At 58.7% G+C, this 57,671-nt stretch carries 40 protein-coding genes (1 of these 40 running past the window's edge); 28 read left to right on the forward strand and 12 right to left on the reverse strand.

Annotation, left to right across the window (positions count from 1 at the left end; translation table 11 throughout):
• Positions 1–1,029: 1,029 nt before the first annotated feature.
• The 11 genes from Q1B27_RS13600 to Q1B27_RS13650 all read left to right on the forward strand — a co-directional run bounded on the left by Q1B27_RS13600 (position 1,030) and on the right by Q1B27_RS13650 (position 19,772).
• Positions 1,030–1,305, forward strand: coding sequence for a hypothetical protein (locus Q1B27_RS13600; protein ID WP_299848334.1), 276 nt, complete (start codon positions 1,030–1,032; stop codon positions 1,303–1,305).
• A gap of 273 nt (positions 1,306–1,578) precedes the next feature.
• The gene (locus Q1B27_RS13605) at positions 1,579–2,805 is read left to right on the forward strand and encodes a serine hydrolase (RefSeq protein WP_299848335.1); all 1,227 of its coding nucleotides are present in this window, start codon (positions 1,579–1,581) and stop codon (positions 2,803–2,805) included.
• 162 nt (positions 2,806–2,967) lie between these two features.
• Positions 2,968–3,801, forward strand: coding sequence for an FAD binding domain-containing protein (locus Q1B27_RS13610; protein ID WP_299848336.1), 834 nt, complete (start codon positions 2,968–2,970; stop codon positions 3,799–3,801).
• Positions 3,794–6,532: a molybdopterin cofactor-binding domain-containing protein gene (locus Q1B27_RS13615; protein ID WP_299848337.1), complete on the forward strand. Its 2,739-nt coding sequence runs from the start codon at positions 3,794–3,796 to the stop codon at positions 6,530–6,532. The genes Q1B27_RS13610 and Q1B27_RS13615 overlap by 8 nt, the downstream gene beginning before the upstream one ends.
• Positions 6,529–8,016, forward strand: coding sequence for a 6-hydroxynicotinate reductase (locus Q1B27_RS13620; protein ID WP_299848338.1), 1,488 nt, complete (start codon positions 6,529–6,531; stop codon positions 8,014–8,016). Before Q1B27_RS13615 ends, Q1B27_RS13620 begins: the two co-directional genes overlap by 4 nt.
• The gene (locus Q1B27_RS13625) at positions 8,016–8,873 is read left to right on the forward strand and encodes a UPF0280 family protein (protein ID WP_299848339.1); all 858 of its coding nucleotides are present in this window, start codon (positions 8,016–8,018) and stop codon (positions 8,871–8,873) included. The genes Q1B27_RS13620 and Q1B27_RS13625 overlap by 1 nt, the downstream gene beginning before the upstream one ends.
• Positions 8,866–9,447: an amino acid synthesis family protein gene (locus Q1B27_RS13630; RefSeq protein WP_299848340.1), complete on the forward strand. Its 582-nt coding sequence runs from the start codon at positions 8,866–8,868 to the stop codon at positions 9,445–9,447. The genes Q1B27_RS13625 and Q1B27_RS13630 overlap by 8 nt, the downstream gene beginning before the upstream one ends.
• Positions 9,444–10,028 carry an amino acid synthesis family protein gene (locus Q1B27_RS13635; protein WP_299848341.1) on the forward strand — a complete coding sequence of 195 codons (585 nt, stop codon included), beginning with the start codon at positions 9,444–9,446 and terminating at the stop codon, positions 10,026–10,028. Before Q1B27_RS13630 ends, Q1B27_RS13635 begins: the two co-directional genes overlap by 4 nt.
• A gap of 24 nt (positions 10,029–10,052) precedes the next feature.
• Positions 10,053–10,493, forward strand: a complete 441-nt coding sequence (locus Q1B27_RS13640) for a MarR family transcriptional regulator (RefSeq protein WP_299848342.1) — start codon at positions 10,053–10,055, stop codon at positions 10,491–10,493.
• A 113-nt stretch (positions 10,494–10,606) separates the two neighbouring features.
• Positions 10,607–14,998, forward strand: a complete 4,392-nt coding sequence (locus Q1B27_RS13645) for a hypothetical protein (RefSeq protein ID WP_299848343.1) — start codon at positions 10,607–10,609, stop codon at positions 14,996–14,998.
• Between the two features lie 13 nt (positions 14,999–15,011).
• On the forward strand, positions 15,012–19,772 hold the full coding sequence (locus tag Q1B27_RS13650; RefSeq protein ID WP_299848344.1) for a hypothetical protein: 4,761 nt from the start codon (positions 15,012–15,014) through the stop codon (positions 19,770–19,772).
• A 295-nt stretch (positions 19,773–20,067) separates the two neighbouring features.
• Here the strand turns inward: Q1B27_RS13650 and Q1B27_RS13655 are convergent, their stop codons facing one another.
• Entirely contained in the window at positions 20,068–22,362 is a 2,295-nt protein-coding gene (locus tag Q1B27_RS13655; protein WP_299848345.1) for an adenosylcobalamin-dependent ribonucleoside-diphosphate reductase, read from the reverse strand.
• Positions 22,363–22,500: 138 nt separating this feature from the next.
• Between Q1B27_RS13655 and Q1B27_RS13660 the strand changes: the two genes are divergently transcribed.
• From Q1B27_RS13660 to Q1B27_RS13670, 3 genes are all read left to right on the forward strand, one after another.
• The gene (locus tag Q1B27_RS13660; RefSeq protein WP_299848346.1) at positions 22,501–22,923 is read left to right on the forward strand and encodes a DUF1489 domain-containing protein; all 423 of its coding nucleotides are present in this window, start codon (positions 22,501–22,503) and stop codon (positions 22,921–22,923) included.
• A gap of 327 nt (positions 22,924–23,250) precedes the next feature.
• Complete coding sequence (locus tag Q1B27_RS13665) at positions 23,251–23,835, forward strand: outer membrane beta-barrel protein (RefSeq protein WP_299848347.1); 585 nt, start codon at positions 23,251–23,253, stop codon at positions 23,833–23,835.
• 339 nt (positions 23,836–24,174) lie between these two features.
• Positions 24,175–24,699 (forward strand): outer membrane beta-barrel protein, encoded by a 525-nt coding sequence (locus Q1B27_RS13670; RefSeq protein WP_299848348.1) that lies wholly within the window; start codon positions 24,175–24,177, stop codon positions 24,697–24,699.
• A 101-nt stretch (positions 24,700–24,800) separates the two neighbouring features.
• Here the strand turns inward: Q1B27_RS13670 and hisG are convergent, their stop codons facing one another.
• The 3 genes from hisG to hisS are packed head-to-tail and all read right to left on the reverse strand — an operon-like array spanning position 24,801 to position 28,065.
• Entirely contained in the window at positions 24,801–25,496 is a 696-nt protein-coding gene (hisG, locus tag Q1B27_RS13675; RefSeq protein WP_299848349.1) for an ATP phosphoribosyltransferase, read from the reverse strand.
• Positions 25,493–26,578, reverse strand: a complete 1,086-nt coding sequence (locus Q1B27_RS13680; protein WP_299848350.1) for an ATP phosphoribosyltransferase regulatory subunit — start codon at positions 26,576–26,578, stop codon at positions 25,493–25,495. The genes hisG and Q1B27_RS13680 overlap by 4 nt, the downstream gene beginning before the upstream one ends.
• Entirely contained in the window at positions 26,578–28,065 is a 1,488-nt protein-coding gene (gene hisS, locus Q1B27_RS13685) for a histidine--tRNA ligase (protein WP_299848351.1), read from the reverse strand. The genes Q1B27_RS13680 and hisS overlap by 1 nt, the downstream gene beginning before the upstream one ends.
• 110 nt (positions 28,066–28,175) lie before the next feature.
• Here hisS and Q1B27_RS13690 point away from each other — a divergent pair, with 110 nt between their 5' ends.
• Positions 28,176–28,373 (forward strand): SlyX family protein, encoded by a 198-nt coding sequence (locus tag Q1B27_RS13690; protein WP_299848352.1) that lies wholly within the window; start codon positions 28,176–28,178, stop codon positions 28,371–28,373.
• Between the two features lies 1 nt (position 28,374).
• On the opposite strand, the gene Q1B27_RS13695 is transcribed toward Q1B27_RS13690, so the two are convergent.
• Positions 28,375–29,184, reverse strand: a complete 810-nt coding sequence (locus Q1B27_RS13695; RefSeq protein ID WP_299848353.1) for a hypothetical protein — start codon at positions 29,182–29,184, stop codon at positions 28,375–28,377.
• A gap of 128 nt (positions 29,185–29,312) precedes the next feature.
• On the reverse strand, positions 29,313–32,840 hold the full coding sequence (dnaE, locus tag Q1B27_RS13700; RefSeq protein WP_299848354.1) for a DNA polymerase III subunit alpha: 3,528 nt from the start codon (positions 32,838–32,840) through the stop codon (positions 29,313–29,315).
• A gap of 445 nt (positions 32,841–33,285) precedes the next feature.
• On the opposite strand from dnaE, the gene Q1B27_RS13705 reads away from it, so the two are divergent.
• Genes Q1B27_RS13705 through Q1B27_RS13720 form a run of 4 tightly spaced genes read left to right on the forward strand, consistent with a single transcriptional unit; the run spans position 33,286 to position 37,958 of the window.
• On the forward strand, positions 33,286–34,803 hold the full coding sequence (locus Q1B27_RS13705; RefSeq protein ID WP_299848355.1) for an ABC transporter ATP-binding protein: 1,518 nt from the start codon (positions 33,286–33,288) through the stop codon (positions 34,801–34,803).
• A gap of 45 nt (positions 34,804–34,848) precedes the next feature.
• Positions 34,849–35,931: an ABC transporter permease gene (locus tag Q1B27_RS13710; RefSeq protein ID WP_299848356.1), complete on the forward strand. Its 1,083-nt coding sequence runs from the start codon at positions 34,849–34,851 to the stop codon at positions 35,929–35,931.
• Positions 35,931–36,851: an ABC transporter permease gene (locus Q1B27_RS13715; protein ID WP_299848642.1), complete on the forward strand. Its 921-nt coding sequence runs from the start codon at positions 35,931–35,933 to the stop codon at positions 36,849–36,851. Before Q1B27_RS13710 ends, Q1B27_RS13715 begins: the two co-directional genes overlap by 1 nt.
• A 33-nt stretch (positions 36,852–36,884) precedes the next feature.
• Complete coding sequence (locus tag Q1B27_RS13720; RefSeq protein WP_299848357.1) at positions 36,885–37,958, forward strand: BMP family ABC transporter substrate-binding protein; 1,074 nt, start codon at positions 36,885–36,887, stop codon at positions 37,956–37,958.
• 55 nt (positions 37,959–38,013) lie between these two features.
• Here Q1B27_RS13720 and Q1B27_RS13725 read toward each other — a convergent pair whose 3' ends face one another.
• Positions 38,014–39,057, reverse strand: coding sequence for a hypothetical protein (locus Q1B27_RS13725; RefSeq protein ID WP_299848358.1), 1,044 nt, complete (start codon positions 39,055–39,057; stop codon positions 38,014–38,016).
• Positions 39,058–39,141: 84 nt separating this feature from the next.
• Between Q1B27_RS13725 and Q1B27_RS13730 the strand changes: the two genes are divergently transcribed.
• On the forward strand, positions 39,142–40,224 hold the full coding sequence (locus Q1B27_RS13730) for a serine protease (RefSeq protein WP_299848359.1): 1,083 nt from the start codon (positions 39,142–39,144) through the stop codon (positions 40,222–40,224).
• Here the strand turns inward: Q1B27_RS13730 and Q1B27_RS13735 are convergent.
• The 3 genes from Q1B27_RS13735 to Q1B27_RS13745 all read right to left on the reverse strand — a co-directional run bounded on the left by Q1B27_RS13735 (position 40,221) and on the right by Q1B27_RS13745 (position 42,650).
• Complete coding sequence (locus Q1B27_RS13735) at positions 40,221–41,417, reverse strand: HlyD family secretion protein (protein ID WP_299848360.1); 1,197 nt, start codon at positions 41,415–41,417, stop codon at positions 40,221–40,223. The genes Q1B27_RS13730 and Q1B27_RS13735 overlap by 4 nt on opposite strands.
• Positions 41,410–41,724 carry a hypothetical protein gene (locus tag Q1B27_RS13740; protein ID WP_299848361.1) on the reverse strand — a complete coding sequence of 105 codons (315 nt, stop codon included), beginning with the start codon at positions 41,722–41,724 and terminating at the stop codon, positions 41,410–41,412. The genes Q1B27_RS13735 and Q1B27_RS13740 overlap by 8 nt, the downstream gene beginning before the upstream one ends.
• Positions 41,725–42,008: 284 nt before the next feature.
• Positions 42,009–42,650 carry a Hint domain-containing protein gene (locus Q1B27_RS13745; RefSeq protein WP_299848362.1) on the reverse strand — a complete coding sequence of 214 codons (642 nt, stop codon included), beginning with the start codon at positions 42,648–42,650 and terminating at the stop codon, positions 42,009–42,011.
• A gap of 323 nt (positions 42,651–42,973) precedes the next feature.
• Between Q1B27_RS13745 and Q1B27_RS13750 the strand changes: the two genes are divergently transcribed.
• Positions 42,974–43,636, forward strand: coding sequence for a DUF938 domain-containing protein (locus tag Q1B27_RS13750; RefSeq protein ID WP_299848363.1), 663 nt, complete (start codon positions 42,974–42,976; stop codon positions 43,634–43,636).
• Entirely contained in the window at positions 43,636–44,421 is a 786-nt protein-coding gene (locus Q1B27_RS13755) for a GH25 family lysozyme (protein WP_299848364.1), read from the forward strand. The genes Q1B27_RS13750 and Q1B27_RS13755 overlap by 1 nt, the downstream gene beginning before the upstream one ends.
• A 9-nt stretch (positions 44,422–44,430) precedes the next feature.
• On the opposite strand, the gene Q1B27_RS13760 is transcribed toward Q1B27_RS13755, so the two are convergent.
• Positions 44,431–45,360 carry a DMT family transporter gene (locus Q1B27_RS13760; RefSeq protein WP_299848365.1) on the reverse strand — a complete coding sequence of 310 codons (930 nt, stop codon included), beginning with the start codon at positions 45,358–45,360 and terminating at the stop codon, positions 44,431–44,433.
• A 426-nt stretch (positions 45,361–45,786) separates the two neighbouring features.
• Here Q1B27_RS13760 and Q1B27_RS13765 point away from each other — a divergent pair, with 426 nt between their 5' ends.
• Both Q1B27_RS13765 and Q1B27_RS13770 read left to right on the forward strand, forming a co-directional pair.
• Positions 45,787–47,025 (forward strand): PQQ-dependent sugar dehydrogenase, encoded by a 1,239-nt coding sequence (locus Q1B27_RS13765; RefSeq protein WP_299848366.1) that lies wholly within the window; start codon positions 45,787–45,789, stop codon positions 47,023–47,025.
• Between the two features lie 60 nt (positions 47,026–47,085).
• Positions 47,086–47,406 (forward strand): cytochrome c, encoded by a 321-nt coding sequence (locus Q1B27_RS13770; protein ID WP_299848367.1) that lies wholly within the window; start codon positions 47,086–47,088, stop codon positions 47,404–47,406.
• Between the two features lie 627 nt (positions 47,407–48,033).
• On the opposite strand, the gene Q1B27_RS13775 is transcribed toward Q1B27_RS13770, so the two are convergent.
• Positions 48,034–50,376, reverse strand: a complete 2,343-nt coding sequence (locus tag Q1B27_RS13775) for an ATP-dependent helicase (RefSeq protein ID WP_299848368.1) — start codon at positions 50,374–50,376, stop codon at positions 48,034–48,036.
• A 185-nt stretch (positions 50,377–50,561) separates the two neighbouring features.
• Here Q1B27_RS13775 and Q1B27_RS13780 point away from each other — a divergent pair, with 185 nt between their 5' ends.
• The 4 genes from Q1B27_RS13780 to Q1B27_RS13795 all read left to right on the forward strand — a co-directional run.
• Positions 50,562–52,343, forward strand: coding sequence for a diguanylate cyclase (locus tag Q1B27_RS13780; protein ID WP_299848369.1), 1,782 nt, complete (start codon positions 50,562–50,564; stop codon positions 52,341–52,343).
• Between the two features lie 56 nt (positions 52,344–52,399).
• Positions 52,400–53,563 carry an alpha-hydroxy acid oxidase gene (locus Q1B27_RS13785; protein WP_299848370.1) on the forward strand — a complete coding sequence of 388 codons (1,164 nt, stop codon included), beginning with the start codon at positions 52,400–52,402 and terminating at the stop codon, positions 53,561–53,563.
• Positions 53,564–53,797: 234 nt separating this feature from the next.
• Positions 53,798–57,238 carry a pyruvate carboxylase gene (locus Q1B27_RS13790; protein WP_299848371.1) on the forward strand — a complete coding sequence of 1,147 codons (3,441 nt, stop codon included), beginning with the start codon at positions 53,798–53,800 and terminating at the stop codon, positions 57,236–57,238.
• A gap of 96 nt (positions 57,239–57,334) precedes the next feature.
• Positions 57,335–57,671, forward strand: the 5' portion of a protein-coding gene (locus Q1B27_RS13795) for an MAPEG family protein (RefSeq protein WP_299848372.1). It continues 53 nt past the right edge of the window; only the first 337 of its 390 coding nucleotides appear in the window; it begins with the start codon at positions 57,335–57,337; its stop codon lies beyond the right edge, outside the window.

A 57,671-nucleotide genomic window follows, 5' to 3' on the forward strand; every position in this document is an offset into this window, starting at 1 on the left:
TGTCGTTTCGCCCATTTACAATCTCTCCCGGACTAGCTGGTTGCGGTGTTGGCGACAAATAGCTCTAGGGTCACGCGATTTCATATACCAATAACGGACATTGGGCGCCTGCGCAGCATCCGACATTTAGGGCTCCAAGCAGCCAGTGGCCACCTTGCTGACTTTGAAACCGTTCATTCCAGCCACCCTGCCCGGAATCAAGCCGCAGGCGCCGGGCGAGCGGTTGTAATGGTTGCGCCATTGGTCCGAGCGACAATGGCGACACCGTCCCGTCAGGCCAGCGGCGTGCCGACGATAGTTGGCGCACCTCCGGTGCGACGGGCTGGCGCTTTGGTGAGGGTGCGCGTTCCGGAGAGGATGGAGGGTCTTGGAGAGGATAAAATACCATGCTGAGATATTGCAGCGCCACCCCACGGCCCGGCGCTCGCCCTCAACATCGTGTCCACTCTGTGCTAAACAGCGGACATTCGATTTTCGTTAGCTTTTTTTATTTAGGGCAATGGCCATTCACGATTTGCCTTGCACGGTGATGCTGGCACTGCGCGCAGATGAGCCCGAGATCAAGGTGAAACGTTGATCACAAGGCTAACCGGTTTCGGTGTGCCTCATTCTTTTGGCTTGCAAGGAAACCCACCAGATTACGCCGGCTCCAATCAGGAAAATTCCGAAACCGGCGAAGAAGAGGCAAACAAAGAGCATCGGAGAAATCGTCATGTGATCTTCGTTCCAAGTTGCGAAAGCGCGTCTGAATTCCGACTTTAATAACGTCACAAAGACAAGCCTTGATGTGAGTCAACTGCCTTCTGAGGCAGTATCACTAAGTGGAACAGGCATCGAACCGGATCGGGGAACATAAATCATTTTCGCTCTTGAGCCACAACGCTGCGCGGTTCCCCCGTGAGCCCACAAGAATTTTCTGAAAACCTTAACAAATCGTCCATTTCTCGCCGCATTCCAAAACCTATTCACGCCACGACCTACCGGTAGTTTCACCCTAAGACCCAGATGTGACAGCCGGAGCATTTCCCGATGATGAAAAAGACGATCTTTGCCGCCGCACTTGCACTGATCACCTGTACTGGCACCGCCCTGGCCGACGGCAAGAGCAGCGCCCTCAAGATCGTCAGAGACACTACCGTGATGCCCCCAGACACCTATGACGGACAATGGTGGACCCATCCCAAAGGGTGCGAATATTCGCGCGCCGGGCGGCCTGGCGAAATCGTCTGGTACCTGATTATCAATACAGTCCAACCGGGATGCCCGAATTACATCGTCCAGAGGGGATTTAACGACGCCTACTGATACCCGGTCGTCCGACACCATGCCCCGTTCCGGCCCTTTGTCCTGTCCTGTAGCCGGAAAAGACGCATGTTCATCCCCGTCGGGCGGCCGGTGTACTGCGCCACGCGGTGATCCTTGCCTGCCTGTCCAGCGACGCAGGAATCACCGCGTGCGCGACCTTTTCCATCCGGAACCCACGAGTTAGCGGTTAACAAAGCGCGTGAAATACGAAATGGTGGTCACGCGTGCCACGCCGCGACCAAAGAGGCATGTCAACATGTCTCGGAGGTCCTCATGCACAGTTACCTGAATTCACAGATACCGCCGCCGATCATGCAGGGCACGCCGCCCCCGGCCGAATGGCGCGTACCGATGATCGACTGGGATCGTCCGCCTTGGAACCGTTGGAGCTTTCAACATATCCAGCAAATTCTACCCACTGCGCCCGTCCGCAGAGGCCGAACTGTCTCGGCCCTGCCCGAAGCGCATGAAGCCATCGAAGAGGTTGGATTTGAAGCGCTGCATGGGCTGACAACTGTCGCGCAGTGGATCGATCACAGCTACACCGACGGGCTATTGGTGCTGAAAGATGGCACCATCGCTCATGAGAGCTATTACAACGGGATGACCGCCCAGAGCCTGCATCTGGCGCAATCGGTATCTAAATCGGTCACATCGACAGCGGCGTCGACCCTCATCGAGGACGGGTTGCTGGACCCGGCCGCGCCCGTCAGCGACCCCTTGCCCGAGCTTGCCCATACTGCCTGGGCCGGTGCCACGCTACAGCAGGTGATGGACATGACATCAGGCGTGCAGTTCAACGAATCCGATTATGCCAATCGCGCCAGCGACATTGGCAAGATGGATGTCGCGGCGGGCTGGAAGCCAGTACCGCATGGGTTCGAACACGAATACTGGCCTAGCTGTATCTGGGACCAGATCCTGTCAATGCATGTGAAAGACGCAGAACATGGCGCGCGGTTCCTTTATCGCTCGATCGAGACGGATGTTCTGGCCCATGCCATGGAGCGGGTTACCGGTCAGCGCCTGCCGCAGATCGTGTCCGAACGGCTTTGGGCACCGCTGGGAGCGCAGGAACACGCGCATTTCACCGTTGATGCGGCAGGTTATGGCCTGTCTTGCGGTGGGTTCAGTGCAACGCTGCGCGATTTCGGACGGATGGGGCTGGCCTATCTGAACGATGGCAAGGTCGGCAAAAAACAGGTGATCCCCAAGGCCTGGGTCGATGATATCCGCAATGGTCAACACGGCCTCTTTGACGATTACGGTCGCAATTACTTTGCCAACGGGCGCTATCGCAACCAGTTCTGGATCGAGGACGACGACCAGATGGGGCATCTGTGCCTGGGTGTTTTTGGCCAGATCATCTATGTCTCACCCGAACGCGAGATGGTCTTTGTCAAACTCTCGACCTGGCCAGAATTCACCAATCCCGACCGAATGCAGGATTGCATGTCCGCTTTCCGGGCTATCGCGCAGGCTTTGGGTCGTGATCTATAGGTGAAAAACGATACATAACAATAAATTACAAGGCTATCTTGATGTTTCATGCGATATCTTAGCTTCTGAAATGCGGTCGATCCCGGCCTACGCACCCCTTGTTGACAACGCGCCACCGTCACCAATACCATTCGCATACTAACAATTTTCCAAGGGACCGCGGTGGCATATCATTGTCCGACAGACCTGACCGCTGCCTTGCAGATCGTCGCACAATCGGGCGGGAAAGTGATCGCTGGCGGTACCGATGTTTACCCCGCAGCCCGGCAGGGGGAGAACCCGGACTACTATCTTGATGTGACCCGCATTGCCGGGTTTTCCGACATCAGCGAGGGCCCTGACGGATTTCGGTTCGGTGCGGCAACAACGTGGCGACAGATTGCCGGGGCAGATCTGCCCCCCGCCTTTGATGCGCTGAAACAAGCAGCGCGCGCGGTGGGCGGCGTTCAGATACAGAATGCCGGCACGATTGCGGGCAACCTCAGTAATGCCTCCCCTGCTGCCGATGGGGTGCCGCCGCTATTGACGCTGGAAGCTCAGGTCACGGTCGCAAGCCAGGAACGAGGGAAAAGGGATATACCGCTGGCGAAGTTCATCATGGGCGTTCGCCAGACCGCTCTCGCTCCGGACGAACTGATCACCTCGATCCTGGTGCCGACGATCCCGAGAGATGCGCGGTCGGCCTTTGAAAAACTGGGCAGCAGGCGGTACCTCGTAATCTCGATCGCCATGACATCTGCCCTTATCGCACGCGATGCCGAGGGGCGGATCACCTGTGCCCGCGTGGCTGTCGGGGCTTGCTCACCGGTGGCGCAACGTCTGCCGGAACTTGAGTGGGATTTAATTGGTAAGCGCGTGAACGAGGTGAACGTCACACCAAGGCATTTATCGCCGCTTTCGCCCATTGATGATGCCAGGGGCAGCGCGGAATACCGGCGCGACGTAGTGTCAGAACAATGCACAAGGGCGATCAGGCGGGCGGCGGGCGATGAATGAAAACGCCCAGATAAAAGGCACCGCCTTCACGCTGGACGGCCAGCCGGTCAAGGCTTTTCCTGCGCCCGGTGAGCGGCTGTCACAGGTGCTGCGCGAACGGCTGGGCGCGCGGGACGTCAAGATCGGCTGCAATGCCGGTGATTGCGGTGCCTGTACCGTGCTGGTCGACGGGACCCCTGTCTGTGCCTGCCTGACGTCTGCGCAGCAGGTGGCCGGACGCGCAGTGGAAACCCCGGCGGGCCTTTGCCGGGCGGATCCGATTGCAGCCCGGCTGGTCGAAAGCTTTCAGGATCACGGTGCCGCGCAATGCGGGATCTGCACGCCGGGGATGATGGTGTCGGCCGTGGCGCTGTTGCGAGAAGACAGCGAACCCACCGAAGATGTGGTGAAAGATGCCCTGGGTGGCGTTCTTTGTCGCTGCACCGGGTATCGCAAGATTATTGCTGCAGTGATGGGGGCCGAGGGCCGGGCGGAAAAGACAACCGGTCAGGTGGGCCATTCGATCCGTCGGCTGGACGGTGCCGACAAGCTGACCGGGCGCGAAGCCTATGGCGATGATGTCGCGCCGGCGGGCACGCTGGAGATTTTCCTGATCCGCTCCCCCTACCCGCGCGCGGCGTTCGAGCTGGGTGATCTGGCGGCATTCGTCGCGAATACACCGGACATTGAGGATGTCCTGACCGCCGCTGACATCCCCGGGCGAAACGTCTTTGGCGTCATTCCGCAATTCGTCGATCAGCCGGTCTTTGCCGAAACCGAGACACGATTTCGAGGTGAGGCGGTGGCGGCGGTGATCGGCACACCGAAGGCCATTTGCGATCTGAACCCCGAAAGCTTTCCGGTCACCTGGCAGGAAAAACCCGGCCTCACAGATGTGACATCGGCCCAGGCACCGAAGGCTGTGCAACTGCACAAGGGCCGCGACGGCAATGTCATGTGTGGCGGTTTCGTCGCGTGCGGGGATGCGCAGGCAGCCCTCGCAAAAGCCGATGTGACGGTTGAGGGCCATTTCCAAAGCGGTTTCGTGGAACACGCCTATATCGAGCCTGAAGCGGGGTTCGCGCAGATGATCGGCGGGCGCGTCGAGGTACATGCCTGCACCCAGGCTCCGGTGATGGACCTTGAGGCGCTTGAGATCATTCTGGGGATGGACCGCAGCCATATCCGGATTATCCCGACCGCCGTGGGCGGCGGTTTCGGCGCCAAGCTGGATATCACCGTCCAACCCTATCTGGCGCTGGCCGCACTGAAGACCGGCAAACCCGTGAGACTGACCTACAGCCGCGTGGAATCGATGCAAAGTTCGACCAAGCGACACCCGTCGGACATTCGCCTGCGGATCGGCGCGGATGCCACGGGCCGGATCAGAGGGTTTGATTTCTATGGGAAATTCGACACTGGTGCCTATGCCAGCTGGGGTCCGACCGTGGCCACGCGGGTGCCTGTGCACGCCTCCGGCCCCTATCGGATCACCGATTACCGCGCCGAATCCAAGGGTATCTACACCAACAACCCGCCAGCAGGCGCGTTTCGGGGGTTTGGCGTGCCGCAGGCGGCGATCGCACAGGAATGCCTTTTCGATGCTCTGGCTGAAAAGCTGGGGATTGATCCGTTGGAATTCAGAATTCAAAACGCGCTCGAAACTCACGTCCCGACCGTTTGCGGACAGGTATTCATGCAAGGTGTCGGCATCGGCGCTTGTCTGCAAAGCCTGCGCCCGGCTTGGGCGGCGGAGTGCGCATCTGCCAGCACCTTCAACGCCGCCAACACCACCCTGAAACGCGGGGTTGGCGTGGCGGCGGGCTGGTATGGCTGCGGCAATACCTCCCTGCCCAACCCGTCGACCATCAAATCGGGCATTCGCGCGGAGGGTCGCGTGGTGCTGCACCAAGGGGCGATGGATATTGGTCAGGGGGCCAACACGGTCATTGCCCAGATATTCGCGACGGCTCTGGGCGTGCCGGTGCAGTCGCTGGACTTGATTGGTGCCGATACCGATGTGACCCCGGATGCGGGCAAAACCTCGGCATCGCGTCAGACCTATGTCTCTGGCAATGCCGCGCGTCTGTCGGGCGAAGCACTGCGGGGGCAGATCCTTGAGCGCATGAACGTGTCGGCCGAGGCCGAACTGGCGATCGGCGGCGGGATGATCCGTGCGACCGATGCAGCGGGAACGCAAGTGCTGGACCTGAGCGGACTTGCGGCGGATGACGAGGGGTATGTGCTGCGCGCCGAGGAAACCTATGACCCGCCGACAAGACCTATGGATGAGAACGGTCAGGGCGCGCCCTATGCGCAGTTTGGCTATGCCGCCCATCTGGCGGTGGTCGAGGTTGATAGCGGCCTCGGCACTGTCAGGCCCCTGAAATTTGTCGCGGCGCATGATGTGGGCAAGGCGATCAACCCGATGCTGGTGGAAGGTCAGGTCGAAGGCGGTATCGCGCAGGGCCTTGGCATGGCGCTGATGGAGGAATATATCCCGGGGCGGACCGAGAACCTGCATGATTACCTGATCCCGACCATCGGCGATGTGCCCCCGGTCGAGACGATCATCATCGAAGACCCCGACGCGCACGGGCCTTATGGTGCCAAAGGGTTGGGTGAGCATGTGCTGATCCCGACCACACCCGCCCTTTTGAACGCGATTTATCACGCGGTGGGCGTGCGGATCACGCAAATCCCCGCTACCCCGTCGCGGGTGCGCGCCGCACTCAGGGCGGCAGCGTCATGAGTGAGCGCGTGAAACCCGAAAAAATCCGCTGCGACGCCTGTCCGGTGCTGTGTTACATCGCAGAGGGCAATTCGGGCGCCTGTGACCGCTATGCCAATCACGGTGGCGCGCTGGTGCGGCTGGACGCACTGACGGTGATCGAACGCTCGGACCCGAGGTTGGTGCCGTTCATGGAAGGCGCATCGCCGGACTGGGACGGTGATATCGTCAAGGGCGAGCGCCCCTTCATCACCGCTGTCGGGGCGGGCACGACCTATCCCGATTACAAGCCCGCGCCCTTCATCGTCAGCCAGCAGATAGAGGATGTGGATATGGTCACGGTGGTGACCGAAGGCATCTTTTCCTATTGCGGGGTGAAGGTGAAAATCGACACTGACCGCCATATCGGTCACGAACGCGCTGTCGTTTATGTCGACGGGGAGCCCATCGGCCATATGATGACCTCGGAATATGGCTCCAAGATGCTGTCGCTGGGCGGGGTCGACCATTTGACCGGCGGCACCAAAAAAGAAGGCCGCGTGACTTGCGATGCGTTGTTGCGGCTGTGCAATCGCGAGGCGGTCAAGATGACCATCGGCGAGGCGGAAAGTGCCACCAGCATCGTGGTGCAGGCCGGGCGCGCACCGGTGATCAACGGGGACGAGGAAAAGCTGATGCGGGTCGGCTGTGGATCGGCCGCCATCGGCATGTTCGCCAAACAATGGTTCGATCATGTTGACGAGGTGGTCGTGGTCGATGATCACATCACCGGCGTTCTGAGCGAGCATCAGGCGGGCAAGATGCTGGATGTCCCCCCCACCGGCATCCGGATCAGGGGCCGCCGGTCAACGCCCGGGCGCTACTTTCAGGTGGCGGAGCCGGGCACCGGCTGGGGTGGCACGGATATTCAGGACCCGCTGGTCATTCTCAATGATTTCAAATCCGATGTGGCCTGGCCCGGATTGCGTCTGCTGATGATCTCGACCACCGGGGAACAATACGCCTATTTCGAGCTGGACGCAGACCTAACACCACAGCCCACCGAAATCCCATCCGCGCTGAAGACCACCGCGGACCGGGTGTCGGAAAACTGCGAGCCGTCGCTTTGTTCCGTTCTGTTCATGGCCGGGGCGGGCGGCAGCCTGCGCGCGGGCGTGACCGAAAACCCGGTGCGGCTGACACGCTCGGTCCGGGAGGCGCTGACCCATGTGTCCTGTGGCGGGGCGCAGGCCTATATTTGGCCCGGCGGCGGGATCACGGTGATGGTCGACGTGATGGAAATGCCGAGCGGATCTTTCGGGTATGTGCCCACCCCTGCCCTTGTCGCGCCCATCGAGTTTACTTTGCGGATTAGTGACTATGCTGCCCTGGGCGGCCATATGGCCGAGATCCAGTCAGTGGAAGAGGTGACCAAAGCCGAATTGCGCAAGCTGCAACAGGATGCTGACAGCCATGATCCGCTGGCGCGACGCAACTTTCGCTGGCCCCGGGAGGAGGAGCGCTGATGCCTGCGATTGCCGCCCTTCTGCCCTGTGGCACAAGACTGCATTTGCAGCATGGGCCGATTGACCTGATCATCGGCGCGGTCGGGGAACGGCAAACCGCGTTCGCAGCCGCAAAGAAACGTTTTACCGGTCTTCTTGAGGAGCTGGTGGCGGAGCTTCCGGCCCTGCGCGCGGAAATGACACCCGCCACCCCGCGCCCGAATGGCGAGGTCGCATTACGCATGGATGCGGCGGTGCGGCCCTGTTGCGATGAGGGCTTTGTGACCCGCATGGCCGCTGTTGCGGGCGGTGTGGCCGATACCGTGCTGGCGGCGATGCTGGCCGCTGCGGATCTGGACAAGGCCTATGTCAACAATGGCGGCGATATCGCCCTGCATCTGACGCGCGGGCAGCGCTTTAGCATGGCAATGGCGGGGCATGATGGCAACGATCTGGGGCGTATCGTGATCGGTTATGACGATCCGATCAGGGGAATCGCCACCAGCGGGCGTCATGGCCGCAGCCTCAGCCTGGGAATTGCCGACAGCGTTACCGTTTTGGCGCGCAATGCCGCCACGGCGGATGTGGCCGCGACGCTGATTGCCAACGCGGTCGACCTGCCTAGGCATTCCGCCATAACCCGCGTGCCCGCAAATACGCTTGATGCAGACAGTGATCTGGGCGATCTGCCTGTCGTGACCCGGTGCGCGCGGCTGGCGCCGGAGGATCGCATCAGGGCGTTGCATGCCGGAAAACGCCGTGCGCAGGAGTTGCTAACGCGCGATCTGATCACCGGTGCAGCCATTTTCCTGCAAGGCGACAGCGTTGCGACATTTGCCCCCGACACCCTGAGCCAAAGGATGCCCGAACATGCCTGACGTGATCTTACGCAAAACCATCACCTCGGTTGAGGAGGTCTTTCACGAGGGGGGGCCGGCCCCTGCCAAATCGCTCAAACGCGCCGCGATTCTGGCGGTGATCGAAAACCCGTTTGCCGGGCGGTTCGAGCCGAAAATTCAGGGCTTCATGGAAGATCTGAAACCGTTGGGCCTGAGCATGGCGCAAAAACTGGTCGATGTGCTTGGTGGCCCTGATCAGGTCGAAGGGTACGGCAAAGGCGCATTGATCGGCGAGTCGGGTGAATTGGAGCACGGCGCACTGTGGCATGCGCCGGGGGGATATGCGATGCGTGAGCTACTGGATAACTCGAACGCTATCGTGCCCTCCACCAAGAAGGTGACGGGTGTTGGCGGGCGGCTGGATGTGCCGATCACCCATATCAACGCCTCTTACGTGCGCAGCCATTTCGACGCGATGGAGGTGGGAAGCAACGATGCGCCGCGCGCAAATGAAATGGCGCTGGTGCTGGTCATGAGCACAGGCGCGCGCATTCATAACCGTGCCGGTGGACTGGAAGCTGCAGATATCAAGGGCGAGGACGGATTGCGATGATCGCCAGGATCAGAAAACTAGCCGTCAATGTCGAAGAAACACATCGCGAAATTGGTCGCGACATCTCTCCGGCGACCCGTAAGGCCGTTGCAGTTGCCGTGATCGCAAACCCGTTCGCCGGGGTGTATCAGGAAGATTTGAGCGATCTGATGGAAATCGGGGCCGAACTTGGCACGCTTCTAGGGGAAAGATGTGTTGCCGCCCTGGGGATCACCCCGGCGCAGGCCCAAAGCTATGGCAAATCCGCGATGGTCGGAGAGAATGGCGAGCTTGAGCACGCAGCCGCCATTTTGCACCCAAAACTTGGCGCGCCGCTGCGGGCTACGGTCGAAAAAGGTGCTGCACTTGTGGCGTCATCCAAGAAGATGGGCAGCCCCGGACAGGTGCTTGACGTGCCATTGGGACACAAGGATGCAGCCTATGTGCGCAGCCATTTTGACGGGATCGAAGTGCGTCTGAACGATGCCCCGCGCGCCAATGAGATCATGGTGGCCGTCGCCGTAACTGATAGCGGGCGGCCCCTGCCCCGTGTTGGTGGTCTGACCCATAGGGACGCCATCGGGGAAGACGGGTTGCGATAGCATTTGACCGGAGCATGTTCTGAAATGGGTGAAACGACCTCGATCCTAACCGAAGCCGAGTATGTTCTCGACGATCAGGTGGGGTATTTGCTGCGTCTTGCCAGTCAGCGGCATGCGGTGATCTTCCAGAAACATTCGATTGATCATCTAACGCCAACGCAGTTCACCACACTTTTGCGCGTCTCCGAAAACAGCGAAGTGTCGCAAAACCATCTGGGCCGGCTTGCGGCAATGGATGTCGCCACCACGAAAGGCGTCGTGGACCGTTTGAAGGCCAAGGGTTTGATGCAATCCCGACCGGACCGGAACGACAAACGTCGCTCGGTCATATCGTTGACGTTATCGGGGATGGCATTGATCGACGACCTCAGGAAAATCGGGCATGTCATTACCGATAATACGCTGTCACCTTTGACCGCACAGGAGCGCCAGACATTGGTGAACCTGCTACGTAAAATCATCTGAAGAACACGATCCGGGATCGGCGAAGAAAGGCCTGTCCTTGCCGCTGTAATCGACAGAATGGGAGACTCGTGCTACGGTTGAGATATTAGCAAACATATTTTCTGGGGGTTGCGATGGCTGTCCGACCCACGCTGCAGTCGATTAAAGGGCTTTCCATTGGTGCCACCGTTCCGGTGAGTGCTGCTACGTCGACCGGCGCGATCATAGCGGCCCAGGGCATTGACCTGACGGGCATAACGATCATCCCCAAATCGCCTGACGTCATCAAGAACATCTTCGAGAAAAACCGCGCTGGCACGCCGGTCTTGCGGGTCGAGGACCTTGTGGCAATGCGGGTTGAGCTGCGTAACTGCACCATTGATCCAGGCAAACCACCTGTGATCAGAAAAACCGGTAGCAAAAAAGGTCTGCTGATCCTGCATTTCCCGCCGCAGTCGATCACCGAAGAAACATTTTACCAGCCACCGCCAGCCGATATCGCTGACCCTGCAGACACCACGAAGGTGCCACCCAAGCCTGGCGATCCGCCGCATCCCAGCACAAATAGCAAACCCAAGCCCGAACCGGCTGACCCAACGAAAGACGAAACGCTGCGCGAACCACCGATCCGGGCGCGTAGTGCGGACGAATCCCGCTTGGTTTTCGACGTCCCTGCGGATGCGGAGATCGAATATTCTCTGGCAGGTATCTTGGAGGCGGTTCAGACCCTCAAGCTGGTGGTCGCCCGCAATGCCAAACCAAGAACCAAGAAAAAGAAACCCGGCTTGGTCATTCCGATCAAGGATCTGTTGAATTTCAGCGCCGTCAACGCGCTTTCTGTGAAAAAGCGTGCAGCCTTGTCGGCGCATGTCGCGGCATCGTTCCGGCTGGCGGCGCGCGGTGCCGGTGACACATCGACCCTGCGGGCACGGCAAAATGCCTCGAACACCAACGTCCTGACGCAGATCCCCGACAATATCGCCGTAGGCGTCGGGATTGGTACAATCGCCCTTCCCAAAAAGGGGCCAGAACCCAAGCAACCGACATCGACACAAACCTCGATCGAGATGCCGTGGCGCTTGTTCGTCTCACCTCATGCCGGGGCTGAATGGCGACACGCGGCGGAACCGGTGCATTCGCAGGCCACCAGCCGGACCGAGCTTTGGCACACACGGATGGTGACGCCCAAATCGGACGGCACCCATATTCTGCCCCCCTACCCGGACCCCAATCGTACAATCCGGGCGATCTGGGCAAGACGCGGAACCGGGATCGAGGCGGCGAACAAGCCGATGAAGAGCAAATATCCGAACAGCGCGGATCTGCCGGACCCAAGCACGGTGCCCTTCCGGCAGCCGCTGGACGATTATGACCGCTATCAGTTCGTGCACCTGTCATCGAATTTCGGCAATGACGACTACCACCCCGATCCGATTGATACCAAGCTGATGATGCTGTCCTCACTTGGCGGGTGGCTGGACAGCCGCGGCGCATGGGATCCGATCGGCCTGTCGGTCGAAGAATGGGTGCATCGCGCATCGATGGCGCGTGACCACTATGCCAAAGTCGTCTATCGCGGCTTCCTTTGCCCGTTCGGGCATCGTGTGTCGCTGGTCAAGGTCACCGAACGGAAGTTCCACAAGGACAGGGACAACATCCAGCCGGACCTGAGCCAGAATGCCTATCTCAGGCAGCGGTATTTCATCATCATCCGCGAACCCGTCCGGTATTTCGACGATAGCGCGTTTCACGCCACGCAATCTGTCGACGGCACTATCAACTTCGCGCGGCAATTCCCGTTTTCCAAGGTTGAAATCCTGACGGATCAAACCCCCGATCTGGACAAGCCCGAGGATACGGAAGTTGAAAATGGCAGAGGGCAGCAGTTTTTCTGGCCCTATATCAACGAAAATCCATTCCAGTTCCAATGCGTGGCGACCGATCTGGATGGCCGGCGCGTTGCGTTCGATCTGCCCATGATCTTCATGGACAACACCATCGCGTGTCCGCGCAATAACGTGAATGACAAGCTGGTTCCGGCCTGGGCGTTGGCGCAGAACAACGCGGCAGACGCGGCTGTCGAATTCAACGCCAGCCCGCTGCACACGACCAATCTCGATTTCCAGAAATTGTCGCTTGCGACACCAAACAATCCTGGCGACAGTGCCGTCGACGTCAAGACGGTTACCTTCAACATGGAAGCCCCGGTGCGTCAAAGCCCTGGCGTATCTGCAACCACAAATAGTAGCCTCAGAACCTACAGTAATAACCTGACCCGCCCGCTTTTCGTGCCCAAGATTTATCAGGTCGATGCCAAACTTGGCCCCGTGGCCCATCTGACCGGATCGACAAAAACCAATACGCTCAGGTGGAACACGCAATACCTGAAGGTTGGTTTCAATACTGACATTTCGGCACCCGAAGCAGATCGCAACATTGGTGAAGTGTTCGCCGATGTGATTGAGACCGGCAGCAGCATGGGGCAGCTCGATTTTTCCTCGCAGGGGGATAAATCCGGCGGCTTCCTACAACCCAATATCAAGCCACTGGCGCTTTCGCGCACCGCCGGGCCGATCATGACCAACCCGGATGAATTTGCCAAAGGCATCCTGGAAAGCGGCGCAGGTTTCCCGACGACCCCGTCGCTGAACGATCTGCCTTTGCCCCTGCTCTTTGGGTGCATCCCGCTGGGCGAGCTGATTCAACTGGTCGCCAATATCTCAGGCGAGCCGGAGAAAATACCGAAATTCGCGTCCGAGGCCGGCACGCAGGTTGAAACTTTCGTGTCGACATTGCTGCGGTTTTTCAACCTGGCGATTGATCTTCCCAAGGGGCCGCTTGGAATTGCCAAAGGGGCGTTGCAGCAGTTTGTTTTCAAAATTGACGACCTGATCGATCAGGGGCAGGCCGTACCACAGGAAATGCAGCAGGCCATCAATAAGCTCAACGAGATGCTGGGCTTGATCGAAGCATTGCGCGACAAGGTCGAAAGCGCTGCAAATGCCGCTGTTGACGCGATTGGTACAGACCCGGATTTCACTCAGGCTCTGGCCGACATTCCTGCGCTGAAAGCCAAAGTTAGCGAGTTGAAAAGCATATTGAACGGCCCGCAAGGCAACTTGATCCCTGCCAATATACGCCAGCAACTCATGGCCTTCGCCAACGGGCTTGAAGACATCCTGGAAGCGATTGAGGATGCGCAGGCTGTCTTTGCCGCGGGCAAGACTATCTTTGAAAAGGTCGACGCGATTGTTGGTGACCCATCCGCATTGGCGGGCCTTCTGGAGAATGCGGGCGAATTCGGCACCAAGCTGGGCGAGCTTAACGATTCAATCGAACCCTTCCGCAACGCGATCGCCGATTTTGACCTGTTGCCCGAAGGACTGCGTGCGCCGATTGTATCAGCCTTGAAAGAGGTTGAGGATGTATTCGATATCGCTGAAGTGATCAGCAAAATTCTGGAGGCGCTGACCGGTGATGAACTGACGATCCGGTTCGACTGGAATCCGGAAATCGCCAGTTGGCCAAATGAAACCAATGCCCTCTTCCGCGCCAACGACAAAAAAGGCCTGGTGGTTGCCGTCGAAGGCAAGGTGAAGAAGAACGGCGCTTCCAGCCCACAGATTTCGGTCAGCTGCTCTTTGCGCAGCTTCGATCTGGTACTGATCGCCCCGGCCTCGTTCATTGAGCTGAATTTCGACAAGATCAGCTTTGCCATCGACAGTGCCGCGAAAATGGATGTTGATGTCCTGCTGAAAGACATCAAGTTCGTCGGCCCGCTGAGTTTTGTCGAAACCTTGCGTGATCTCATCCCTCTCGATGGGTTTTCCGATCCCCCCTATCTGGACATCACGACAGAAGGTATTCACGCGGGCTTCGACATAGCGCTGCCCACAATCGCTGTTGGGGTTCTGAACATTTCGAACCTCAGTCTGGGCGCTGGATTCACAGTACCCTTCATCGGTCAGCCGTTATCTGTCGGTTTCAACTTCTGCACGCGCGAACAACCCTTCTGCCTGACCGTCTATATGTTCGGCGGCGGCGGATTCTTCGGCATCACCATCGACCCCCAGGGCGTGCAAATCCTGGAGGCAGCATTTGAATTCGGCGCGTCGCTGTCGATTGATCTGGGCGTGGCCTCGGGCGGTGTCGAGGTGATGGCCGGTATCTATTTCCGGATGGAACAGGACGAGGCATCCCTAACCGGTTATTTCCGGCTGGGCGGTCATGTGGATGTGCTGGGTCTGATCTCTGCCTCGATCGAGCTTTACCTGGAACTGGAATACGAATTCTCATCCGGCAAATGCACCGGTCGGGCCGAGCTGACCATCGAAGTGTCGGTCTTCATATTCTCCGGCAGCGTCACCATCAAATGCGAGAAGAAATTCGCCGGTTCAAACGGTGATCCAAGCCTGCGTGAGATGATGGGGCACCAGCCGGAATTACCGATCGAACAGGAACTGGCGGCAATCAGCGGGCCAGAAATTGACTATGGCTGGCGCGAATATGCCGAGGCGTTCGCATAGGAAGGAGGAGAGAATGGCACAACAACTCATTGTCTGGACCGTTCTACCCTTTGGTCGTGTGCGAGAGGGTGATCACAAGGGAAAATGGCGGGTATCCGTCGTCGTCTCGCCACGCCTGACGCCCGAGGCCGCGGACGAACAGTCACTTGCGGCCTTCGGGGCCTGGCACAATTGGCCTGTGACACTGGATAGCGCGCAGTTTTCGCTGCGCATCGGAATGGATGAAGTTGATCTTGAACGGGTCAGCGAACCCGACCCGGAAATCTGGAAGCAATTTTTTGACGAACAAACGCCGGTTGCCGGCTTTGTTTACAAGGATATGAGCAAAACCAACCTGCATTCCTACTCGGTTAAAAATGTTCTGTCCTTTGCGCGCGATCATTACGGCAGCATGGCCACCGATACTGGCGCGGAACACCCGAAACTGCTGCCCTGGTCCGAGGCTGATCCAAGTTTGAAGGGCATGCTGACCGGCATCGGCACCCGGACGCACAAGTTTACCTTCGGTGATCAGGAGATCGAAGTGCCGCTGCCGGGATTTTCGCGTTTCTATGGCGGAAATGTCGAGGAATCCATCAAAGGTCGGGTTTTCAGTGAAAAGTCGGTCTATGCGATGGATGTGGTTGATCCAAAGGTCGAAGGTGACACGCTTACACCACAGGTATTAACCAAGAAACCATTGCGCGTCATGAAATCTGATTGGCGTGATCCGGCCTTTGCGGGCAGTGATGCTGGGGTGATGGCCAATTTTGCCAGCGCCGATGAATATACTTTCTATCAGGCCGACCGGTTTTACCGCCGCAAAAAGGCAACCGATGCGGAAAAGGCAAAACTGCGGCCGGATTTCAAGGACGTGACGCCGCCACCGCCTGAGCCTGACTATGATTTCCATCAGATCGTCGCATCGTATTCAGATTACGGCGCGTTTTTGCGCAGTCTTGGATTGGTGATTGATTTCGTATTCGAAGATCCGGGCATCATTCGGGATCGTATCACCTTGGGCAATGGAACCGGCGTCGGACAGATGCAACTGGGCGTCAAATGGGCGGCAAACCCGCCCGGCGAAGACGCGCGGCCACGGACCGCATGGCTGGCCCATCGCGACCGATTTGTGCCCCGCCCACGCACTGACGATCACGCGGCAGGATTTTTGCGACTTGAAGGATCGGATGACGGCTGGAACAACTTCAAAGACGAAAAGCCTGGCCGTTTCGATCTCTATCAGGTCGACCCCGACGGGGCTGCGCTGAAGACGGTGAATTACACGCTGACGGCGCAGAATCTGATCACCAAAGGCATGTCGCTGCGACAAAAACACGGTGAAGTGACCTACACCACTGGTGACCGTCAGCCTGTTGCCGCCCTGCGTAGTTCGGGCATTGGTGTGTCACAGCATGGCCGCGCTGAAAAGTTGGCAAAACTGGCCGCCGCATCGGATTTGAAAAACACCGAAATCGTCAATGGCCAGGCCAAGGATGTGGTTCTTTTCGCCGAGGATGTGCATCGCGGCCACCGGGTGGACATCGCGCGGGTACCCGATTTCATCCAACCCGGAAAATGGCAAAGCCTCTGCGCCCGTGTGGGAATATATCGAGCGTTGAAAACAGATGCCGAGCTCAAGTTCGACCCCGATGAAGGCTATGTTTCCGGATCGTCCATGACGGGTGATGTCAATGATCCCGACGAACAATACATGCACGAAAGCCTGTTTCGCTGGGCCGGCTGGTCGCTTGTTGCGCCACGCCCGGGTAAGGTGATCAAATCCGAAACCAATGAAGACAACAACCTGCAAGCCGAGGTTCCAACCGATGTGACGGACACCGCCAAAAACGGTAATGGGCTTGCCGCCACCTTCAAGGTGCAAAGCGGTACGTTGCCCCGCCTGCGATTTGGCAGCCTTTATCGTGTCAGGGCGCGGGACGTCGATCTTGCGGGGAACTCTCTGGCGATTGACGATCCGTCCATTGAACCGCTGGAACAGGCCAGCGATGCGGTGGGCTATTGGCGGTTCGAACCGGTTGACCCGCCAGTCCTGCTGCACCGCGAGCGCGTCAGCGAGGGTGAACAGCTTGAGCGCATGGTCGTTCGGTCGAATTTCAACAAGACGACCGAAGAATATCTTGAAACCCAAGACTTTAAGGATGCGATCGACCTCGAAGCCTCAGGTGACTTTTCCTACACGAAAGAGAATGAGCGCCATGTCGTGCCGCCCAAATCATCGCAGCAACAATGCGAAGTGCATGGGCTTTTCGATCCTTATCTGGGGGGCGATTGGCAGGATGCCAAAAAGGGGTACGAGATTGCTGCGCGCGAAGAGGGATCGCTTTATGACCCTCTGCCCGGCAGCCAAATCGAACTGATCACACCCAAGGCCATCACGAGTGTCGCGACGACGACTTTGGTGCCGCCAGAACTGCCCAGCGCCGACAACCCGGTGGGCGACCGGATGGCAGGCGGGCAATATATCATCCACAAGCAGGAACATGTCGAAACCCCCTATCTGCCCGATGGGGCGGCGGGTGGCGTCGCGATACGCGCCATTCTTGGACATGAGATTAGCGGTATCTCTGATGGGATGGTTCTAGGTGATCACTGCCGCGTGGTCTTTTGCGGCGACACGGACCAATTGATCATTCTGGTCAAGAATCGTCAGGAATGGCCTGGTTCTCAAGGGTTCCGCCTTGTTCTGGCTGAGCGCGAAGAGGCTGACAACGATCTGCCCTGCAAGGTCACGTTCGCCAATGACGGCAGGCCGGATTGGGACGAAGGGAACCGCGTTTTAACCCTGTTCCTGGCGAAGGGACAGATTTTGCGACTGCGCTATTCCAGCTTTGTCCATGCCGATTTCCTGCACCATTTCGGCATTCCGCGATGGGCCAAGTCCAAGACGGCAGCCGAGACCTGCATGAAGGCCGCCGCCAAGGGTACGAACTGGCTGATGACGCCCTATCGCAGTTTGACAATGGTCCACGCCACCCAGCAACCGGTTTGCCAGCCAGAACTGATCAAGATGACGCCGGCCCGCGGCGTGGGGGATCATAATGTCAGGCTCAACTGCCGCGTGGTCCGGTTACATGGCCCGTCAACGGGCAAGTTCGAAGTCGAAGCGCGCTGGAAGGAATGGGTTGACGACATCAACAAACCCGAACCCGAGCGTATTGATTTCAGCGGTCAGCTTGGCGAAATACGCCTGCCAGAAAACTACGGCAACCAGTTCCCGCTGCAAAGCGCCGTCGATAATCAACTGGCTGATCCCGAGGCGGTACGAGGCGACATCCACGAACTCAGCGATACCCGGTTCAGGCTAATTCAGTACCGTGTCCGCGCCACTACCCGCTTCCGCGAATATCTGCCACCGTCGATGTACGACCAGCCCGACCTGACATCGCGACTTGGTCCCGCAGCAGATGGGCCTCCAGTAGCCCTGCCCGATGATGAGGACGCTGGTGCGCCGGTCCTGCGCGACCCCGCCGGATCAAGCGCGCAAAGCCTGGTGAAATCCAGTGCGCCGCCCAAAGACCCCAAGCTGCTTTATGTCGTCCCGACCTTCAAATGGCAGCGCAGCGAGGCCAGTGACAAGCACCAAGCCACACGCCACGGCAACGGCTTGCGCATCTGGCTGGACCGCCCGTGGTTTTCCTCGGGAGACGGAGAGTTACTAGGCGTTGTGCTGCATGGCAATAATGCCAATTTCAATACGATCACTGATGATATGGAAAAGCTGGTCACGCAATGGGGCACCGATCCGTTGTGGGAAACCGCCAAGCCCAAGAAAACCATTCGCGATCAGGACTTCCCGGCACGCGTCACAGCCGAGACCATCCCGCTTCAGGAAAAACCGAATAGTTCTCAGGTCCGTATTGTCGGGCACCGGGTCCATTGGGACGCGGATCGTGGCCTCTGGTTCTGCGATGTGGAGCTTAATCCCGGCGCGGCCTACATGCCTTTCGTCCGCCTTGCGCTGGTGCGATATCAGCCCAATGCTATCCCTGGCGCCAAGATATCAAAGGTCGTGCTGGCCGAATTCAGCCAGATACTACCCCGACGCAAGATTGTCGCCCGCAAGGACGCTGGCAAGCTCAAAGTCTCGCTACACGGTCCAGATCCGGACAGCGGTCCATTACATGCAACACGGGATTCTTCCTACCAGAATGTCTCACTGATCAATGGCCCGTTCGAAACCGGCCGTAACCGCGTTGAACTGGTATTGCAGCAGCAAAATCCGGGCATCGAAAGCGATCTTGGGTGGGAGGATGTGAAGGTCCTCAAACAGCATGTTGTCGGTGAAGAAGATGACCCGGGTACAGGACCGGTGATAACGACGACGCCCGATCTTGGCCCTGTCGTCACCAATCCAGGGCTCGCGGGCGGTGGGTTCACCGCTGCACCGGTTACAACAAACCCGTTCCTGTCCGGTCGTACTGTCCGCCGCAGGGCTGGCGGCACGGTCGAATTGGCCGGTTCGGTCAATCTTGGCGTGCTGGCGCTGAACTCGGGCACGGCGCTTGGCAATGTTCTGGCCAACAATGTCGGTCAATTGGCCACAGCCGGTACTTTGGGTGTTTTCGATCCGTTCATCAAGGACCCTGCCTTCTGGGAGGGGGCCACGACAATTCCCAGCGGTTCCGGTAAACGTCGGGTCGTATTGCGCGAGTTCGAACGTTTTTATTCCGATCACGTGGTGAATGAGAAAGTCGGTAACAACACCTTCCCCCGTCGCATTATCGAAGAACGTCTGGTGTTCGCCGATATCATCGACGTTGATGCCCTTTGATAACAGTTCGACTTTGCGCATAGAACAATGTTTCGATGCGCCACACCTCGCTTTTGAAGACCCACGAACTTCGACCAACACTCGAAACAATCAATAGGCTCCGCCGCGTATTTGAGACGTCAAAGTTACAATTTATCCGTGAAATCGAAGAATTATGAAATAAGTTTAAGTAATTGAATTATTTAAATATATATAACCTGTTCAGCAAACCACGTAAATTAAGCTAAGGGGCGTTTCGAGACCCAAAAAGACGGTGCCCAAGTGGCGCGTTTCACACAGTCACATTCTTTCCAAGTCAACTACATTTCGAGTGGCCGCAGCTGGGGCATGTCATGCAACCCTCGACCATACGCAGTCCGAACTCGCCGCATGACGGGCAGGCCGCGCCTCGGGGCGCATCGCCCAGATTGACAACCTGTGCCTGCGGGTCTGACTTAAGCCCCATCCCCTCTCCTGCCAGGAAACCGGTCTGGATCATATGCTGTTCGAGGATGCCACCAATCGCCGCCAGGATGGAGGGCACGTATTTCCCCTGCATCCAGGCTCCGCCACGCGGGTCAAACACAGCCTTCAGCTCTTCCACCACAAACGACACGTCCCCACCCCGCCGGAACACCGCTGAAATCATCCGGGTCAGCGCCACGGTCCAGGCGAAATGCTCCATGTTCTTGGAATTGATGAACACCTCGAACGGGCGGCGATGACCATTCAGCACCACGTCGTTGATGGTGATATAGATCGCGTGGTTACTATCCGGCCATTTCAGCTTGTAGGTGTTGCCCTCCAGCGCATTGGGCCGGTCGAGCGGTTCAGACATATAGACGATCTCGCCACCCTCAGCCGGGAAATTGCCGGAAACCTGCGCCGGCGCCTCGCTGGGCACCGTGTCCTCGGCCTCGTTAACGCTAAGCACGCTGCCGGTCACGTCATTGGGTCGATAGGTTGTACATCCCTTGCAACCGCTATCCCAAGCTTGCAGATAGACATCCTTGAATGCCTCGAATGAAATATCCTCGGGGCAGTTGATGGTTTTCGAGATGCTCGAATCCACCCATTTCTGCGCCGCCGCCTGCATCTTTACATGATCCGAAGGTGCAAGCGTCTGGGCGTTGACGAAATAGTCCGGCAGCGGTGCATCCCCGAATTTTTCGCGCCAGAGCGCCACGGCGTAATCCACCACCTCTTCCTCGGTGCGGCTACCGTCTTTCTGCAGAACCTTGCGGGTGTAAGAATAGGCAAAGACCGGCTCGATCCCGCTGCTGACATTCCCTGCATAAAGGCTGATCGTTCCGGTGGGCGCGATCGAGGTCAAAAGCGCATTCCGGATACCGTGCTTGGCCACGGCCTCGCGCACATCTTCATCCATCCCCTGCATCGTCCCGCTGTCCAGATAAGCGTCGGCGTCGAACAGCGGGAACGCCCCCTTCTCCCTCGCCAGATCCACCGACGCCAGATATGCGGCGCGGGCGATCGCGCGCAACCAATGCTCCGTCTGACGCGCCGCTTCGTCCGAACCATAGCGCAACCCGACCATCAGCAGCGCGTCCGCCAGCCCGGTCACCCCCAGCCCAATCCGGCGCTTGGCCTGTGCTTCTTGTCGCTGTGCCTCCAATGGGAAACGCGAGGCATCCACCACATTATCCATCATCCGGACGGCGGTCTTGACCAACTCGTTTAACTGCTCTTCATCCAGTTGGGCCACATCCTCGAACGGAGAACTGACCAACCGCGCCAGGTTGATCGACCCCAGCAGACAAGCGCCATAGGGTGGAAGGGGCTGTTCACCGCAAGGGTTGGTGGCCGCTATCGTTTCGGCATAATTCAGGTTGTTGGCCTGATTGATCCTGTCGATAAAAATCACCCCGGGTTCGGCGAAATCATAGGTCGCCTGCATGATCCTGTTCCACAGGTCACGCGCCTGAATGGTATGATAGACCTTTCCGTCGAATGACAGCTCCCAGGGGCCATCAGACTTGACCGCCTCCATGAACGCGTCCGTGATCAAAACGGACAGGTTGAACATGCGTAAACGCGCCGCATCGGCCTTGGCACTGATGAAATCCTCGATATCCGGATGATCGCAGCGCATCGTCGCCATCATCGCACCACGACGGCTGCCCGCAGACATGATCGTGCGGCACATCGCGTCCCAGACATCCATGAAACTCAGCGGTCCGCTGGCATCGGCCCCGACGCCTTTGACTTCGGCTCCCTTGGGTCGGATGGTGCTGAAATCATAGCCAATCCCACCGCCTTGCTGCATGGTCAAAGCCGCCTCGCGCAAAGCATCGAAAATACCGCTCATGTCATCCGGAATCGTGCCCATGACAAAGCAATTGAACAGCGTGACGGAACGCCCGGTTCCCGCGCCCGAAGTGATCCGACCGGCTGGCAGAAACCTGAAATCCTTAAGTGCCTCAAAGAACTTGTCTTCCCAGGCCTCTGGTGTGTTCTCGACCACCGCCAACGCCCGCGCGATCCGCCGCCAGCTATCCTCGACCGACTGATCACCTTCATTGCCGTCATTTGGCATGTAGCGGTATTTCATGTTCCAGATCTGTTCAGCGATCGGAGCGGCGAAACGGGTCATAGCAATATCCTCTAGGAAGGCACTCAAGATAGCGGATTGGATTGTTTAATACAATTGAAAGCGGTTGATGTGCCCACCACGATTTGCAGTCAACGCCGTTTGCTCTACGATATATGCCAACAGGGGGATTCTGTGGCGATGATGCATCTGCTCAAACTCAGCGTCGGTACCGAAAGCGTCGACGGACTGGCCAAATGGCACAAAACCAAGCGGTCACAGGGTCCGGATGGCCTGCCGCGGCATGTCACCCGCATGTGGCCCAAACGTGAAGCAGAGGTATTGGACGGCGGCAGTATTTTCTGGGTCATTCAGGGCTTTATCCTCTGTCGGCAACGTGTTCTGCGCTTCGATGAAGTTATAGGCAGCGACGGTATCCGCCGCTGTGCCTTCGTGCTCAACCCAGAGCTGGTTCGCACAACAAGCGTCAAACGCCGCCCCTTTCAAGGCTGGCGCTATCTTGATCCTGGCGACGCCCCGGTGGACCTGCCCCAAACACGGTCCAGCGATGATGCATTGCCCGATGACCTCTCTGCGGCGCTGGCTGATATCGGCGTCCTCTAGCGCTGCATTCGATAAGGCTGTGTTGCTGGCAAAGCTTGCCCAGATGGGTGCTCAGGTGTGTTGCGTCCATTGATCAGCGTGAAATACCTGAAAACGTTGCATAAACACCTCAACTACATGCGGAAATTTGCCAGTCTACCGGCTGAATTCAGCCCAAAAACGCCTACAAAATAACGTGAACGGAACTTTCCCCATCTGCCCCTTGTTTTGCCTCCCGGGGCACAACAGATAGCCCCTTGTTCGACGCGGCATTGTGGATTTTTTTAACCCTTTCCTGTGCCGCAGACATCCGCCCGTAAAGGGCACCGAAACGAGAGGAACACTGAAATGTTCAAGAAAATTACACTCGCCACCGCCGCCTTGGCCTTGGCAACCGCGCCGGCGCTTGCCGGTTCACCCGAACCCGCAATGTCCGAGCCGGTACTTGCCCCGGCTGCACCGGTCTCAACCTCGCCTGACTGGACTGGTTTTTATGCCGGTGGTCAGCTGGGTTATGCGAATGTCGACACCAATGTCCCCGGCGTGAACGGCGATGACTTCATCGGCGGTATCGTCGGTGGTTACGACTGGGACCTGGGCAACTGGGTTGTCGGTGTGGGCGCCGATTGGGACTTTGCCGATATCGGCCTGGGCAATGCCGCCAATCTGGAACAGGTCTGGCGCCTGAAAACCCGTGGCGGTTATAAAATCGGCAACGGGCTGGCCTACGCCACAGTCGGTTACGCCAATGCCGATACGGACAATTTGGGCGATGACGATGGCTACTTCATCGGTGCGGGCTATGAGCACCTGATTGCCCAGAATTTCAGCCTGGGTGGCGAGGTTCTCTACCACGAGTTTGACAATTTCAACTCGACCACGACAGATGTCGAAGCCACCACTGTTCAGCTGCGCGGTACCTTCCGCTTCTGATCAATCAACTTGAGAATCAGCAGATCACGCCCTCGGAACATTTTCTGGGGGCGTTTTTTTGAGTTCAGCTACTCGGCAAAAATCTATGGAGCAGCCTACATGAACCAAACACATTAGGTATTTGTAAATAAATAATTATTCTTCTTTTTAATAGCACCCTTCAATAGAAAAACTCCAAATTTAGCACAACTTTCACAGCCTATTGAACAAATGCGGGTTACTTTTCAGTTGTATGATATACTCGTTTCATTACTTAATTTGAGTTCTGTTCAGATTACCAGCTTCGCAACAACGCATCAGCAGATCCGGTGCGCTCGGTTGTGAAAAAGGATACCTGTTATGAAAAAGAAATTTGTTGTGTTTGTTACGACCATGCTGCTGTCAGGATCTGCCCTGGCCCAATCGCATGATTGGTCTGGCGCCTATGTCGGCGCGCAATTGGGATTTGCCAATGTCGATAGCAATATCGTCGGTGCCAATGGTGATGGATTCATTGCCGGGATCGTCGGTGGGTATGACTGGGATATCGGCGCGTGGGTTCTTGGCCTGGGTGCGGACTTGGATTTTGCCAATATCGGTCTGGGTCAAACGGCCGATCTCGAAGAAGTCTGGCGGATAAAATTTCGCGGTGGATACAAGATTGGCCGGGGGCTGGCCTATGGTACCGCTGGTTATGCCAATGCCGACACCGATGTTCTGGGTGATGATGACGGGTATTTCATTGGGGCTGGATATGAACATCTGCTGGCACCAAATTTCAGCGTCGGCGGAGAAGTTCTCTATCACGAATTTGACAATTTCAACTCTACGCCCGCAGATATCGACGCAACAACGGTTCAGGTGCGCGGAACGTTCCGCTTCTGAACCTTCCCTCTTTTTAAACCTGCTGGCGCCTAATGGCGCATCGTCCCGTGAGGGCGGACAGGGAGGGTTGGGCGGGCGCCCGAACGGGACGATACCTGTGTTCAATCGACCTGCAACAACCGGGTCAATTCCTGCATCGTTTCCCGGTCCGCTCCTTCAAGCGGCACAACACTTGATCCAAATAGCGTCGCCTGAGATTTCAGTACCAAACCATCTTCAAGCATTTTCAGATGATTGGCCCGCAACGTATCCCCTGTAGACGTGATATCCGCAATAGCTTCGGCAGTTTCGAACTTTACCGTGCCTTCGGTCGCACCCTGACTATCGACAAGCTGATAGTCGGCCACCCCTTGATCGCGCAGAAAATCCCGCACAAGACGATGATACTTCGTCGCTATTCTTAGCCTAAACCCATGCACCTGACGAAACGCTGCCGCTGCCGCATCAAGATCATCCAACGTGCTGACATCAACCCAGGCCGCAGGCACCGCAAGCACCAGATCGGCGTGACCAAAGCCAAGCGGTGCAAGCTCCTTCACAGATGAGTTCCACACCCCCAGCTTTTCGCGCACCAGATCAGTACCGGTCACGCCCAGGTGAATGTGCCCTGCTGCCAGTTCACGAGGGATCTCTCCGGCGGACAGCAAGACAAGTTCGACATTCTCCACCCCGCCGACAAAACCCGCATATTCACGATCAGACCCGGACCGGCCCAATGTCACGCCACGCACTTTGAACCAGTCAAAGGTTTTTTCCATCAACCGCCCCTTGGACGGCACGCCCAGCTTGATGCTCATGAGTGCCCCCCAAGCGTCACCACAAGACCTGGACGAATGACACCGCCCACTGCGGGGATCTCGCGGCCCTGCCCCAAATGCCGGGTCAGCGCATCGTACCGCCCGCCACTGGCTACGGGCGGCAAGTCAGGACGCGAGGGTGCATGAAAGCCAAACACGAACCCATCGTAATATTCCATTTGCGTACGCCCGTAAGAGGCCTCAAAATCCAGCGCCTCGATGTCGATCCCTCGCGCGCTCAGCACATCAAGCCGTGCCGCCAAACGATCGACGGCCCCAAGAATAGCGGGCATATCCACGGCAATGTCGCGTAACCGCTCAAGAGCGAAATTGCTTGTCTCGCGAACCTCCAGCACGGCGTCGATCAATGCCACCTCGTTATCCGAGATCGGCGGTGTGGCGGCATCTTCACGCAAAGCGGTGATCCGCGCTGCTATCTCGACCTCACTACGCAGCCCGATCAGTGGGGCAAGCCCCGCCATCGGGTCACGCGACGCTAACAAGGCCGCACGGCTATCAGGCACGGGCGCACGCCCGGAAAACCGGTCCATCAACGCGCGGAACCGGCGCGGGCGCCAGATATGGCGGCGCAGCGCCATTTTGCGTCGGTCACTTGTCTTCAACCCATCGACCGCAGCCATCAGAATGCCAATGTCACCCGTTGCTGCACGCAACCCCAAAGGTGCCAGCAATTCGAAAAACAATGTGAAGACCTCAGCGTCTGACGCCGCAGGCGCACGACGCTCGAAAATCTCATAGCCCACTTGCATGTATTCATTGGCGCGCTCGGGGTCATCTTCCTGGCGTCGAAAGACTTCACCCGCATAGGTATACCGCGCGGGCTCGGCCCCGTGGGCCATATGCATTTGCACCACCGGTACGGTGAAATCCGGGCGCAGCATCTGCTCGCCACGCAATGCGTCCGAGGTCACGTACGCCCGACCGCGAATATCCTCGCCATATAGATCAAGCAACACCTCGGCCGGTTGCAAGATCGAGGTTTCGACCGGCAACGCGCCCGCTGCTTCGAACGCGCCCCGCAGTCGCGCGGCCTCGGCCCGGATCGCCGCTTTTTCCGGCATCAGCCCTGCCCGTCCAGAATTTCCCGCACTCTGGCAACAAGATCGGCACGAGGTACTTCGAACTGGCTTGGCCGTTCCTTCCACTCTTCAAGCGTGGCATTTTCAGCGATCTTTGCGCCAAGGATCAAATCCTTGATCTGGACAATGCCTTTTTCCTTTTCGTCGCCGCCTTCAATCACCGCGACCGGAGAATTGCGCCGATCCGCATATTTAAGCTGATTGCCAAAATTCTTCGGATTGCCCAGATAAACCTCGGCCCGGATACCCGCCGCCCGCAATTCGCCGACCATGGCCTGATAATCGGCCATGCGATCACGATCCATGACGGTGACAACCACAGGGCCTGTCGCGCTGCCGCCGATCCCGCCCTTTTCGCGCAACGCAGCCAACAGCCGGTCAACCCCGATCGAAACACCCGTCGCGGGCACAGCCTGCCCGGTGAACCGCTTGACCAGATCGTCATAACGCCCGCCACCCGCGACCGACCCGAATTGCCGCTTACGGCCTTTCTCGTCGAAAATCTCGAACGTCAGTTCGGCCTCGAACACAGGACCAGTGTAATAGCCAAGCCCGCGCACGACCGACGGGTCAATTTCGATCCGGTCCGGGCCATACCCTTGGGCCGTCAGGAGATCGGCAATGGATTCAAGCTCTTGAACCCCTTCTGCACCAATGGCCGATACACCGATCGCGCCGCGAAGATTGTTCAGCGTTGCTGCCGCATTCGCACCTTTAGACGTCAGGAACGCAAGAACAGGACCAGCCTGATCATCGCTCAGCCCAACACCGTCAATATAGGCGCCCGAGGTATCAAGCCGACCCTTGCCAAGTAGCTCACGAACGCCTGCCTCACCCACCTTGTCGAACTTGTCGATGGTCCGCAAAACGGCATCCCGCTCGGCATCGTTGGTCAGCCCCATCGTCTCCAGCACACCATTCAGCACCTTGCGATTATTGACGCGCACCAGATAGTCACCACGGGGAATGCCAACTGCCTCCAGCGTGTCGGATAGCATGGCGCAAATCTCGGCGTCGGCGGCCATGCTGGCGGTACCGACCGTATCGGCATCGCACTGATAAAACTGCCTGAATCGCCCAGGGCCGGGCTTTTCGTTGCGCCAGACCGGCCCCATCGCATATCGGCGATAGGGTGTCGGCAGATCATTGCGGTGCTGCGCATAAACCCGTGCCAGCGGTGCAGTCAGATCATAGCGCAGCGCCAGCCAGTCTCCGGGCTTGTCGCCCTCCGCGTCTTCCTGCCAGGCGAAAACCCCCGCGTTCGGGCGATCGACATCGGGCAGGAACTTACCCAAAGCCTCCACCGTTTCCACGGCAGAACTTTCCAACGCATCAAAGCCGTAGCGATGATAAACCCCGGCGATGGCGTGCAGCATGGCCGCGCGCTCTGACACTTCGGCACCGAAATAATCGCGGAAACCCTTGGGCGTTTCGGCCTTGGGGCGGGGTTGCTTCTTGTCCTTTGCCATGGGGCATTTTCCTTGCGGCTGGTCTTTGCGGCGCGGTCTATCGGATGGGCCGCGCGGGGGCAAGCGGCGGCGTGGTTGCCAGCGCGAGTGTTAACCTTTAAATCAGAGGCATGAGACGACTAGAAGAACAGATCGCCCACCTGACAAAGACAGTCGATGATCTTTCAGATGTTATCGCCCGGCAGGAAACCGAAATCACGATGCTCACGCGCCGCGTTCAGATGTTGATGGAACGAGAGGCCGAACGTGAGGCCAATCTGGGCGGGCAAGTCGTGATGGGCGGAGACGAACGCCCGCCGCACTGGTAGATCACCCCTTGATATCCTGCGCCAGTACGCGACCGCTGTGTAACAGCAGGTTCGACCAGCGCTGATTGCCGCCGAAATTCTCATAGATACTCAGAAAAACGGTGTCGTTTTCCAACCTGCCTATTTTGCTGCCGCAGGGCTTTTTGCGCCGCACGCCACAAACGCGCGATTTCAATTTCTCATAGGCTTTGTCGGTATCGCTGTAGGGCTGCACGTCGGCTGGCAGGCCATAGCGCAATTGTTCATGCATACCGACCGATCCGAATATTGCCACCGATGCGGTGAATTGACGGGCACAGCCATCATCAAACCCTGTCAGATAGAAAGTATGCGGCGCTGTATTGCCCGGATCGCTATCATGCAGCACATAGCGCCGGCGCTTTTCAGGGTGCTGTGCCACTTTCTTGCCCAACGCTCGTTTGGGCATGTCGCAGACACGGGCGATTTTGCCATAGGGCAATACGACAGAACGGCCGACAGTCGGTACAGTGCGGCTGGCGACGCTGCCCGGATTACCGGTGTCTTGTGACACGTCGGATTTTACACCGAAAGCTTCCGGCGGTAATTTTTGGTCGTTGCCGGTGCGATCAGTCACATTTGCATCGCCATTGCGTGCTGCCTCTGCCGCTTTTGGAAACAGGCGCGCAAAGAACCCGCCTTGCTCGTCTTTTTCGGTTGCAGGGTCAGGCATCACGCTCAGCGCTGTCGTATCCTGAGGGATATCCGCATCGGCAAGGCGCGGCATCGTCGCCATCGGATCGCCGCAGCCAGCCAACAGCGTTGCAACAGTCAATGCAGCAAAAAATCTCACAAATTCCCCCCGAAACCAGCGAACCGTTAACTTTTAACGCATGGGCTGAATAGCGCAGGTGCCGGTTGCAGGTCCAGTCTACGAAGGTATAGGCGGCAAAATGAGCCTGCTCTTGCCGGTCGCACCCGTCAGATTTCTTCGACGGTTACCACGCCGTCCAGGCTTTTGATTGCGCCCTTGATTTGCGGATTAACTGGGAAATCCTGCCCGGAATTCACTTCAACTTCACCAGGCAAATCATTGTTCATAAGGCAAAATAATATTGGGCCATGTCCGGCATTTTTAACTGTTCCAGCCGCATTTTGAAGCACGCTTGCCACTGACGGGATCACCTCGGGCGTGTCGACGAATATCCGCAAGCCCAAAGCACCGGCATCCGCGACAATCCCGTCGATCGGCTGGACCGAGCGCGCCAGCAATTTCAACTGTTCGCTCTCCATCGTCGCTTCGATGGTAATAACAACCTGCGACCCTGTATCAAGAAATTCCCGGGATTTCTCCAGCGCGTCCGAGAACATCGTCACCTCGTACCCGCCGGTCGTGTCGCTGAGTTGCACAAAGGCAAAGCGATTTCCACGGGCTGATTTCCGTTCTTGCCGACCGGCAACGACACCTGCCATCTTGACAACACAGGCCCCGCGTTCGGCCTTTACCATTACCTCATCCAGAGTCTTGACCTCCTTGCGCTTCAGGACAGTCATGTAATCGTCCAGGGGGTGCCCCGACAGGTAGAACCCCACGGCCTTGAATTCCTCGGTCAACCGTTCCGCAGGCAGCCAATCCTCGACCGGGGCCAACCGTGGCTCGGGCAGGTCATCTCCCGCCTCGCCAAACAGCGACACCTGGTTGGAATTCTTCTGTTCGAAAATCGCGGCAGAATAGTTCATCAGCCGTTCAACACTATCAAAGACACGGCGGCGATTGCGGTCCAACTCGTCAAACCCGCCTGCCCGCGCCAGCATTTCCAGCGGTCGCTTGCCGATCCGCTTCAGATCAACCCGCCGCGCGAAATCAAATAACGTGACAAAAGATTTTTCTGCCTTGGCACCATCCTGCTCTCCTTCGCGGTGTGCATCGGTGATCAGTTTCATCGCCTCAACACCGACATTCTTGAGCGCGCCAAGCCCGTAATGCAGCGCTCCGCCCTTGACCATAAAGGTCGCCTCTGACCGGTTCACGCAAGGTGGCACATAAGGCAGATCAAGGCCTTTTTTCACCTCTTCGAAATAGACTGCCAGCTTGTCGGTCAGATGAATATCGCAGTTCATCACCCCGGCCATGAATTCAACCGGGTGATTGGTCTTCAGCCAGGCGGTCTGATAGCTGACAACCGCATAGGCTGCGGCATGCGATTTGTTGAAGCCATAATTGGCGAACTTGTCGAGCAGGTTCCAAACCTCAAGCGCGGTCTTGTCATCGACATCATTTTCCTTGGCGCCCTTGATGAACTTGGGCCGTTCAGCGTCCATAGCCTCCTGGATTTTCTTCCCCATCGCCCGGCGCAGCAGGTCGGCACCACCCAGCGAATACCCGGCCATCTCCTGGGCGATCTGCATCACCTGTTCCTGATAGACGATAATGCCTTGGGTCTCGTCCAGAATGTGATCAATCGACGGATGCAGCGTTTCGCGATCCGAGAGGTCGTTCTTCACCTCGCAGAACTTCGGAATATTTTCCATCGGACCGGGGCGATAGAGCGCCACAAGCGCGATGATATCCTCTATGCAATCGGGCTTCATCCGCTTGAGCGCATCCATCATGCCCGAGCTTTCCACCTGGAACACTGCCACCGTCTGGGCGCGGGAATAAAGCTTGTAGGTTTCGTCATCATCCAGCGGAATCGCGTTGATCTGGTTTTCAGCCCCCGGCGCCGGTTCGTAAATCGTGCTGCCATCGGCGGCGATATGCAGGTCGCGCCCCTCGCCGTGGATCTGTTCGATGGCGTTCTGGATGACGGTCAGGGTTTTCAGCCCCAGAAAGTCGAATTTAACCAAACCCGCCTGTTCGACCCATTTCATGTTGAACTGGGTGGCGGGCATGTCGGAACGCGGATCCTGATAAAGCGGTACGAGCGCATCCAGCGGCCTGTCGCCAATCACCACACCGGCGGCATGGGTCGACGCATTGCGCAGCAGCCCTTCGACCTGCATGCCGTATTTCAGCAACCGGTCCACAACCTCTTCGTTCCGAGCCTCTTCGCGCAGGCGGTCTTCCTGCGCCAGTGCCTGTTCGATGCTGACGGGTTTGACACCCTCCACCGGGATCATCTTGGAAAGCCGGTCAACCTGCCCATAGGGCATCTGCAAGACCCGCCCGAGATCACGCACCGCCGCCTTGCTGAGAAGCGCGCCGAAGGTGATGATCTGGCCCACCTTGTCGCGGCCATATTTTTCCTGCACGTATTGGATCACCTCTTCGCGGCGATCCATACAGAAGTCGATGTCAAAGTCGGGCATCGAAACCCGTTCGGGGTTCAAAAACCGCTCGAACAGCAGGGAATAGCGCAGCGGATCGAGGTCGGTGATCGTCAGCGCATAGGCCACAAGGCTACCCGCGCCCGAGCCCCGCCCCGGCCCGACCGGGATATCATGATCCTTGGCCCATTTGATGAAATCGGCAACGATCAGGAAATAGCCAGGAAAGCCCATGCCTTCGATGATGCCCAGCTCAAATTCCAGACGCTTCTCATATTCCTCTACCGACGCTGCGTGCGGAATGACCCTCAGCCGTTCCTTTAATCCGACCTCGGCCTGCCGGCGCAGCTCGTCCACTTCGTCATCAGCGAATTTCGGCAGGATCGGATCACGACGATAGGTCCCAAAGGCGCAACGCTTTGCGATTTCGACCGTATTTTCAATCGCTTCCGGCAGGTCGGCAAAGAGTGTCGCCATTTCCTGAGGCGATTTCAGGTAATGCTGGCTGGTCAGGCGGCGGCGCGGTTGGGATTGATCCACATAGGCGCCTTCCGCCACGCAGATCATCGCATCATGCGCCTCGTACATCTCGGCCTTGGGAAAATAGACATCGTTGGTGGCCACCAACGGCAGGCCCATACCGTAAGCCATTTCGACAAAACCCCGCTCGGTCAGCCGCTCGGCCTCGGGCGCACCATCCTCTCCGGGATGACGTTGCAACTCCACATAGAGCCGGTCACCAAAGGCTGCGTGCAGCCCGCGCATCAATGCTTCAGCCGCTGGATGCTGCCCCGCCTGTAACAACCTCCCGACAGGTCCGTCCGGCCCGCCGCTAAGACAGATCACACCCTCGGCATGGGCTTCAAGATCGGCCAGTGTGACATGTGGCAACTGCCCATCCCCGCGCAGGTAGAGACAGGAATTGAACTTCATCAGGTTCTCATACCCACGCTCATTCTGCGCCAGCAGAACCAGCGGCGCGGGCGGCTGGGCCTTCTCGCCCGGGGCCACCTGCGCCACACCAAAATCGACCTGGCACCCCATGATCGGCTGAATGCCCGCCCCGCTGGCAGTGACAGAAAATTCCAGGGCCGAGAACATGTTGTTGGTGTCAGTCACGGCAACGGCGGGCATACCGGCATCGGCGCAAAGCTTGGGCAGTTTTTTCAGCCGCACAGCCCCTTCCAACAGGGAATATTCGGTATGAAGGCGAAGATGGATGAATCGGGGTTGGCTGCTCATAGGCGGCATCCTATGTCAGGGCTGGTCGTGTCACCATCCCTTCTCTTCGCAATTTCATTCACTCCGTGACCGGTTATTTTCAGGCTGAATTGTAAAGACTTGCAAACATAACGGGTTAATGCCGCGCAAAATCCCGAAACACTTTGATTTCGCGCATCTTTTCCAACGTGACGGCAATGCGGCAATCAACAACATATTGATTTTACGTCGACTGATCCAGTGCTTGCCAAAAGGGGATGCGCCCGCGTAGCCTTGTACCCGGGAAAAGCCAGTGTTTCTCTACGCCGCATCGGGGAACGCGCATAAAAAGGCGGAGGTATGGCGGCGGAATTTACGCAATGACAACATCCTTTCTGCTGAGTGGGGAAACAGTAGAGACACCAGACGCAGCCGGACCAATCCGCGCCTGCGGCTTCGTGATGTCATTGCCGGAAAGGGACAATACGTGACCGAAAACCTGCTGACGATCAATGGGCTGACCAAGGCCTATCCCGGCGTGGTCGCCAATGACACCGTGTCGTTCGAAATCGGCGTCGGCGAGGTGCACGCGCTGTTGGGGGAAAACGGTGCGGGAAAATCGACACTGGTGAAAATGATCTACGGGTTGGTCAAGCCCGACAGCGGGACCATGACCCTGAAAGGCGCACTTTTTGCACCATCAGAACCCCGGGTGGCCCGCGTGGCGGGCGTGGCGATGGTGTTCCAGCATTTTTCACTTTTCGATGCGCTGAACGTTGCTGAAAATGTCGCGCTCGGGATGGAGAACCCGCCGAAACAAGGCGATCTGGCCACCCGCATCCGCGACGTGTCCGAAACCTATGGCTTGCCGCTTGATCCCTACAGGATGGTGGGTGACCTGTCCGCCGGCGAACGCCAGCGGGTCGAGATCATCCGTTGTCTCTTACAGGATCCGAAGCTGCTGATCATGGATGAACCCACCAGCGTGCTGACCCCGCAGGAGGTTGAAATCCTCTTTGCCACGTTGCGCAAGCTGACCTCGGAAGGGGTGGCAATCCTTTACATTTCGCACAAGCTCGAAGAAATCCGGGCGCTTTGCGATCACGCCACCATCCTGCGATTGGGCAAGAACGTGGGCACCTGTATCCCGCGTGACACCTCGGCCCGCGAGATGGCCGAAATGATGGTGGGCAGCGCTTTCGAGGCCCCTGCCCGCGCAGGCCGCGATCTTGGCGAAGTCGCATTGGATGTGACCGGGTTGTCGCTCAACTCCCCCGGAGAATTCGGCACCGCGCTCAAGAACATCCACTTCACCGTGCAGGAAGGCGAAATCCTCGGCATTGGCGGGGTGGCGGGCAACGGGCAGGACGAATTGCTGGGCGCACTTTCCGGCGAATTGCAAAGCGACGCCGAAGCGATCAAGCTAAAAGGCGAGCCGATCGGGCGGATGGGTCCGACCGCGCGGCGAGAGATGGGGCTGCTGAGCGCGCCAGAGGAACGTCTTGGCCACGCCGCTGCCCCGGATATGAGCCTGATCGAAAACGCCCTGCTGACCGGCGCGCAGCGTGAAAACCTGATGAACCGGGGATTTCTGAAATGGGCCGACACGCGCAGCTTCGCAAAAAAGATAATCGAAGAATTTGACGTGCGAACACCCGGACCCGACAATGCCGCGCGCTCCCTCTCCGGCGGCAACCTGCAAAAATTCGTCATCGGTCGCGAAGTGTTGCAGCGCCCCGAGGTGCTGGTCGTCAACCAGCCAACCTGGGGCGTGGACGCGGCGGCTGCTGCGTCGATCCGGCAGGCGCTGCTGGATTTGGCAGCAGGCGGCACGGCGGTGATCTGCATCTCCCAGGATCTTGATGAACTGATGGAAATCTCTGATCGCTTCTGCGCGCTGAACGAGGGGCGGTTGTCTGATATTCGCCCCGCGCAAGGGCTTAGCGTTGATGAGATCGGCTTGATGATGGGCGGCGCGCACGGGATGGAGGTGGCGCATGTGTAAACCACTGGACTTTCAATACTTTTGGAAAGTTGAAGGGATGCCGGCATGCTGAGGCTTGAAAAGCGCCCACAGCCCTCGGCGTTCTGGTCCTGGCTCACACCGCTGATCGCGGTGGTGGTCACGATGATTGCCGGGGGGTTGCTCTTCGGCGCGCTTGGCAAACCGCCGATCGAGGCGATACGGACGATCTTCTGGGAACCGATTTTTGGCGAGTTTTCCTTTTACTACCGGCCGCAGCTTCTAGTCAAAGGCGCGCCGCTGGTGCTGATCGCCATCGGCCTCAGCCTGGGGTTCCGCGCGGGCATCTGGAACATCGGGGCCGAGGGCCAATATATCATCGGCGCGATCTGCGGCGCTGCCGTCGGGTTGGCCTTCTACCCGACGGAAAGCTGGGTGATCTTCCCGCTGATGGTGCTGGCGGGGGCGCTTGGCGGCTGGGCCTGGGCGATGATCCCGGCGCTGCTAAAAGTCCGCTTTGGCACCAATGAAATCCTGGTGTCGCTGATGCTGGTCTACGTTGCCGAGCAGCTTTTGGCGGCGATGGCGCTTGGCCCGTTAAAAAACCCCGAAGGATTCGGCTTTCCCGGTAGCCGCAACCTGCAACAATACCCCTCCGCCCATAACGCGGAAATCATTACCGGATCGGGCATGCACTGGGGTGTCGTCGCCGCATTAGTCGCGGTGATCTTCGCCTATATCCTGCTCAACCGGCACATATTGGGCTATCACATTCGCCTGACTGGTCAGGCCCCGCGTGCCGCCCGGTTCGCAGGTGTTCGCCCCCGCCTTCTGATCCTTTTCTGCCTCGGAGCTTCGGGTGCGCTGGCCGGTTTGGCGGGCATGTTTGAGGTCTCGGGCCCGACGGGCCAGATCAGCATTGATTTCAATGTGGGCTATGGCTTCACCGCCATCATCGTCGCCTTTCTGGGGCGCCTGCATCCGGTGGGCATTATGCTCGCGGGTCTCCTGATGGCATTGACCTATATCGGTGGTGAGATCGCGCAATCCAACCTCGGCCTGCCCGCCGCTGCCATCCAGCTGTTCCAGGGGATGTTGCTCTTTTTCCTGCTGGCGGTGGACGTGCTGACCAATTACCGCGTCTGGCTGACATCAACGGAGGCCGCATGATGGATCTGTCTTCGATCAACCCGATCCTGCTGCTGGCCTCGCTGATGGTCGCCGCGACGCCGATCCTGATCGCGGCGCTTGGCGAACTGGTGGTCGAGCGCGCGGGCGTGCTGAATCTTGGCGTCGAGGGGATGATGATCACCGGGGCGATCTGCGGCTTTGCCGTCGCGGTCGAGACCGGATCGCCGATGCTGGGCTTTCTGGCAGCCGCTGCGGGTGGCGCACTTCTGTCATGTCTTTTTGCCCTGCTCACACAGTTCGCGCTGGCCAATCAGGTCGCCTCCGGCCTCGCGCTGACGCTATTCGGGTTGGGGCTGAGTTCGCTCATGGGTCAGGGCTATGTGGGTATCAAACCGCCGCCCACGGCCAAGCTCGATATCCCGCTGCTGGGCGATATTCCGGTGCTGGGCCCGATCCTTTTTGCCCATGACGTGATGGTTTATGTCGGCCTTGCGCTGGTGGTCGCGGTTTGGGCGTTTCTGAAATACACGCGCGGCGGTCTGGTGCTGCGGGCGGTGGGCGAAAATCACGATGCGGCCCACGCGCTTGGCTACAAGGTGGTGCGCGTGCGGGTCATGGCGATCCTCTTTGGCGGTGCCTGCGCCGGTCTGGGCGGGGCCTATATCAGCCTCATCCGCGTGCCCCAATGGACCGAGGGCATGACCGCAGGTGCGGGCTGGATCGCGCTTGCCCTCGTGGTCTTTGCCAGCTGGAAGGCGGGCCGTGTGCTGCTGGGTGCCTATCTTTTTGGCGGCGTCACGGTTTTGCAGCTTAACCTTCAGGCAGCAGGGGTTGATATTCCGGTCGAGTATCTTTCAATGTCGCCCTATCTGATCACCATTCTGGTGCTGGTCATCATGTCGGCGGACCGCTCGCGCGCGCCCGCCTCGCTTGGCCGCATCTTCCATGCCTCGGGCTGATGCCCGCACCAAACGAAACAGGGAGAGAACCATATGAAACTGACAAACCTTCTGACCGGCGCCGCGCTGGCCCTCGGGCTGGCGACAAGTGCCGTCGCCCAGGACAAGACCAAGGTGGGCTTCATCTATGTCGGCCCCATCGGTGACGGTGGCTGGACCTATGAACATGACAAGGGCCGGCTCGCGGTCGAGGAACATTTTGGCGACAAGGTCGAAACCGTCTATCAGGAAAGCGTGCCGGAAGGCGCCGATGCGGAACGCGCCATCACCCAGATGGCCCTGCAGGGCGCGGACCTGATCTTTACCACCTCCTTCGGCTATATGGAGCCGACCCTGAGCGTGGCAAACAAGTTCCCGAACGTGAAATTCGAACACGCCACCGGGTACAAGACCGCACCCAACATGTCGGTCTATTCCGCACGTTTCTATGAGGGTCGCGCTGTGCAAGGCCATATCGCGGGCAAGATGACCAAGTCCAATATCGTCGGCTATATCGCCTCCTTCCCGATCCCCGAGGTGATCCGGGGCATCAACTCGGCCTATATCCACGCCAAGAAGGTCAACCCGGATGTCGAGTTCAAGATCATCTGGGCCTATACCTGGTTCGATCCCGCGAAAGAGGCAGACGCCGCCACCGCCCTGATTGAACAGGGTGCCGACGTGATCCTGCAACATACCGATTCCACCGCGCCGCAGGCCGCCGCCGAAAAGGCCGGGAACGTGATCACATTTGGTCAGGCGTCGGATATGGGCGAATATGCACCGATGCCGCGCGTCAGCTCGATCATCGACAACTGGGCCCCCTATTACATCGCCCGCACCCAGGCGGTCATGGATGGCACATGGGAGACGGTGAATACCTGGGACGGGATCGGTGCCGGCATGGTCGGTATTGGTGAGATCAGCGATGCCGTCCCCGCCGATGTAAAGGCCGAGGCACTGGCCATGAAAGACGCCATCGCCAGCGGTGAATACAATCCCTTCACCGGTCCACTGAAAAAACAGGATGGCAGTGACTGGCTGGCCGAGGGCGAGACCGCCGATGACGGCACGCTGGCGGGTATGAATTTCTATGTCGAAGGGCTGGAAGGCGACATTCCGCAATAAAACCCGACGCAAAGCACCGGAAACCCCCGCCCAGCAGCGGGGGTTTTTCACGCGCTCAGGACAGTTTCAGTGCCGAATTCAATGTCTGCCGGAATAGCTTGGCAATTTCCCTGAACCCCGCGCTGGTGCCGTGAATTTCATCATTCCAGTGGCGCACCGTCGTCAGCACATTGCGGCAATCGACCACCCAGACGTTTGAGACCTGCGCATTGCCCGCCACGTCATTGAGCATGTCATAAAGCCGGTCGATCAGATTGATCAGGATATTGCGGCGCAGGGCAAGTTGTGATGCGCTGGCATGGGGAAACCCGCGGCTGTCCAGCGGCTCGCCCAGCCATTCATTATTCTTGGCATAGATCGGGCTGCGGTTTTCTTCGGCACCCCAGGGATAGGGGAACGGGTAGTCATAGCCATGAATCAGGATCGGCAACTCCTCCAGCCCCGGCTCGGCCCGCACATCGCTGACGACCTTGGTATAGGCCGCCCGCAACGCCGCCAGTCGATCGTTCAGCACATCCTCATTGATATGGCCCAACACATCATCGGTATCACCGTTGAAATTCCGGATGATATCGAACAGTGCGGATTTCTTGGTCACCGGGTCCTCGCCGATGATATCGTTCCCCGCCGCCGAGAATAAAAACGCCTTTACGTGCTTTTTCTGCGCCCGCAGGTTGGCCATATACTCGGTCTCTTTCGCGGTCAGATCACCATGCACCATATTGGCCGCCGTATCCCCCGCCGCCCCCAGCGACAGGATCGCGTGATCGGGGTTGAGATGGTCGACCACCTCGTTGATGAGGATCGGAAACTGGAACCAGCTATCCCCCTCACTCACGATCACGGGCCGATTGGGAAAGAAGGTGCGATCCTTGATAAAGCCCAGCCTGCGACTGGCCCGTTCGGCATTGTTGCCAATCGCCATGGCATTTTCCAGTTCGGCCTCTTCCCCGGTCATCTCGACCAGATCGCGGTTTGGCACGACCCGGAAATCAAACCCGCCACGCCCCTTTATCACCGTGCAGTATTTTAGAAATTCATCCCTGCGGTTCAGATCGGCAGACAGCTCGACCCACTCCTTGAAACTGATCTTTTCCATGAGACCTCCAAAAAACTTGATTTGAAAAACTATCGTTTTATGCTGTGTTCATATCATTTTTTCAATTTTTTGGCGACTATTTTAATGGCAATCTCAGCACTCGACCTCGGTATTTCCGACATAAAAGACAGCCTGAAACGTGCAAGATCGCGCGTCTCAAAGTTCAAAAAAGCAAAACAGATGATCGCCAAGCGCATGGGTCATCACGTTGAAAGCGAAGAACGACGTGAACTGGCACAGCAGCGCGAAGAAGAGATGGCAAATCAACAAGATGCCGCAGATAGCGTTACCACCTACAACAAAGACCTTGGCAAAGAGGCCTATATCGGCCCGCGCAACAACATCCTTTCGGGGGAGTTTCTCGAAATCGGACTGCTAACCGCCCGGTCTGTCTGCAAAATAACCCATGGATTGACCACCGGCACCGGTTTTCTGGTAGGCGATGGCGTGGTCCTGACGAATTACCACGTTCTGTCGAAACAGGCACAGGCAAGCGCGGCGCTGTTCGAATTTCTTTACGAAGACAATACAATCGGCACGCCCCGAAATTCCCAACTCTACATGGCCGACCCCGAGAGGTTTTTCGTCGCAGACGAAGCATTGGACCTTTGCTTTGTCGCTTTGCGCGAGGGGCCGGGCAGCATTGCGCTAAGCGATCTTGGGTGGCTACCGTTGATCAGACGTGAGGGCAAAATCCTGATCGGCGATCCGATTAACATCATTCAACATCCATTGGGGGATCAGCAGCGCGTCGTCATGCATGAAAGCACGTTTATCCTGGTAGAGAATGGCACCGATGCCGATGCGTTCTGCTGGTATAGCGGCGATACCGCCAAAGGCAGCTCTGGCGCTCCCGTTTTCAATACCCACTGGGAGGTCGTCGCCCTGCATCACCAGGCCATTCCTGCCACGGACAAAAATGGCAATGTCCTCGATGTGAACGGAAAAGCCATCGCTGAAAGCCGGTTGGAAGAAGAGGATACATTGATCAACTGGATCGCGAATGAAGGGACCAGAGCCTCCAGAATCGTGAAATTCCTGGAAAAGGTCGATCTACCCGATGACCAAGACCAGATCCGTCAATCCCTGCTGAAACTGTGGCAAGGCCCGCTTGCCACGCGAAATGCTAGGTTGGCAGCACTGCACGGAGTGGAAAATTCGACCTAGTGGCCGCCGCCTCCACCCAGCCCAACGCCCGAGATAAGCGCGCCCCATACCTTCAGGCGCAGCCCCACGGCCTTGACCACACCGGTCGCCGAAATCACATGGCCAAAAACACCGGGCAGATTGTTCGTATAGGTCTGAATGATGCAACCGCTGCCATCCAGCATGATCGCCTCATGCTCGGGATGCTCCAATTCCAGATATACCAGCAACGATCCCCTGGTCCCCATGTTATTCGGCTCGATCAGCTTGCCCCCGGGCACCACCTGACCCGCCGCGATGGCCGGCTGAACCGCCAATACCTTCGCGGGCAGGACGGAATTGCGGAAAGACATGTTCACGTTGCTGTCACAGGCGATTTCGGCGGGCATCCCGTCATAAAGCGTTGCCCTTGCCACTTGTGAAAACCCGGCGATGGTGCGCACCGGAAGGTCCTTTGGCCGGTCCGGAATGATCATCATGGCAGGGCTCAGGATCAGTTTCGACGCTGGGCTACCGACACTCATCGCCAGCTGTGTCACGATCCCGCCGGTAAACGTGTGAACCTCGGTCTTCGCAAGCTCGACCTTGGCGCTTTCCACGGCGGCCTCGATCACCTTTAGCTGTGCCGGAATGGTCTGAGAGATATCCGTTTGCGCCAGATCGACCTGTGCCTGCGCCGTATCCAGCCCGGCCCTAGCCGCGGCCATCGACGCCTCCAACCGGCGCACCTTGTCCTGCGTGCCCACATTTTTCTGGAAAAGCGTGATTGCGTTGTCCAGATCAATCTGGATCTTTTCCATCGACGCCTGCTGTTCCGACAGACCCGCCTCGGCAACGATCAGCGCGTCCTTGGCCTTGGCCTCGGCCGCCCTCAGCTGATCGAATTCTGCTTCAGCCTGCGCCAGTGCCGCCTTCTGGGTGCTGTTTTCAATGCGAAACAGCAGGTCGCCCTGCTCGATCCGCTGCCCATTCTGCACGGCCACCTCGGTGACAGGGCCCGATGTCTGGGCCACGACAGATACGGTCCGGAACGGGACCACGCCGGTATAGGATTTTGGGTGGAAGTAGAAGATTGTCAGAAACAGAGCAAAAGCCAGAAACGCCCAGATGACGACGGCGGTTTTCATGTTCCACACGGTCATCGCCTCGCCTCGGCGCCGCAACTGGAAATACCGGATGATGACCGGGAAAGAGGTGAACATCAGTTCAAACATTTTGCGCCTCCTCCGATTTTGTGGCCGGTTCGGCCATCTCCGCAGGTTCGGTTTTCTCGGAATACAGGTGGAAGCGCGTCCAGTCCGCCATCAACGCAATCAGGATCGCGCTGATCGGCAACAGGATGTTGAAATGTCCAAGCGGGAAAATCTCATAGAGCAGGGCTATGGTCAGCATGGTCGGAATGGTCTTGGCCAGCGGCGTGCCATGCGACTTGCGCTCGGCCCAGCGATCGAACGCGGCGTAAAGGATGACAACACCGTATATTGCCAGACACAGGAAACCCAGGGCGACCCACGCCATCATATCTGACTCACCAGGGGCAACAAACCATGACGGGGACGCGTGACCGCTTTCGGACGCCATAAAAAGACCTTTCCAAATCAATATTAATTTGGAAACGCTAACTTGGGTTGTTTGTAAAGTCTATTTCGTTTTCGCCTCACCTGCATCCCGGCCTGGCGGGCCATGAATGAGAAACCCCGGCACCGCTTTATCAGCAGTGACGGGGTTGAGCCTGGGACACCAAGGCAAAATCAGGTTGTTAGAGCGCCCTCTGTCGCGCTTTTATCTACGTTCCCGAACCCGCGTCAGGCGCAATCAGGACGATACGCACGCGCCTGCGCCGTCGGGTGGGTCAGACCCGGATAGGCGCACCGCTTGGGCGAAATCTGCGGGAAAATGTCAAACAGTTCTTCGCGCGCGGCAACATCCATTTCGGCAATCGCCTTTGGCGAGGGCCGGAAACTTTCCACCGGCAACCCTTCGGCGCAGAACACCTCGTGATTGTCGAAAACCAGGTTATAGAATGTCACGCTTTCCGCGCTCATGTCGGCAAACGCCTCATCGCTGGCATCGGCCAGGGCGCCGACCCGCATCAGGCAGGGCTGTTCATCGGCCACACCGGAAATCCGGTAGCCGGGGATCAGGGCGCGGTGCCCACAGGCGATCCGCAGATCACGGGCCGGCATCATCGGGCCCACGGCGCGCGGCTTCAGACGAATGGGCGCAAGCTCGGGCCGGTCATGCATTTCGGCGGCAGTGACCGTACGGCTCCAGATCATGCGCACCGGCTGCAAGCCGTTATCGCGGGTGACAACCATGTCACCGGGGTGGAGGATTTCAACATGGCGCGCACCCAGTGGTGTGCGCACATTCGCGCCGCCACATAGTCCGGTCAGATAACGTCTGTCTGTCTTCATTGCCGTTGGTAGCGCTGCCGCAAATCCCATATTCCACACCTCCAATTCCCTACAGACCTAACACTTCAAGGTTAATGCGCCGGAAATTAGGTACGAGTGTGGACAGATTGTGACAGTCATCGCGCATCTGCGCTTGCACCCATAAAAAGACATATAACTCAATATGATAACTTGATTTTGCGCCCGCCACTCAAAACGGCTCAAATTGCGATAGCCAAAATTTTTTTCAACTTTTCTCAACAGAATTTCAGGAAATCGCGCGTAGACCGAATCTGACAGGCAACCACTTCCGATCTTTTCCTTTCGCCGCGACCGTGACAGGCTGGCGATGTGATATGAAAGGCGGCGCAGCTATGACCCGACACAGGCACCTCCCGCAAACGGCTTCCATTGCAGAGCCCGGGGATGACGGTCGTCTGCATGCTCCGGCGGCCGCGCGCAATGCGCAGGCCATCATCGATCTCATGATCCGTTACGCCCCCTCGGGCGGCAAGGCGCTTGAGATCGCAAGCGGCACCGGACAGCATGTGGCGGGGTTGGCCCGTGCCCTGCCCGCCCTGACCTGGCAACCCAGCGAAATCGACGCAGCACGCCGCGGCAGCATCAACAGCTGGGCGGCGCAAATACCCAATATCCTGCCCGCTATTCCACTTGATGCGACTACCCCCGGCTGGTCGGTCTGCCAGGCCGACCAGGATCTGATCCTGCTGGTCAATCTGCTGCACCTGATCAGCATCGCCGAGACCCGCATACTGATTACCGAAGTGGCCCGGGCGCTCGCCCCCGGTGGTCGCTTCTGCCTGTACGGTCCATTCCTGCGCGACGGCATTACCGTCTCGGACGGAGATGCCAGCTTTGATGCCAGCCTGCGTGCGGCCGACCCGGAAATCGGCTACAAGGATGTCGGTGCGGTTCAGCGATGGCTGGCCGATTCCGGGCTGCGCGTCATCGCCACGGTTGACATGCCCGCCAACAATCTGACCCTGATCAGCGAACGCCCTGCGGAGACCCCCTGATGCCTTCACTTTCAACGACCCTTACCACCATTCTTCTTGCCTGCACCCTTGCCCTGCCCGTCACAGCCCAGACTCAGGCCGAGGCCGGCACGCCCGCAACCGTCAAATTCCGCGATAACGATCCGGTTGACTGGAAAGGGCGCGGCCCGAACCGATATCAGATACATGGCATTGACGTGGCCCGGTTCCAGGGTGAGATCGACTGGCGCAAGGCGCGAAATGCCGGTGTCAGCTTTGTTTTCATGAAGGCCACCGAAGGCGGCGATCTGCTTGACCCGCTGTTCAATGAACACTGGCGCGGGGCCAAGCGCGCCGGAATCCCGCGCGGGGCCTACCATTTCTACTATTTCTGCACCCCGCCCGAAACCCAGGCCCGCTGGTTCATCCGTAATGTGCCTCGAAACCGGGGCACCCTGCCGCCGGTCCTGGACATGGAATGGAACCCGTTTTCACCAACCTGCACCAAACGCCCGCCAGCCAAGGAAGTGCGGCGCCAGATGAAAATCTTCATGGACATGGTCGAGCGACGCTATGGCCAGCGTCCCATCATCTACACCACACCGCAATTCTACCGTGATGCCGGGCTCGACCGGCTGAAGGGTGAGGAGTTCTGGCTGCGCAGCACCGCCAAGACACTGGACAAAGCCTATCCCGGCCAAAGCTGGAGCTTTTGGCAATATAGCGCCACCGGTGTGATCGACGGGATCGGCAAAGAGGTTGACCTGAATGCCTTTGGCGGCAGCGCCTCGAACTGGACCGCCTGGCTGAAAGCGCGGCGGCGATAACGGCGCGCGCTAACGCCGCCCGTCTTGCCGATCGGCCCATGTCGACCACAGCCTGCCATCGGTGACAACCAACCCCAACGCGATCAGGGCAAATCCGATCCAGGCTTCACAGCCCAGTGTTTCCTCCAGAAAGGCAGCGCCAAGCGCCACGGCGATCGGCGGCACCAGCAAGGTGACCAGCATCAGGTTGGCGGCACCAGCGCGGATCAGGATGCGGTAATAAAGCAGGTAGGCAAAGGCCGTGCCAAAGCTCGCCAACCCCAGCAAAGCCACCCAGACCTGCACCGAAAGATCAAGGCTGGGCGGGCCATCCACGATGAACGCCGCCGGTGTCATCCAGAACGTGCTGCCCATCAGCATGCCCAGCGCGTTCATCTGCGGTGGCGGCCCCGACAGCCTGACCTTGGCCCAGACACTTGCCAGCGCATAACAAAGAGCGGCCAGCAGCACCGCCAACTGGGCGATGTTGCGTGGATCAAGACCGGCCAGCAGATCAGCCCCCATGATCGCAGCCACCCCCGCCAGACCCAAAAGCGCCCCGACGATCCTGGCCAGCGTCAGCGGTTCATCTCTGAGAAGCAGGCCGGCGACGACCCCCCCGAACACCGCCGTTGTCCCGGTAAGGATCGAGGCAAGGCCGCTTTCGATGTATTTCTGGCTCCAGAACACCAGCGAAAACGGAATGGCGTTGTTGAGCGCCCCCATCACCAGATACGCGCCCCAGATCGTCACGCTGCGCGGCCAGGCGATACCCTGCCGCCAGACCACCCAGATCAGGATTGGCACCGCCCAGGCCACCCGGTGCAGGGTGATGGTCAGCGGTGGCACCTCGGTCAGTGCCACCTCGGCCAGAAAAAACGAGGCGCCCCAAACTGTTGAGAGCATCAACAGCAACACGGCGGCAGCAGCGGTAATCGGCGGAGAGACAGGGCGCGTCATGTCGGATTAGTGACACGCCCTGCGCCTGAATACGACCCGTTTCCTGCACCGGGTCGGCGCACTCTCAAAGGGCGCGCGGGGCACCGGATTTAGGGCACAAATGACCAAATCAAAGCGCGAACATTTGCCCGAAAACAGCAACCTCAGGTGGAATAAGATCCCCTAATTGGTAAAAAAATATTGCCAAATGCGCCCTCTCCGGAGAATATTGGCCAAGGTTTGAGACAGGAAGGTTCATTACCGCGCCAGAATTTCACCGGTCTTACCTCTTGTAGTTGCCCCTGCGCAGGCGCCTGAACGGGTCTTTGTGATCCGCTGGGCGGGCTTGTGACTGTTGGCAAATGATACGTGTTTCTCGTGTCGGACGCGACGACGCCTGCGTCCTTGTTTGAACATTACAAAAAACGAAAACCAAGGGAGTGAATTATGAAATATCTGTTAAGTGCCACCGCCCTGATCGGGCTTCTTGCGGCCCCCGCGCTGTCCCAGACAAATCTGGAAAAGCTGGGGGCATTCAAGGTCACTGGCACCAAGGACCATGTCTATATCGACCAGAAGGCACCGGAGGCGGCCAGCATTCGCGAGGTACTCAAAGGCATCTCGTTGCCCGAAGGGTTCAAAATCGAACTCTATGCGTTGGTGCCCGACGCGCGCCATATGGCGATGGCCCCACAGGGCACCGTGCTCTTTGTTGGCACCAAGAAATCCAAGGTCTGGGCGGTCATGGACCGCAATCGCGACCGCGTTGCGGACGAGGTTAAGGATTTCGCCCCCAGCCTCGAATTTGACGTCCCCAACGGTGTCGCCTTCACCAAGGATGGCTTTCTTTACATCGCCGAACGGAACCGCGTGATGCTCTATCCGGCGGCGGAATTCTTTCACGAAAGCCCCGACGTTGTGGCTGTTCCCATCGTTCCGCAGGGCGAACTGATCCCGGTGGAGGAAGAAAGCTATAACCACACCGCGCGGGTGATCAAGGTCGGGCCCGACGACAAGCTCTATATCTCGCTGGGTCAACCGTTCAACGTCGCGCCCGAAGAAAAGCTTGAGCTTTACAACCAGACCGGCATTGGCGGCATCATTCGCATGGATCGCGACGGATCAAATCGCGAGGTCTATACCTACGGCGTGCGCAATTCGGTCGGGCATGATTTCCACCCCGAAACCGGAGAGCTGTGGTGGACCGACAATCAGGTCGATGGTATGGGTGACGACATCCCCCCGGGTGAGATCAACCGCCAGACAGAGATGGGCCAGCATTTCGGCCATCCCTGGTATGGTGGCGGAACGGTACGCACCAACGAATATGCCGGGCAGGAAGTCCCGGTCGAGGTCGTGCACCCTGCGGTCGAAACCATCGCCCATGCCGCCGATCTGGGCATGACCTTCTACACCGGCAAGATGTTCCCCGAGAAATACAAGAACGCAATATTCTCGGCACAGCACGGGTCATGGAACCGCACGACACCTGCCGGGGCACGGGTCATGGTGACGTTCATAGATGACGAAGGGAACGCCTCTATCGAACCCTTCGCCGAAGGCTGGATGGACGAAAACGGGGAATATGATGGACGCCCCGTCGATATTGCGCAGATGAAAGATGGCTCGATCCTGGTATCGGACGATTTCGCCAACGCGATCTACCGGATCAGCTACTCCGAATAACATAAACGGGCTGGCCGGGGTTTGACCTGTGCCAGCCTCCCCGTCTTGATCGGAGCTGCCATGTGTCGTCTGCCTGTGTTCCTTCTTGTGTCCCTGTCCGTCTCGCTCCCGGCCTTCGCAGCGGATATCGAAAACGGTCGGAAACTCGCCCGTCAATGTTCAGTCTGCCACGGCAAGATCGGCGTCTCAAAAGACCCCGAAGTCCCGAACCTGGCCGGGCAATCCGCCTTCTATCTTGAAAAAAGCCTCAAGGATTATCGCAGTGGTGCCCGCGAGGACCGGCGCATGACCCTGATCGTGGAACCATTGACCGATGAAGACATCGGCGATCTGGCAGCATGGTTCGCGTCCATCGAATTCACCGTGGTCGCACCTGAGTAATTTGCACTGCAAAGGTCCCGGTCGGCCTGATTTTTCCCTTGCCGCAAAGCGTTTGACGCTAGTTACTCTGGCTCTTCCGGCGTTGACGCCCCCATGAGCGCTTGCACTGTGTTGCTATAGATGCTCCTGGAATCATTTCCGTTCCATGCAAACCCACAGGATTTCACGGCGCGCACCACGGGCTCCGGAACAGGACCGCGCCCGACTACCCTCACAGACTTATCAAGTTCCCCATAGGTCTCATATGCAGTCGGCGGACGACCATCCAGATCGACATAGATTGACCAGGTCGTGTGATACCCGATCATGCCGTGAACGAACTGCTGTCTATCGCGTCGCAACACCCGCGGGTGCGCAACCAAAACAGGCGCCGCATATCGATGGGTACGCGTGTCGTTTCCGTTTTTTTCATTGATACAATCCGCCAATTTCACAGTGCGCGGATGCGGCTGGGGAGCTGCTTTATGTTGCGGGGTTTCTGCTGCGGCCGCCTTTGGTTCACCGGTCGACGTCGCGTCGCTTGTGCACTGGCCGCACGCCAGGACAGCCGTGCAGAAAAAGCCTATTTTAATAAATGAATTCAATTTCTTACACCAATTTCCTAAGTTAAATAACCCATACTCATTACTAAAACGGAATATCTTCGGCCCCGCTGACAAACCGGGCCACGACCTTCTTGATGCCCGCTTTCTCGAACTCGATCTCCAGCTTGTCACCCTCGATCCCGATGATTGCGCCATAGCCGAATTTCTGATGGAAAACCCGCTCTCCCATCGTATGAGAGCTTACCGCCTCGGCGTCGATCACCGAATGGCGGCTTTCCGAAGGTTGGGCAACGGGGCGGTGACCGGCACGCGATTGCAAGCGTTTCCAGCCCGGTGAGTTATAGACATTGGCCTCTGCCGCGCGGGTTTCGATGCTGCTTTCCATTCCCGCAGCACCGTAGCCACCACCATAAAGCCCCGGCGGGGTCAGCACCTCCACATGGGCCTCAGGCAACTCGTCAATGAACCGCGACGGCATCGAGGATTGCCACTGCCCGAACACCCGGCGGTTCCCGGCAAAACTGATCGTGCACAGCTCCTCGGCGCGGGTAATGCCCACATAGGCCAGGCGGCGCTCTTCCTCGACCCCTTTGAGGCCGCTTTCATCCATCGACCGTTGCGAGGGAAACAGTCCGTCTTCCCAGCCCGGCAAGAACACGGCGGGAAATTCCAGCCCCTTGGCCGCGTGAAGCGTCATGATGCTGACCTTTTCGCCCGCCTCCTGGCTGTCATTATCCATGATCAGGCTGACATGTTCGAGGAACCCTTGCAGATTTTCGAACTGCTCCAACGCCTTGATCAGTTCCTTGAGGTTCTCCAGCCGGCCCGGCGCCTCGGGTGTCTTGTCGTTCTGCCACATGCCGGTATAGCCGCTTTCATCCAGGATGATCTCGGCCAGTTCCATATGGGTGATCTGCTTGTCACCGGTCATGCGGCCCCAGCGTTCCAGCCCCTCCAGCAGCTTGCCCAACTCGGTCGCCCCCTTGCCGGTCAGCCCCTTCTGGTCCAGCAATATCCGCGCACCGTCGATCAGCGGCACGCCGTTTTGCCGCGCGGTCATCTGGATTTTCTGTTGCGCTTTGTCCCCAAGGCCCCGCTTGGGCGTGTTGACGATCCGCTCGAACGCCAGATCATCCGAGGGCGAGGTGACAAGCCGGAAATAGGCCATCGCATCGCGGATTTCCATCCGCTCATAGAACCGCGGGCCGCCGATCACCCGGTAGGGCAGACCTATGGTTAGAAACCGATCCTCAAAGGCACGCATCTGATGCGAGGCGCGCACCAGAATGGCCATCTCGTCAAGGGAAAAGCCGCGCATCCCGCGGGTGCCGCGCTGCATGCTCTCGATCTCTTCGCCGATCCAGCGCGCCTCCTCCTCGCCGTCCCAATGGCCGATCAGCCGGACCTTCTCGCCGTCCTTGGCATCGGTCCAAAGTTCTTTGCCCAGGCGCCCCTTGTTGCCCGCGATCACGCCGGATGCCGCGGCCAGAATATGCGGTGTCGACCGGTAATTCTGCTCTAGCCGCACCACATGCGCGCCGGGAAAATCCTTTTCAAACCGAAGGATATTGCCCACTTCGGCCCCGCGCCAGCCATAGATCGACTGGTCGTCATCGCCCACGCAGCAGATATTCTTATGCGCCCCCGCCAGCAGCCGCAGCCACAGATACTGGGCCACGTTGGTATCCTGATACTCGTCCACCAGAATGTACCGGAACCAGCGTTGATATTGCTGCAACACATCCTCATGGGTCTGGAAAATCGTGACCACATGCAGCAGCAGATCGCCGAAATCGACAGCGTTCAGCTCCTTCAGACGGATCTGGTATTGCTTGTAGAGCGCGGGTGCCTTGCCGTCATAGGCCCCGGCCTCCGAAGCGGGCACATTATCCGGCGTCCAGGCGCGATTCTTCCAGTTGTCGATGATGCTTGCCAGCGCCCGGGCGGGCCAGCGCTTGTCGTCGATATTCGCCGCCGCAACCAGTTGTTTCATCAGACGCAGCTGATCGTCCGTATCCAGGATGGTAAAGTTCGATTTCAACCCCGCAAGCTCGGCATGGCGGCGCAGCAGCTTCACACAGATCGAATGGAACGTGCCCAGCCACGGCATCCCCTCAACCGCTTCCCCCAGCATCCGGCCCACGCGCTCTTTCATCTCGCGCGCGGCCTTGTTGGTAAAGGTCACGGCCAGAATCTCGTTGGGCCGCGCGGTACCAGTGTTCAGCAGATGCACGATCCGCGTGGTCAACGCCTTGGTCTTGCCCGTCCCCGCCCCCGCCAACATCAGAACCGGGCCGTCCAACGCCTCGACCGCGGCGCGCTGTTCGGGGTTCAGCCCGTCAAGATAGGGCCGTGGCCGGGCCGCCATCGCACGCACCGCCAGCGACGCGCCCTCGAATGCATCAGATTCGTCATAACTGCTCATGCGCGAAACGATAGCGCGGCTTGATCCAAAGGGAAAGAGACGTTCTTAGAATGTTCCACGCCAACCCGCCTAGAAAAATTTCATCGAATGCAACGCAACTTTCATGGCTTTGCCCGATTTCATTAAGGGCACACACATCAAATCCCGGCATTTTACCGTCTCCAAGGCGCGCGTAGGAGACGACGATGAACACAGAGGTTGGCACACGCCGTTCGTGGATCAAGACCGCGCTGCTGGCGGCGTTCCTGGTGGCCAGCCTCAGCGCCTCGGTCTTTGCGGTCCGGCACGCCCCCGAACCCATTGTCGACTGGCTGCTGGAAACCGACATCCGATCCCAGGCGCAGCTTTGGCAAAAACGTGTCCTGATGCAACTGGACGACGATGCCGGCAGCTTCCAAAGCCAGTCGCTCAGCGTCGACGAAAAGCAGAGATTGTCGCGCATCCCCGATGTTGCCGATTATTTCCGGATTTCGTTCATCGGCATGGACGGCACGGTTTTCTGGTCCAGCCACGCAGAAAGCAACGGGCAGATGGACCATCCGCCGACAGAGGCAAGTCATGCTGCGGGGGAATTGTCCCTCAATCATCTGCATTTTCACCCAGAAGAGATCGAAGACCTGGCCCGCCACGCGCTGAACTATGACGAGGTCCAAGATCGCACTGTCTATGAGATTTACGCGCCGGTCGTCCGGAACAGCACCCGCATCGGCGCGATCAAATTCTATTCGGATGTCACACTCCTGCATGAGACGTTTTTGCAAAGCATCAGCGACTGGCTGTTCATAGCCGCCTGCGTGGTGCTGTTCCTGATGACGCTGGCCATCGGGCTGATCGTGTATACCTCCCGCAAGCAATTGAAAAACCTCCAGGAACGCGCCCGCGAAGAACGCGAAATGATGCAGCGACAGATCAGGCTCGCGCGTGAGGTCAAATTGCTGGGAGAATTGAATGAATGGCTGCAATCCAGCCGCTCCCTGACCGAACTCTTCGATATGGTCGCGCGCTTCATGAAACACATCCTGCCGGAAAGCGAAGGCTCGCTTTACGTCTATTCGAACTCGCGCGATGTGCTGGACGGGTCGGCCTCGTGGAATGGCGGGTCGCATCACGAACATATCCACCCCGAAGCATGCTGGGGCCTGCGCCGTGGTCGCTCCTATCAATTCGGGCAGAGCGAGGTGGATTTCGCCTGCGAGCATACCGAACCCAATGACGGGCGCCCCTATTTCTGTTTCCCGATCCTGGCATTGGGTGAAACCGTAGGGTTGATGCATCTCAAAAAGCATAAGGACGCCACCAGTGACGCGTTTGACGAAAGCCGCCGCCTGGCCCAGATGTGTGCCGAGCAGATTTCGATGGCCATCGCCAATGTTCGCATGCGCGACCAGCTCGAGGATCGTTCGATCCGTGACCCGCTGACCGGCCTTTTCAATCGCCGCCATATGCTGGACAGCATGCGCAAGCTGATCGCCCGGGCAGACGCCAATGCGTCACACCTGCATCTGGTCTATATCGACGTGGATCATTTCAAGAAATTCAATGACAACCACGGCCACGATGCCGGTGACATGGTGCTGCGCGCCGTGGGCGACCTGCTGATCAAGAACTGCGATGGCGACGAGGTGCCTTGCCGCATGGGGGGCGAGGAATTCATGCTCTTGCTGCCAGATTTGCCGCAGCCTGAGCTGAAGGACCGGATTGAAAGCTTGCGCCGCGATGTCGCTGCAATCTCGGTCCGCTATGGTGAAAAAGCGCTGCCAAAAATCACCATTTCCTCGGGCATCGCCAGCTATCCCGATCACGGACGCATGCCGCAGGACCTGCTGCGCGTCGCCGACGAGGCCTTATATAAAGCCAAGGATAACGGGCGAAATCAGGTGGTTGTCGCGCAGGTTGAAAAACCCGGAAATGACGCGTCGAAAAATGCATCGCCGCAAACGCCGCCCCACGGTCTGGCCGCCGAATAGCACAGCACAGCTAATTTCCATATGGACAAGCCCCGTCTCTACCGGGACAACAGGGCATGGACCTGATGCTAAAATATCCCGGCCTCGAAGATCTGCGCCGCAAGGCGAAACGCCGCCTGCCGCATTTCGTTTGGGAATTCCTCGACAGCGGCACCGGCGCCGAAAAAGCGCGGGATCGCAACCGCACAGCGCTTGATGCGCGTCTGCTCATGCCCTCGATCCTGCATGGAGAGTTCGACCCCGACCTCAGCGTCACCCTTTTGGGGCAGGACCTGCCTCTGCCCTTCGGCATTGCTCCCGTGGGCATGTCCGGGCTGATCTGGCCGGATGCCGAGCGTATTCTGGCGCGCACCGCCGCCGATGCCGGTATCCCCTATTCGCTGTCCACCGTGGCCAGCCGCACGCCCGAGGATATCGGCCCGTTGATGGGCGCGCACGGCTGGTTCCAGATGTATCCCCCGCGCGATCCCGACATCCGCACCGACATGCTGACCCGCGCCCGCGCGGCCGGTTTCAGAACCCTGGTGCTGACTGTTGATGTCCCCGTTGCCTCACGCCGGGAACGACAGGTGCGGTCGGGCCTGATGACGCCGCCGCGCCTGACCCCGCGCATCCTGGCGCAGGTCGCGCGCTGTCCGGCATGGGCAATGGGCATGGCGCGGATGGGCATGCCCCGGATGCGGCTGATCGATTCCTATGCCGGTGAGGTCAAGGGCCTGCCCTCGAACAGCCATGCCGGGTACATGCTGCGCACCTCGCCGGATTGGGAATACCTGCGCTGGCTGCGCGACGCATGGGACGGGCCGATGGTCATCAAAGGGGTGCTGCATGCCGACGATGCCACCGCCCTCGAAAGTGAAGGCGTCGATGCGATCTGGGTCTCCAACCACGCCGGACGGCAATTCGATGCGGCCCCCGCCACCATCGACGCGCTCACACAGGTGCGCGCCGCAACCACCCTGCCGATCATCCTGGATGGCGGCATCGGTGGCGGGCTTGATATCCTGCGGGCCATCGCGGGGGGCGCGGATTTCGTGATGATGGGCCGTGCCTGGCATTATGCGGTGGCGGCACTGGGCGACCGGGGCCCTGCCCATCTGGTCGACCTGCTGCGCGCCGATCTGCAATCGAACATGGGGCAACTGGGCAGCAAATCTTTGCTGGATGTGCGCGATCGGGTAATTCCCTACGGGTCACCCCCACCACCCGGTCAAGATTAAGTTCGCAGCATAATTATCTGACTTGAAAATATAATATGCACGAAACCTCCGACAATCAAAACCGCACTTTCGGGTAATTTCTCTCGCTAAGGTGTTACCCGTTAACGCTGGGGCATTGCGCAAACCTTTCACAAATCTTACAAGGCGGCAGGAATGGCGCTGCAACGCAGCAAATTTCAGCCCGCGCCAGCCCCGTTCCTAACGCGAAAACTTGGGACAACAGGGGATAGGCCAGTGGCAGAATTCAAGAAAATCCTGATTGCCAACCGCGGCGAGATTGCGATCCGCATCATGCGCGCCGCCAATGAAATGGGCAAACGCACCGTGGCGGTCTTCGCCGAAGAGGACAAGCTGGGCCTGCACCGTTTCAAGGCCGATGAGGCCTATCGCATCGGCGAAGGCATGGGTCCAGTTGCCGCCTATCTCTCGATTGACGAGATCATCCGCGTGGCCAGGGAATGTGGGGCCGACGCGATTCATCCGGGCTATGGCCTGCTGTCGGAAAACCCCGATTTCGTCGATGCCTGCGTCGCCAACGGCATCACCTTTATCGGTCCCAAGGCCGAAACCATGCGCGCGCTTGGTGACAAGGCCAGCGCCCGCAAGGTCGCCGTCGAAGCCGGTGTGCCGGTCATCCCCGCCACCGAGGTGCTGGGCGACGATATGGATGAAATCCGCCGCCAGGCAGACGAAGTCGGCTATCCCTTCATGCTCAAGGCCAGCTGGGGTGGCGGCGGTCGCGGTATGCGCCCGATCATGAAACCCGAAGAGCTGGAAGAAAAAGTGCTCGAAGGCCGCCGCGAGGCCGAAGCCGCCTTTGGCAATGGCGAAGGGTATCTGGAAAAGATGATCCTGCGCGCCCGCCACGTCGAGGTTCAGATCCTCGGTGACAAACACGGCAACATGTACCACCTTTACGAGCGTGACTGCTCGGTCCAGCGCCGCAACCAGAAAGTTGTCGAACGCGCCCCCGCCCCCTATCTGAGTGACGCACAGCGCAAGGAAATCTGCGATCTTGGCTACAAGATCTGCAAACATGTGAACTATGAATGCGCCGGTACCGTCGAATTCCTGATGGATATGGAAAGCGGCCAGTTCTACTTCATCGAGGTGAACCCCCGCGTGCAGGTCGAACACACCGTCACCGAGGAAGTGACCGATGTGGACATCGTGCAGGCCCAGATCCTGATCGCCGAGGGCAAGACCCTGGCCGAAGCCACCGGCAAACCCACGCAGGCAGATGTGCGCCTCAATGGTCACGCCCTGCAAACCCGGATCACCACCGAGGATCCGCAGAACAATTTCATCCCCGATTACGGCCGCATCACCGCCTTCCGCGAGGCCACCGGCATGGGCATTCGCCTTGACGGCGGCACCGCCTATTCCGGCGGCGTGATCACGCGCTACTATGACAGCCTGCTGGTCAAGATCACCGCCCACGCCCAGACCCCCGGTGCTGCCATCGCCCGGATGGACCGCGCCCTGCGTGAATTCCGCATTCGCGGTGTCTCGACCAATATCGCCTTTGTCGAGAACCTGTTGAAGCACCCCACGTTCCTCAACAACGAATACACCACCAAGTTCATCGACCAGACGCCCGAACTGTTCAATTTCGGCAGGCGGCGCGACCGCGGCACCAAGGTGCTGACCTACATCGCCGACATCACCGTCAACGGGCACCCCGAAACCCAAGGACGTGCTGGCACGGCCGCGGATGTGAAACTGCCCAAACCCCCTGCCCTGCAAGGCGAAGCGCCCATCGGCACCAAGACCCTGCTGGAGGAAAAAGGCGCCAAGGCCGTGGCCGACTGGATGCTGGCCGAAAAACGCCTGCTACTGACCGACACCACCATGCGCGACGGCCACCAAAGCCTTCTGGCCACGCGGATGCGTTCGATCGACATGGTCAAGGCCGCGCCCGCCTATGCCGCCAACCTGCCACAGCTTTTCAGCGTCGAATGCTGGGGGGGTGCCACCTTTGACGTGGCCTACCGGTTCCTGCAGGAATGCCCGTGGCAACGCCTGCGCGACCTGCGCCGCGCCATGCCCAACCTGCTGACCCAGATGCTGCTGCGCGCGTCAAACGGCGTCGGCTACACCAACTACCCCGATAACGTGGTGCAGGAATTCGTGCGCCAGGCGGCGGAAACCGGTGTCGATGTCTTCCGCGTCTTCGACAGCCTCAACTGGGTGGAAAACATGCGCGTCGCGATGGATGCGGTGGTGGACACGGGTCGCATCTGCGAAGGCACGATCTGCTATACCGGCGATATCCTCGATCCGGACCGCGCCAAGTATGACCTCAAATACTATGTCAAAATGGCCAAGGAAATGCAGGCCGCCGGCGCACATATCCTGGGTCTCAAGGACATGGCAGGCCTGCTGAAACCCGCCGCCGCGCGCGTTCTGGTCAAGGCCCTGAAGGACGATCTGGACATCCCCGTCCACTTCCACACCCATGACACGTCAGGCATCGCCGGGGCCACCATCCTGGCCGCCGCCGACGCGGGCGTGGATGCGGTCGATGCGGCGATGGATGCGTTTTCCGGTGGCACCAGCCAGCCCTGCCTTGGCTCGATCGTCGAGGCCCTGGCCCATACCGACCGCGACACCGGCATGGACATGGCCCGCATCCGCGAGATGTCGGATTACTGGGAGCAGGTCCGCGCGCAATACGTGGCCTTCGAAAGCGGCCTGGCCGCCCCCGCCTCCGAGGTTTACCTGCACGAAATGCCCGGCGGCCAATTCACCAACCTCAAGGCGCAGGCGCGCTCGGTCGGGCTGGAAGAACGCTGGCCCGAGGTGGCAAGCACCTATGCCGACGTCAACCAGATGTTCGGCGATATCGTCAAGGTAACGCCCTCGTCCAAGGTCGTCGGTGACATGGCGCTGATGATGGTCAGCCAGAACCTGACCCGCGCCGAGGTCGAAGACCCCGGCGTCGACGTGGCCTTCCCCGACTCCGTGGTTGACATGATGCGCGGCAATCTGGGCCAGCCTCCCGGCGGCTTCCCCGACACCATCGTCAACAAGATACTCAAGGGCGACAAACCCAATACCGAACGCCCTGGCAAGCATCTGCAACCCATCGACCTCGAAGCGACTCGCACGGCCCTCAGCAAAGAGCTTGAAGGCAAGCCGGTCGATGACGAGGATCTGAACGGCTACCTGATGTATCCCAAGGTGTTTCTTGACTACATGGGCCGCCACCGGACCTATGGCCCGGTCCGCACCCTGCCCACCCGCACCTTCTTTTACGGGATGGAACCGGGCGAAGAGATCAGCGTCGAGATTGACCCGGGCAAGATCCTCGAAATCCGCCTGCAAGCCGTGGGTGAAACCCAGGACGATGGCGAGGTTCGCGTGTTTTTTGAACTCAACGGTCAGCCGCGCGTTATTCGTGTGCCGAACCGTCTGGTCAAATCGCAGACCGCCCAGCGCCCCAAGGCCGAGCCGGGCAATGCCAATCACGTGGGCGCCCCGATGCCCGGCGTGGTGGCCAGCGTGGCCGTGACTGCAGGGCAAGAGGTCAAGGCCGACGATCTGCTGCTGACCATCGAGGCAATGAAAATGGAAACCGGCATCTACGCCGAGCGTGACGCGGTGGTCAAAGCCGTGCACGTTCAGGCCAGCGGTCAGATTGACGCCAAGGATCTGCTGATCGAACTGGAATAAGCGGGTCGGCGCTTTACCCAGCGTAAGAATTCTAACGGATGCGCGAATCTCCTATGGTTCGCGCATCTTCGTTTTTAGACCGGAAGGAACCCGTGCATGAGCCTCACCATCACCCCCCTCTATGGCGGCCTGATCGGCCTCTTGCTGGTGTTCCTCAGCGTCCGCGTGATTTTCCGCAGACGCTCGGCCAAGGTTTCCGTCGGCGATGGTGCCGATAAGGATCTGCAAAAGCGCGTGCGCGTTCAGGCCAATTGTGCCGAATACGCGCCCATCGGTCTGATCCTTCTGGCGATGGCCGAATTGCAGGGCGCGCCGGGCTGGGTTGCCCACTTTCTGGGCCTCATGCTGCTGACGGGTCGCGTGGTCCATGCCTACGGGCTGGGGGTGACGCCGCAAGTCATCCCGATGCGCAAGCTTGGCATGGCGCTCACCT

Origin of the sequence: uncultured Roseovarius sp. (genome assembly GCF_947489715.1) — a bacterium.
Lineage (GTDB): Bacteria > Pseudomonadota > Alphaproteobacteria > Rhodobacterales > Rhodobacteraceae > Roseovarius.

What these genes read in the sequence shown, in the direction of transcription:
- Q1B27_RS13625 (WP_299848339.1), top strand. Translation starts at nt 8,016, where the DNA reads ATGCCTGCGATTGCCGCCCTTCTGCCCTGTGGCACAAGACTGCATTTG.
- Q1B27_RS13665 (WP_299848347.1), top strand. Translation starts at nt 23,251, where the DNA reads ATGTTCAAGAAAATTACACTCGCCACCGCCGCCTTGGCCTTGGCAACC.
- hisG (WP_299848349.1), bottom strand. Translation starts at nt 25,496, where the DNA reads ATGAGCATCAAGCTGGGCGTGCCGTCCAAGGGGCGGTTGATGGAAAAA.
- Q1B27_RS13620 (WP_299848338.1), top strand. Translation starts at nt 6,529, where the DNA reads ATGAGTGAGCGCGTGAAACCCGAAAAAATCCGCTGCGACGCCTGTCCG.
- hisS (WP_299848351.1), bottom strand. Translation starts at nt 28,065, where the DNA reads ATGGCAAAGGACAAGAAGCAACCCCGCCCCAAGGCCGAAACGCCCAAG.
- Q1B27_RS13690 (WP_299848352.1), top strand. Translation starts at nt 28,176, where the DNA reads ATGAGACGACTAGAAGAACAGATCGCCCACCTGACAAAGACAGTCGAT.
- Q1B27_RS13630 (WP_299848340.1), top strand. Translation starts at nt 8,866, where the DNA reads ATGCCTGACGTGATCTTACGCAAAACCATCACCTCGGTTGAGGAGGTC.
- Q1B27_RS13750 (WP_299848363.1), top strand. Translation starts at nt 42,974, where the DNA reads ATGACCCGACACAGGCACCTCCCGCAAACGGCTTCCATTGCAGAGCCC.
- Q1B27_RS13645 (WP_299848343.1), top strand. Translation starts at nt 10,607, where the DNA reads ATGGCTGTCCGACCCACGCTGCAGTCGATTAAAGGGCTTTCCATTGGT.
- Q1B27_RS13735 (WP_299848360.1), bottom strand. Translation starts at nt 41,417, where the DNA reads ATGTTTGAACTGATGTTCACCTCTTTCCCGGTCATCATCCGGTATTTC.
- Q1B27_RS13660 (WP_299848346.1), top strand. Translation starts at nt 22,501, where the DNA reads ATGATGCATCTGCTCAAACTCAGCGTCGGTACCGAAAGCGTCGACGGA.
- Q1B27_RS13635 (WP_299848341.1), top strand. Translation starts at nt 9,444, where the DNA reads ATGATCGCCAGGATCAGAAAACTAGCCGTCAATGTCGAAGAAACACAT.
- Q1B27_RS13740 (WP_299848361.1), bottom strand. Translation starts at nt 41,724, where the DNA reads ATGATGGCGTGGGTCGCCCTGGGTTTCCTGTGTCTGGCAATATACGGT.
- Q1B27_RS13780 (WP_299848369.1), top strand. Translation starts at nt 50,562, where the DNA reads ATGAACACAGAGGTTGGCACACGCCGTTCGTGGATCAAGACCGCGCTG.
- Q1B27_RS13670 (WP_299848348.1), top strand. Translation starts at nt 24,175, where the DNA reads ATGAAAAAGAAATTTGTTGTGTTTGTTACGACCATGCTGCTGTCAGGA.
- Q1B27_RS13680 (WP_299848350.1), bottom strand. Translation starts at nt 26,578, where the DNA reads ATGCCGGAAAAAGCGGCGATCCGGGCCGAGGCCGCGCGACTGCGGGGC.
- Q1B27_RS13770 (WP_299848367.1), top strand. Translation starts at nt 47,086, where the DNA reads ATGTGTCGTCTGCCTGTGTTCCTTCTTGTGTCCCTGTCCGTCTCGCTC.
- Q1B27_RS13710 (WP_299848356.1), top strand. Translation starts at nt 34,849, where the DNA reads ATGCTGAGGCTTGAAAAGCGCCCACAGCCCTCGGCGTTCTGGTCCTGG.
- Q1B27_RS13650 (WP_299848344.1), top strand. Translation starts at nt 15,012, where the DNA reads ATGGCACAACAACTCATTGTCTGGACCGTTCTACCCTTTGGTCGTGTG.
- Q1B27_RS13615 (WP_299848337.1), top strand. Translation starts at nt 3,794, where the DNA reads ATGAATGAAAACGCCCAGATAAAAGGCACCGCCTTCACGCTGGACGGC.
- Q1B27_RS13605 (WP_299848335.1), top strand. Translation starts at nt 1,579, where the DNA reads ATGCACAGTTACCTGAATTCACAGATACCGCCGCCGATCATGCAGGGC.
- Q1B27_RS13720 (WP_299848357.1), top strand. Translation starts at nt 36,885, where the DNA reads ATGAAACTGACAAACCTTCTGACCGGCGCCGCGCTGGCCCTCGGGCTG.
- Q1B27_RS13760 (WP_299848365.1), bottom strand. Translation starts at nt 45,360, where the DNA reads ATGACGCGCCCTGTCTCTCCGCCGATTACCGCTGCTGCCGCCGTGTTG.
- Q1B27_RS13600 (WP_299848334.1), top strand. Translation starts at nt 1,030, where the DNA reads ATGATGAAAAAGACGATCTTTGCCGCCGCACTTGCACTGATCACCTGT.
- dnaE (WP_299848354.1), bottom strand. Translation starts at nt 32,840, where the DNA reads ATGAGCAGCCAACCCCGATTCATCCATCTTCGCCTTCATACCGAATAT.
- Q1B27_RS13785 (WP_299848370.1), top strand. Translation starts at nt 52,400, where the DNA reads ATGGACCTGATGCTAAAATATCCCGGCCTCGAAGATCTGCGCCGCAAG.
- Q1B27_RS13730 (WP_299848359.1), top strand. Translation starts at nt 39,142, where the DNA reads ATGGCAATCTCAGCACTCGACCTCGGTATTTCCGACATAAAAGACAGC.
- Q1B27_RS13715 (WP_299848642.1), top strand. Translation starts at nt 35,931, where the DNA reads ATGGATCTGTCTTCGATCAACCCGATCCTGCTGCTGGCCTCGCTGATG.
- Q1B27_RS13745 (WP_299848362.1), bottom strand. Translation starts at nt 42,650, where the DNA reads ATGGGATTTGCGGCAGCGCTACCAACGGCAATGAAGACAGACAGACGT.
- Q1B27_RS13765 (WP_299848366.1), top strand. Translation starts at nt 45,787, where the DNA reads ATGAAATATCTGTTAAGTGCCACCGCCCTGATCGGGCTTCTTGCGGCC.
- Q1B27_RS13725 (WP_299848358.1), bottom strand. Translation starts at nt 39,057, where the DNA reads ATGGAAAAGATCAGTTTCAAGGAGTGGGTCGAGCTGTCTGCCGATCTG.
- Q1B27_RS13755 (WP_299848364.1), top strand. Translation starts at nt 43,636, where the DNA reads ATGCCTTCACTTTCAACGACCCTTACCACCATTCTTCTTGCCTGCACC.
- Q1B27_RS13640 (WP_299848342.1), top strand. Translation starts at nt 10,053, where the DNA reads ATGGGTGAAACGACCTCGATCCTAACCGAAGCCGAGTATGTTCTCGAC.
- Q1B27_RS13655 (WP_299848345.1), bottom strand. Translation starts at nt 22,362, where the DNA reads ATGACCCGTTTCGCCGCTCCGATCGCTGAACAGATCTGGAACATGAAA.
- Q1B27_RS13775 (WP_299848368.1), bottom strand. Translation starts at nt 50,376, where the DNA reads ATGAGCAGTTATGACGAATCTGATGCATTCGAGGGCGCGTCGCTGGCG.